Source organism: Pseudomonas sp. LB1P83 (genome assembly GCF_054897885.1).
In genome coordinates this window covers 5,654,437-5,711,636 of sequence record NZ_CM142709.1, presented here as the reverse complement: position 1 = coordinate 5,711,636, position 57,200 = coordinate 5,654,437, and the positions used below count along the sequence as shown (strand labels likewise).

51 protein-coding genes (2 of these 51 only partly in view) are annotated in these 57,200 nt (G+C 59.2%); 27 read left to right on the top strand and 24 right to left on the bottom strand.

Going from position 1 to position 57,200, the window contains the following annotated elements; translation table 11 throughout:
• From ACYZTY_RS26250 to ACYZTY_RS26205, 10 genes are all read left to right on the top strand, one after another.
• A protein-coding gene (locus ACYZTY_RS26250) for a DUF5943 domain-containing protein (protein WP_007947752.1) crosses the window boundary here: on the top strand, positions 1-485 show its 3' portion. Its footprint begins 46 nt before the window's first position; only the last 485 of its 531 coding nucleotides appear in the window; its start codon lies beyond the left edge, outside the window; the stop codon is at positions 483-485.
• 15 nt (positions 486-500) lie between these two features.
• Positions 501-2,561: a dimethylglycine demethylation protein DgcA gene (gene dgcA / locus ACYZTY_RS26245; protein WP_282380559.1), complete on the top strand. Its 2,061-nt coding sequence runs from the start codon at positions 501-503 to the stop codon at positions 2,559-2,561.
• A gap of 175 nt (positions 2,562-2,736) precedes the next feature.
• Positions 2,737-4,686, top strand: coding sequence for a dimethylglycine demethylation protein DgcB (gene dgcB, locus ACYZTY_RS26240; RefSeq protein WP_461956055.1), 1,950 nt, complete (start codon positions 2,737-2,739; stop codon positions 4,684-4,686).
• Positions 4,686-5,906: an electron transfer flavoprotein subunit alpha gene (gene etfA, locus ACYZTY_RS26235; protein ID WP_461956054.1), complete on the top strand. Its 1,221-nt coding sequence runs from the start codon at positions 4,686-4,688 to the stop codon at positions 5,904-5,906. Before dgcB ends, etfA begins: the two co-directional genes overlap by 1 nt.
• Positions 5,907-5,921: 15 nt before the next feature.
• Positions 5,922-6,692 carry an electron transfer flavoprotein subunit beta gene (gene etfB, locus ACYZTY_RS26230; RefSeq protein WP_461956053.1) on the top strand — a complete coding sequence of 257 codons (771 nt, stop codon included), beginning with the start codon at positions 5,922-5,924 and terminating at the stop codon, positions 6,690-6,692.
• 138 nt (positions 6,693-6,830) lie between these two features.
• On the top strand, positions 6,831-7,397 hold the full coding sequence (locus tag ACYZTY_RS26225; RefSeq protein ID WP_461956052.1) for a GNAT family N-acetyltransferase: 567 nt from the start codon (positions 6,831-6,833) through the stop codon (positions 7,395-7,397).
• A gap of 133 nt (positions 7,398-7,530) precedes the next feature.
• Positions 7,531-8,643, top strand: a complete 1,113-nt coding sequence (locus tag ACYZTY_RS26220; RefSeq protein ID WP_461956051.1) for a retropepsin-like aspartic protease — start codon at positions 7,531-7,533, stop codon at positions 8,641-8,643.
• 395 nt (positions 8,644-9,038) lie between these two features.
• Positions 9,039-9,224: a Com family DNA-binding transcriptional regulator gene (locus ACYZTY_RS26215; RefSeq protein WP_461956050.1), complete on the top strand. Its 186-nt coding sequence runs from the start codon at positions 9,039-9,041 to the stop codon at positions 9,222-9,224.
• 9 nt (positions 9,225-9,233) lie between these two features.
• Positions 9,234-10,061, top strand: coding sequence for a lipid II-degrading bacteriocin (locus ACYZTY_RS26210; protein WP_461956049.1), 828 nt, complete (start codon positions 9,234-9,236; stop codon positions 10,059-10,061).
• A gap of 109 nt (positions 10,062-10,170) precedes the next feature.
• Positions 10,171-10,575 (top strand): hypothetical protein, encoded by a 405-nt coding sequence (locus tag ACYZTY_RS26205; protein WP_461956048.1) that lies wholly within the window; start codon positions 10,171-10,173, stop codon positions 10,573-10,575.
• A gap of 745 nt (positions 10,576-11,320) precedes the next feature.
• Here ACYZTY_RS26205 and gbcA read toward each other — a convergent pair.
• A complete protein-coding gene (gene gbcA, locus ACYZTY_RS26200) occupies positions 11,321-12,616 on the bottom strand; it encodes a glycine-betaine demethylase subunit GbcA (protein ID WP_461956047.1) in 1,296 nt (431 codons plus the stop codon).
• Positions 12,617-12,900: 284 nt separating this feature from the next.
• On the opposite strand from gbcA, the gene gbcB reads away from it, so the two are divergent.
• A complete protein-coding gene (gene gbcB, locus ACYZTY_RS26195; RefSeq protein ID WP_461956046.1) occupies positions 12,901-14,001 on the top strand; it encodes a glycine-betaine demethylase subunit GbcB in 1,101 nt (366 codons plus the stop codon).
• A 100-nt stretch (positions 14,002-14,101) separates the two neighbouring features.
• Here gbcB and ACYZTY_RS26190 read toward each other — a convergent pair whose 3' ends face one another.
• On the bottom strand, positions 14,102-14,926 hold the full coding sequence (locus tag ACYZTY_RS26190) for an SDR family oxidoreductase (RefSeq protein ID WP_461956045.1): 825 nt from the start codon (positions 14,924-14,926) through the stop codon (positions 14,102-14,104).
• Positions 14,927-15,168: 242 nt separating this feature from the next.
• Positions 15,169-16,209: a threonine aldolase family protein gene (locus ACYZTY_RS26185; RefSeq protein WP_285432705.1), complete on the bottom strand. Its 1,041-nt coding sequence runs from the start codon at positions 16,207-16,209 to the stop codon at positions 15,169-15,171.
• Between the two features lie 131 nt (positions 16,210-16,340).
• Between ACYZTY_RS26185 and ACYZTY_RS26180 the strand changes: the two genes are divergently transcribed.
• From ACYZTY_RS26180 to fdhA, 8 genes are all read left to right on the top strand, one after another.
• Positions 16,341-17,057, top strand: a complete 717-nt coding sequence (locus ACYZTY_RS26180; protein WP_461956044.1) for a TraX family protein — start codon at positions 16,341-16,343, stop codon at positions 17,055-17,057.
• A 282-nt stretch (positions 17,058-17,339) separates the two neighbouring features.
• Positions 17,340-18,593, top strand: coding sequence for a serine hydroxymethyltransferase (glyA, locus tag ACYZTY_RS26175; protein WP_461956043.1), 1,254 nt, complete (start codon positions 17,340-17,342; stop codon positions 18,591-18,593).
• Between the two features lie 23 nt (positions 18,594-18,616).
• Positions 18,617-19,867: a sarcosine oxidase subunit beta gene (locus ACYZTY_RS26170; protein WP_007947735.1), complete on the top strand. Its 1,251-nt coding sequence runs from the start codon at positions 18,617-18,619 to the stop codon at positions 19,865-19,867.
• A 14-nt stretch (positions 19,868-19,881) separates the two neighbouring features.
• The gene (locus ACYZTY_RS26165; protein ID WP_131060659.1) at positions 19,882-20,211 is read left to right on the top strand and encodes a sarcosine oxidase subunit delta; all 330 of its coding nucleotides are present in this window, start codon (positions 19,882-19,884) and stop codon (positions 20,209-20,211) included.
• Entirely contained in the window at positions 20,208-23,225 is a 3,018-nt protein-coding gene (locus ACYZTY_RS26160) for a sarcosine oxidase subunit alpha (RefSeq protein ID WP_461956042.1), read from the top strand. Before ACYZTY_RS26165 ends, ACYZTY_RS26160 begins: the two co-directional genes overlap by 4 nt.
• 161 nt (positions 23,226-23,386) lie before the next feature.
• Positions 23,387-24,019 (top strand): sarcosine oxidase subunit gamma, encoded by a 633-nt coding sequence (locus ACYZTY_RS26155; RefSeq protein ID WP_461956041.1) that lies wholly within the window; start codon positions 23,387-23,389, stop codon positions 24,017-24,019.
• Between the two features lie 204 nt (positions 24,020-24,223).
• The gene (gene purU, locus ACYZTY_RS26150; RefSeq protein ID WP_008035031.1) at positions 24,224-25,081 is read left to right on the top strand and encodes a formyltetrahydrofolate deformylase; all 858 of its coding nucleotides are present in this window, start codon (positions 24,224-24,226) and stop codon (positions 25,079-25,081) included.
• Positions 25,082-25,288: 207 nt separating this feature from the next.
• Positions 25,289-26,488, top strand: coding sequence for a formaldehyde dehydrogenase, glutathione-independent (gene fdhA, locus ACYZTY_RS26145; protein WP_007947729.1), 1,200 nt, complete (start codon positions 25,289-25,291; stop codon positions 26,486-26,488).
• Between the two features lie 63 nt (positions 26,489-26,551).
• On the opposite strand, the gene ACYZTY_RS26140 is transcribed toward fdhA, so the two are convergent.
• The 6 genes from ACYZTY_RS26140 to ACYZTY_RS26115 form a co-directional block, all read right to left on the bottom strand.
• Positions 26,552-27,076 (bottom strand): hypothetical protein, encoded by a 525-nt coding sequence (locus ACYZTY_RS26140; RefSeq protein WP_461956040.1) that lies wholly within the window; start codon positions 27,074-27,076, stop codon positions 26,552-26,554.
• A 200-nt stretch (positions 27,077-27,276) separates the two neighbouring features.
• Entirely contained in the window at positions 27,277-27,654 is a 378-nt protein-coding gene (locus tag ACYZTY_RS26135; RefSeq protein WP_461956039.1) for a hypothetical protein, read from the bottom strand.
• Positions 27,655-28,083: 429 nt separating this feature from the next.
• The gene (locus tag ACYZTY_RS26130) at positions 28,084-28,314 is read right to left on the bottom strand and encodes a cold-shock protein (protein WP_461956038.1); all 231 of its coding nucleotides are present in this window, start codon (positions 28,312-28,314) and stop codon (positions 28,084-28,086) included.
• A 396-nt stretch (positions 28,315-28,710) separates the two neighbouring features.
• A complete protein-coding gene (locus ACYZTY_RS26125) occupies positions 28,711-29,385 on the bottom strand; it encodes an anti-sigma factor (protein ID WP_461956037.1) in 675 nt (224 codons plus the stop codon).
• On the bottom strand, positions 29,382-30,017 hold the full coding sequence (locus tag ACYZTY_RS26120; protein WP_461956036.1) for a sigma-70 family RNA polymerase sigma factor: 636 nt from the start codon (positions 30,015-30,017) through the stop codon (positions 29,382-29,384). The genes ACYZTY_RS26125 and ACYZTY_RS26120 overlap by 4 nt, the downstream gene beginning before the upstream one ends.
• Positions 30,018-30,070: 53 nt before the next feature.
• Positions 30,071-30,664, bottom strand: coding sequence for a fasciclin domain-containing protein (locus tag ACYZTY_RS26115; protein WP_461956035.1), 594 nt, complete (start codon positions 30,662-30,664; stop codon positions 30,071-30,073).
• 210 nt (positions 30,665-30,874) lie between these two features.
• On the opposite strand from ACYZTY_RS26115, the gene ACYZTY_RS26110 reads away from it, so the two are divergent.
• Positions 30,875-31,429, top strand: a complete 555-nt coding sequence (locus tag ACYZTY_RS26110; RefSeq protein WP_461956034.1) for a DUF2780 domain-containing protein — start codon at positions 30,875-30,877, stop codon at positions 31,427-31,429.
• Position 31,430: 1 nt separating this feature from the next.
• Here the strand turns inward: ACYZTY_RS26110 and ACYZTY_RS26105 are convergent, their stop codons facing one another.
• On the bottom strand, positions 31,431-32,318 hold the full coding sequence (locus tag ACYZTY_RS26105) for an acyltransferase (protein WP_461956033.1): 888 nt from the start codon (positions 32,316-32,318) through the stop codon (positions 31,431-31,433).
• A 332-nt stretch (positions 32,319-32,650) separates the two neighbouring features.
• On the opposite strand from ACYZTY_RS26105, the gene rloA2 reads away from it, so the two are divergent.
• The 4 genes from rloA2 to creD all read left to right on the top strand — a co-directional run bounded on the left by rloA2 (position 32,651) and on the right by creD (position 36,876).
• Positions 32,651-33,157 (top strand): retropepsin-like aspartic peptidase RloA2, encoded by a 507-nt coding sequence (gene rloA2, locus ACYZTY_RS26100; RefSeq protein WP_461956032.1) that lies wholly within the window; start codon positions 32,651-32,653, stop codon positions 33,155-33,157.
• Between the two features lie 59 nt (positions 33,158-33,216).
• Positions 33,217-33,897: a two-component system response regulator CreB gene (gene creB / locus ACYZTY_RS26095; protein WP_461956031.1), complete on the top strand. Its 681-nt coding sequence runs from the start codon at positions 33,217-33,219 to the stop codon at positions 33,895-33,897.
• Positions 33,897-35,315 (top strand): two-component system sensor histidine kinase CreC, encoded by a 1,419-nt coding sequence (gene creC / locus ACYZTY_RS26090; protein ID WP_461956030.1) that lies wholly within the window; start codon positions 33,897-33,899, stop codon positions 35,313-35,315. Before creB ends, creC begins: the two co-directional genes overlap by 1 nt.
• 190 nt (positions 35,316-35,505) lie before the next feature.
• Complete coding sequence (creD, locus tag ACYZTY_RS26085; protein WP_461956029.1) at positions 35,506-36,876, top strand: cell envelope integrity protein CreD; 1,371 nt, start codon at positions 35,506-35,508, stop codon at positions 36,874-36,876.
• A 210-nt stretch (positions 36,877-37,086) separates the two neighbouring features.
• Here the strand turns inward: creD and ACYZTY_RS26080 are convergent, their stop codons facing one another.
• The 8 genes from ACYZTY_RS26080 to ACYZTY_RS26045 form a co-directional block, all read right to left on the bottom strand.
• A complete protein-coding gene (locus ACYZTY_RS26080; protein ID WP_131060945.1) occupies positions 37,087-37,716 on the bottom strand; it encodes a glutathione S-transferase in 630 nt (209 codons plus the stop codon).
• 267 nt (positions 37,717-37,983) lie between these two features.
• The gene (locus ACYZTY_RS26075; RefSeq protein ID WP_010467072.1) at positions 37,984-38,163 is read right to left on the bottom strand and encodes a hypothetical protein; all 180 of its coding nucleotides are present in this window, start codon (positions 38,161-38,163) and stop codon (positions 37,984-37,986) included.
• Positions 38,160-39,293 (bottom strand): PepSY-associated TM helix domain-containing protein, encoded by a 1,134-nt coding sequence (locus tag ACYZTY_RS26070; protein WP_461956028.1) that lies wholly within the window; start codon positions 39,291-39,293, stop codon positions 38,160-38,162. The genes ACYZTY_RS26075 and ACYZTY_RS26070 overlap by 4 nt, the downstream gene beginning before the upstream one ends.
• 73 nt (positions 39,294-39,366) lie before the next feature.
• The gene (locus tag ACYZTY_RS26065; protein WP_461956027.1) at positions 39,367-41,793 is read right to left on the bottom strand and encodes a TonB-dependent siderophore receptor; all 2,427 of its coding nucleotides are present in this window, start codon (positions 41,791-41,793) and stop codon (positions 39,367-39,369) included.
• Positions 41,794-42,041: 248 nt separating this feature from the next.
• The gene (locus ACYZTY_RS26060; RefSeq protein WP_461956026.1) at positions 42,042-43,013 is read right to left on the bottom strand and encodes a FecR domain-containing protein; all 972 of its coding nucleotides are present in this window, start codon (positions 43,011-43,013) and stop codon (positions 42,042-42,044) included.
• Positions 43,010-43,528: an RNA polymerase sigma factor gene (locus tag ACYZTY_RS26055; protein WP_461956025.1), complete on the bottom strand. Its 519-nt coding sequence runs from the start codon at positions 43,526-43,528 to the stop codon at positions 43,010-43,012. The genes ACYZTY_RS26060 and ACYZTY_RS26055 overlap by 4 nt, the downstream gene beginning before the upstream one ends.
• Positions 43,529-43,769: 241 nt before the next feature.
• Positions 43,770-44,477 carry a 3'-5' exonuclease gene (locus ACYZTY_RS26050; RefSeq protein WP_131060950.1) on the bottom strand — a complete coding sequence of 236 codons (708 nt, stop codon included), beginning with the start codon at positions 44,475-44,477 and terminating at the stop codon, positions 43,770-43,772.
• Positions 44,474-46,414, bottom strand: a complete 1,941-nt coding sequence (locus ACYZTY_RS26045; protein WP_461956024.1) for a putative nucleotidyltransferase substrate binding domain-containing protein — start codon at positions 46,412-46,414, stop codon at positions 44,474-44,476. Before ACYZTY_RS26045 ends, ACYZTY_RS26050 begins: the two co-directional genes overlap by 4 nt.
• 255 nt (positions 46,415-46,669) lie before the next feature.
• On the opposite strand from ACYZTY_RS26045, the gene ACYZTY_RS26040 reads away from it, so the two are divergent.
• On the top strand, positions 46,670-47,116 hold the full coding sequence (locus tag ACYZTY_RS26040; protein WP_461956023.1) for a response regulator: 447 nt from the start codon (positions 46,670-46,672) through the stop codon (positions 47,114-47,116).
• 202 nt (positions 47,117-47,318) lie between these two features.
• Here ACYZTY_RS26040 and ACYZTY_RS26035 read toward each other — a convergent pair whose 3' ends face one another.
• Positions 47,319-49,511: a malate synthase G gene (locus ACYZTY_RS26035; protein WP_461956022.1), complete on the bottom strand. Its 2,193-nt coding sequence runs from the start codon at positions 49,509-49,511 to the stop codon at positions 47,319-47,321.
• Positions 49,512-50,113: 602 nt separating this feature from the next.
• Here ACYZTY_RS26035 and ACYZTY_RS26030 point away from each other — a divergent pair.
• Complete coding sequence (locus ACYZTY_RS26030; protein ID WP_461956021.1) at positions 50,114-50,632, top strand: glycine cleavage system transcriptional repressor; 519 nt, start codon at positions 50,114-50,116, stop codon at positions 50,630-50,632.
• Positions 50,633-50,847: 215 nt separating this feature from the next.
• On the opposite strand, the gene rarD is transcribed toward ACYZTY_RS26030, so the two are convergent.
• The 5 genes from rarD to ACYZTY_RS26005 all read right to left on the bottom strand — a co-directional run bounded on the left by rarD (position 50,848) and on the right by ACYZTY_RS26005 (position 56,789).
• Positions 50,848-51,735 carry an EamA family transporter RarD gene (rarD, locus tag ACYZTY_RS26025; RefSeq protein WP_461956020.1) on the bottom strand — a complete coding sequence of 296 codons (888 nt, stop codon included), beginning with the start codon at positions 51,733-51,735 and terminating at the stop codon, positions 50,848-50,850.
• Positions 51,736-51,938: 203 nt separating this feature from the next.
• On the bottom strand, positions 51,939-52,913 hold the full coding sequence (locus ACYZTY_RS26020; protein WP_109635384.1) for a serine/threonine protein kinase: 975 nt from the start codon (positions 52,911-52,913) through the stop codon (positions 51,939-51,941).
• A 228-nt stretch (positions 52,914-53,141) separates the two neighbouring features.
• Entirely contained in the window at positions 53,142-55,043 is a 1,902-nt protein-coding gene (locus ACYZTY_RS26015) for a PhoX family protein (protein WP_461956019.1), read from the bottom strand.
• Between the two features lie 57 nt (positions 55,044-55,100).
• Positions 55,101-55,865: a TOBE domain-containing protein gene (locus tag ACYZTY_RS26010; protein ID WP_461956018.1), complete on the bottom strand. Its 765-nt coding sequence runs from the start codon at positions 55,863-55,865 to the stop codon at positions 55,101-55,103.
• A gap of 183 nt (positions 55,866-56,048) precedes the next feature.
• Positions 56,049-56,789: a double zinc ribbon domain-containing protein gene (locus tag ACYZTY_RS26005; RefSeq protein ID WP_461956017.1), complete on the bottom strand. Its 741-nt coding sequence runs from the start codon at positions 56,787-56,789 to the stop codon at positions 56,049-56,051.
• A gap of 91 nt (positions 56,790-56,880) precedes the next feature.
• Here ACYZTY_RS26005 and bioB point away from each other — a divergent pair, with 91 nt between their 5' ends.
• Positions 56,881-57,200, top strand: the 5' end (the start) of a protein-coding gene (gene bioB / locus ACYZTY_RS26000) for a biotin synthase BioB (RefSeq protein ID WP_461956016.1). It continues 736 nt past the right edge of the window; the window shows 320 of its 1,056 coding nt (coding positions 1-320); it begins with the start codon at positions 56,881-56,883; its stop codon lies beyond the right edge, outside the window.

The following is a 57,200-nucleotide window of genomic DNA, read 5'->3' as shown; positions in this document are numbered from 1 at the left end:
CCGGTGTCTGGACCTCTGACGCCCTGCCGATGCTGTACGTGCCGCGTCATTTCTTCGTCAACAACCACATGGGCATCGAGGAAGTGCTGGGCGCCGAAGCCTACGCCGAGATCCTTTACAAGGCCGGCTACAAATCCGCCTGGCACTGGTGTGAAAAAGAAGCTGAATGCCATGGCCTGGAAGGCGTCGCGGTGTTCGAGCACTACATGAAGCGCCTGTCGCAGCGCGGCTGGGGCCTGTTCAAGATCCAGGACATTGACCTCGACAAAGGCACCGCCAGCGTCAAGCTCGAACACTCGGCATTCGTCTACGTGTACGGCAAGGTCGGGCGCAAGGTCGACTACATGTTCACCGGTTGGTTTGCCGGTGCCATGGACCAGATTCTGCAGGCTCGCGGCAGCAAGATCCGCACCGTTGCCGAACAGGTTTACGGTGGCTCCGAAGAAGGCCACGACGACGGTTTGTTCACCGTCAAGCCGTTGTAAGTCGAGGAACCCGCCATGGCTTTCGAAGCAATGTTCCAGCCGATCCAGATCGGCAAACTGACCATCCGCAACCGCGTGCTCAGCACCGCGCACGCCGAGGTCTACGCGACCGACGGCGGCATGACCACCGACCGGTACGTCAAGTATTACGAAGAGAAAGCCAAGGGCGGGATCGGCCTGGCGATTTGCGGCGGTTCCTCCAGTGTGGCCATCGACAGCCCGCAAGGCTGGTGGAAGTCGGTCAACCTGGCCGATGACCGGATCATTCCGCACTTCCAGAACCTGGCCGATGCCATGCACAAGCATGGCGCCAAGATCATGATCCAGATTACCCACATGGGTCGTCGTTCCCGTTGGGACGGCGAGCATTGGCCAACCCTGCTGTCACCGTCGGGCATCCGCGAGCCGGTGCACCGTGCGACCTGCAAAACCATCGAGCCGGAAGAAATCTGGCGGGTGATCGGTAACTACGCTACCGCGGCTGGCCGCGCCAAGGCCGGTGGCCTGGACGGCGTGGAATTGTCGGCTGTGCACCAGCACATGATCGACCAGTTCTGGAGCCCGCGGGTCAACAAGCGTACCGACGAATGGGGCGGCAGCTTCGAGAACCGCATGCGTTTCGGCCTGGAAGTGATCAAGGCTGTGCGGGCCGAGGTCGGCCCGGATTTCTGCGTCGGCATTCGTCTGTGCGGTGATGAATTCCACCCGGACGGCTTGTCCCACGAGGACATGAAGCAGATCGCCAAGTATTACGACGACACCGGGATGATCGACTTCATCGGCGTGGTCGGCTCGGGTTGCGACACCCACAACACCCTGGCCAACGTTATCCCCAACATGAGTTATCCACCGGAGCCATTCCTGCATTTGGCGGCGGGTATCAAGGAAGTGGTGAAGGCCCCGGTGCTGCACGCGCAGAACATCAAGGACCCGAACCAGGCGACCCGTATTCTGGAAGGCGGCTACGTGGACATGGTCGGCATGACCCGCGCCCACATCGCCGACCCGCACCTGATCGCCAAGATCAAGATGGGCCAGATTGACCAGATCAAACAATGCGTCGGCGCCAACTACTGCATCGACCGTCAGTATCAGGGCCTGGACGTGTTGTGCATCCAGAACGCCGCGACTTCCCGTGAATACATGGGCGTGCCGCACATCATTGAGAAATCGACCGGTGTGAAGCGCAAAGTTGTGGTGGTCGGTGCTGGTCCTGCCGGGATGGAAGCCGCTCGCGTGTCGGCCGAACGTGGCCACGACGTGACCCTGTTCGAGAAGAAAGAATTCATCGGCGGCCAAATCACCACCGCCTCGAAAGCGCCACAGCGTGACCAGATCGCCGGTATCACCCGCTGGTTCCAGCTGGAACTGGCGCGTCTGAAAGTCGACCTGCGCCTGGGCGTGGCGGCCGATGCGGCAACCATTCTCGACCTGCGCCCGGATGTCGTGGTGCTCGCCGTTGGCGGTCATCCGTTCCTGGAGCAGAACGAACACTGGGGTGCGGCTGAAGGCCTGGTGGTCAGCAGCTGGGACATCCTCGATGGCAAGGTCGCGCCGGGCAAGAACGTGCTGGTCTACGACACCATTTGCGAATTCACGGGGATGTCGACCGCCGACTTCCTTGCCGACAAGGGCAGTCAAGTCGAGATCGTCACTGACGACATCAAGCCGGGCGTAGCGATTGGCGGCACCTCGTTCCCGACGTACTACCGCAGCATGTACCCGAAAGAGGTGATCATGACCGGGGACATGATGCTGGAGAAGGTCTACCGCGAAGGCGACAAGCTGGTGGCGGTGCTGGAAAACGAATACACCGGCGCCAAAGAGGAGCGGGTGGTGGATCAGGTCGTCGTCGAAAACGGCGTGCGTCCGGACGAAGAAATCTACTACGCCCTGAAGGAAGGCTCGCGCAACAAAGGCCAGATGGACATCGAAGCCTTGTTCGCGATCAAGCCGCAACCTTCGCTGAGTCAGGCGGGCGACGGCTACTTGCTGTTCCGCATCGGCGACTGCGTGGCGCAGCGCAACACCCACGCGGCGATCTACGACGCGTTGCGGTTGTGCAAGGATTTCTAAGAGCTTGTGGATAACCCTTGTAGGAGCAAGGCTTGCCCGCGAAGGCGTCATGACATTCAACATTGATGTCGGCTGATCCATCGCTTTCGCGGGCAAGCCTCGCTCCTACAGGGAATCGGGCAAGGCATCCAGGTAGTTTGGCCTGCAAGACCCCGAGGTCTTTGGGAGCTCCACCATGTTGAACACCCTTCTTCCAATCCTGTTGTTCGCAGCCCTGGGTCTCGCTGTCCTCGGCGCGTTGCGGCGGGTGGCTATGTGGCGCCGGGGCCGGGCTTCGAAAGTCGACCTGATCGGCGGCCTGTTCGCCATGCCAAAGCGCTACATGGTCGATTTGCACCATGTCGTCGCGCGGGACAAATACATCGCCAACACTCACGTCGCCACGGCTGGCGGTGCGGTGGCGTCGATTGTGCTGGCGATCCTGGTTCACGGCTTCGGCCTGCATAACCGCATCCTCGGTTACGCGCTGCTGTTGATGACGGTGGTGATGTTCGTCGGTGCGATCTTTGTGTACCTGCGTCGTCGCAATCCGCCGGCCCGCCTGTCCAAAGGGCCGTGGATGCGCCTGCCGAAAAGCCTGTTGGCGTTCTCGGCGAGCTTCTTTCTGTTGACCCTGCCGGTCGCCGGCATCCTTCCGGAAAACTTCGGTGGCTGGGTAGTGGCGGCGATCCTCTTCGTCGGTGTGCTGTGGGGCGTTAGCGAACTGTTCTTCGGCATGACCTGGGGCGGGCCGATGAAGCATGCCTTCGCCGGTGCCCTGCACCTGGCCTGGCACCGTCGCGCCGAGCGTTTTGGTGGTGGTCGTTCCACTGGTTTGAAACCGCTGGACCTGAACGACCCGACCGCGCCGCTGGGCGTGGAAAAACCCAAGGATTTCACCTGGAACCAACTGCTCGGCTTCGATGCCTGTGTGCAGTGCGGTAAATGTGAAGCCGCGTGCCCGGCGTTCGCCGCCGGCCAGCCGTTGAACCCGAAAAAACTGATTCAAGACATGGTCGTCGGCCTCGCCGGTGGCACCGACGCCAAATTCGCTGGCAGCCCCTATCCGGGCAAAGCGATCGGCGAACACGCCGGCAACCCGCATCAACCGATCGTCAACGGTCTGGTGGACGCCGAAACCCTGTGGTCCTGCACCACCTGCCGTGCCTGCGTCGAGGAATGCCCGATGATGATCGAGCACGTCGACGCCATCGTTGACATGCGCCGCCATCTGACCCTGGAAAAAGGCGCAACCCCGAACAAGGGTGCCGAAGTCCTGGAAAACCTGATCGCCACCGACAACCCTGGCGGTTTCGCTCCAGGCGGGCGGATGAACTGGGCGGCGGACTTGAACCTCAACCTGCTCAGCGAGAAGAAGTCGGTCGACGTGCTGTTCTGGGTCGGCGACGGTGCCTTCGACATGCGCAACCAGCGCACCTTGCGCGCCTTCGTCAAAGTGCTGAAAGCGGCCAAGGTCGACTTCGCGGTGCTGGGCCTTGAAGAGCGTGACAGCGGTGACGTGGCCCGCCGTCTGGGCGACGAAGCAACCTTCCAGCTATTGGCCAAACGCAACATCCAGACCCTGGCCAAGTACAGCTTCAACCGCATCGTCACCTGCGACCCGCACAGCTTCCACGTGCTGAAAAACGAGTACGGCGCCTTCGACGGTAACTACCTCGTACAGCACCACAGCACCTACATGGCGGAAATCATCAACGCTGGCGCCCTGAATCTCGGCCAGCACAAAGGCAGCAGCGTGACCTATCACGACCCGTGCTACCTCGGTCGCTACAACGGCGAATACGAGGCGCCGCGTGAAGTGCTGCGCGCCCTCGGGATTGAAGTGAAAGAGATGCAACGCTCCGGCTTCCGTTCGCGCTGCTGCGGCGGCGGCGGCGGTGCGCCGATCACCGACATTCCGGGCAAACAACGGATCCCCGACATGCGCATGGAAGACATCCGCGAAACCGGCGCCGAACTGGTGGCCGTGGGTTGTCCACAATGCACCGCGATGCTCGAAGGCGTGGTCGAACCCCGTCCGCTGATCAAGGACATCGCCGAATTGGTGGCCGACGCGTTGCTCGAAGATGCAGCCCCGAGCAAACCGACTAAACCGGCCCAACGTGAACCTGCGGAGGCCCACTGATGAGCGACATTATCCGCCGCGACCCCCGCGCCGAATGGATTGCCCGTAACCGCTTGCACCCGCTGCACGCGGCCATGCAACCGGCGCAACACAGCTGGATGGGCCCGAACGGCGTCATTCGCAAGAATTTGCACGGCATCGGTTTTATCGGCCCCAACGGCATCAAGCGCATCGACCGCAGCGGCGCTCAGCAGGGCGGGGCGACCAAACGCTCGGCCACCGTTGAAGTGCAACTGCCGCTGCATCAAGTGCCTGCACCTGCGTTTTACATCAGCGTGGTACCGGACATGGTCGGCGGCCGCCTGAGCAGCCACGACAAGGACTTGCTGGGCCTGGCCCACCAGTTGGCCGGCAAGGACGGTGCGGTATTGGCCGTGGTCTTCGGCGAGCACAAGGAAAACGCGTTCACCACCGCAGGCGTTGATCGCTTGCTGGTACTGGATGGCGACGAATTCAGCGGTTATGCACCGGAACAAAGAGTCCAGGGCCTACGGGCTGTGGATAACCAGTTCAGCCCGCGCCGCTGGTTGCTGCCGGACAGCCGCAGCGGTGGCGGTGAGCTGGGTCGGCGCTTTGCCGCAGCACTGGGCGAACGCCCGGCCACGCGGGTCTGGCAGGTCAAGGATCAGGAATGCATCGGCCGCGCCGGTGCCGGGTTACAAGACCTTGCGCGCCCGGTCGCCCGGTTGATTCTGGCCGCCGTCGAATGCGCCGAACCCGTCAGCGAAACCCGTCACGAAGCGTTGCCGGTGGAGTTATCCACAACGGTCGCGCGCAGCCTGTCGCGCATCGAAGATTTGGGCGCGGTGGCAGTGGACCCGGCGGCGATTCCGATGGCCGAAGCCGAATTCATCTTCTCCGGCGGCAACGGGGTCAAGGACTGGGGACTTTTCCACAGGACGGCCGAAGCGTTGGGCGCTACCGAAGGCGCATCCCGGGTGGCGGTGGACGATGGCTTCATGGCTCGTGACCGCCAGGTTGGCGCGTCCGGCACCTGGGTCACCGCACGGGTTTACGTGGCTGTGGGGATTTCCGGGGCGATCCAGCACCTGCAAGGCATCGGTGCCTGCGACAAGGTGGTGGCAATCAACCTCGATCCGGGCTGCGACATGATCAAACGGGCCGACCTGTCGGTGATCGGCGAGAGCGCCGAGATTCTTCAAGCCTTGATCGCGGCGGTAGAGGCTTACCGCAACGAAGCCAAGCGCGATGCGGCTTAAGGGAAGGAAAGGGTTATGAGCACGAAAATCATCAGCCTGGTGTCCATCGGCGCCCACCCGACCTCCGGCCGGCCACGTCGCGCGGAGCAGGATGCGCGGGCGGTGGAGCTGGGTCTGCAGCTGGCTGGGGATAACTTGCAAGTGCTGCATGCCGGCGATGTTGCCGAACCTGCATTACGCGCTTATCTGGGCATGGGCCTGGAACAACTGCATGTGCTGGAACAACCGGAAGGCGCCGACGCATTGCCGGCACTGACCGCGTATTTGCGTGACGCCGGAGCACAGGTGGTGCTGACCGGCAGCCAGGCGGAAACCGGTGAAGGCTCGGGCATGTTGCCGTTCCTGCTGGCGGAAAGCCTCGGCTGGCCGCTGGTGGTCGGGCTGGCTCAAGTGGAATCCATCGATGGCAGTTCTGCGTTGGTGCTGCAAGCCTTGCCCCGTGGTCAGCGCCGTCGTTTGAAGGTTCGGTTGCCGTTTCTCGCCACTGTGGACAACGCAGCGCCGAAGCCTCGGCAGAGCGCCTATGGCCCGGCGCGGCGCGGGGTGCTGCAGGCGGATGAAGTCGAAGTGATTGGCGATGAATTGCTGGCAGTTGCCACGTTGCAACCGGCCAAGCCACGGCCTAAACGTTTGAAGGTGATCAAGGCCAAGAGCGGCGCCGATCGGATGAAGGCCGCGACAGCCAAGGCCAGTGGCGGAGGCGGGCAGGTACTTAAAGGCGTGACTGCGCAAGCGGGCGCCGAGGCGATCCTCAAATTGCTGATCGAAGAAGGCGTTGTCCGCTAACCGAAAATCAACGCAGAACTAATAATGTGGGAGCGAGCCTGCTCGCGATAGCGGTGGTTCAGCCGCCTGGGATGTTGACTGACTCACCGCTATCGTCGGAACGCCGCCCGGAGCCGGCTCGCTCCCACAGGGGGAAAAATGGCAGTTGAATTTCGTTCGGCAGTGCGCGCGGATGCGCGGGAAATTGCGCGTCTGTTTCAAATCACATCAGAGGGGGCTGCCGATTACATCTGGAGCCAACTGGCGCAGCCCGGTCAGGATCTGCTGGACGTAGGCGCCATTCGTTACGCCCGTGACGACGTAGATTTTTCTTATCAGAATTGCCTGATTGCCGAGGTCGATGGCAACGTCATTGGCATGCTGCACAGCTACGTGATGCGTCACGATCCGCTGGCAGAGCCGACGACCGATCCGGTCCTGGCACCCTACGCAAAGATGGAAATCCCCGACACCCTCTACATTTCCAGCCTGGCGCTGCATGAGGGCTGGCGCAATCAGGGCCTGGGCAAGCAATTCCTCGCCTACGCTTACGACCGTGCCAGCCAGCTTGGGCTCAATGGCTTGAGCCTGATCGACTACGCCGCCAACACCGGCGCTCGCCGGTTTTACGAGCGCCATGGCTTTCGTATCGTCGACACCTGCCAGATCACGCCCCATCCGATGATTCGGGTCACGGGTGAGGCCTACCTGATGTATCGGCCCTAGTGAGCTACATTTCACTGTGAGTTGCCCAACGCGGCAGCAGCGCTAATTCATAAAACGCGTGTTCAACAATGGGTTGACCATGAACGCGGTCAGTCGGCGTGAGACATGTCTGATCTGTGCCGTGATGGTGCTTATGTCCACGTGTTCGACAGCTGGCGTCAGCAAAGAAGAACCGGATTTTTACCGATGGTTAGCGTCGGAACAGGGGCAAAAAGCCTCCCCGGCGCAGATGCACCAGCAGTGCGACAAAGTCTTGGCTGCTGATGAAAACCTCAATTGTTCAGTGTCCGTCTTCGCCCGAATATTCGAGACCAAAGCCGCCAACCAGCTTCCCGATTACTATCTGGCGATCAAGCGTCGTCATGCCCGAGCGATAGCGAGCGACCCAGAACTCAACGTGTTGTTTTCCATGTTCGGCAGCCAATCGATCGCGATGTTACGCACTGTCGCCGATTTTTCCGTGGAGAGAACGAAGCGTCACGAAGTCCTGGCGATTTACCCTTACGCCGACGACGATTACGTGATTGACGAAGTGTTGCCCTACATCGATGTCCAAGCGGCCAATGGTTTCTCGTCACGCTTCATTCTGGACACGGGCGCCCCTCAAACCCGGGTCAACGCCGCAACCGCGAAGCGAATGGGGATCAAGCTGTTAACCGACTCCCATTATGGCTACAGCACGTTTTATGGTGAGCGCGACCTGTCGGCCAAACTCGGGATCCTCAAGTCGTTAAAGATCGGCGCAAGCGAATTCAGGAATGTGCTGGTGTTTGTCAGTGACCGGGACAACCTGTTGGGGCTGGACCTGATCGGTAAGTTGGGGCGCCTGAAAATCACCAAGAAAACCCTGGAGCTTAACGCCCAGCCTCCCACCCGATGTGATTCGCCGATCACGTATACGCGCATGGACATCAATCAACGATTGACCATTGCCGCACGGCTTGATCGTCGGGCAACCCTGGCGATTATCGACACCGGGAACGTTGATTACCTGACGTCCGCCACGCCGGGCAACTCACCCGTTCACGTCGCCGCCAAACCCCACTATCAAACCTTCCAGGGCGAGTTGAATCTGTCAGGGCACACCGCAACGGTCACTTATAAACACTACCCAAACTTTACGATTCCACTGTCGATATTGGCGGGGCGGTACGTGCCTTCGATTTTGTTCGGGTGGCGGGCATTCGACGACTATGAGCTCAATCTGGACATCGACTCGGGCCGGTCGTGTTTCAACAGGCGCTGATTATGGCTAAGATTTTTTCGTAGGAAAGAAGAATATTATCTGTCAGCTCTATTGGTTATTAGCGTAACTCCTTTCTTATAGTGCATGTCTTAAGATGTTTATTGGGCGAAAGTTTTGCTAATTATCTTTGCCTTGTTTGACGTTTACCTATTTATATATCAATGACTTGCCTTTGTTTTGTCAGAGTTTGCAGCTGTTTAAATTCAATCTGATGGCGTCCTACAATGCCCCAGAGTGGATCTTCGGATTAGATGATTGAGGGCTTGTTCAATGATTTTTGTTGAGCTATATTTTTTCAAGCGCTGTTACATGGTGACTATTGAATCAGCTTTTAAAGTGTGCTGAATAAGTTGTTCGAAGATTCGTGTGTATACAAAAACCAAAAGGCTTTGCCGATGTTGAAGGAATGCAGATGCGGTAATTGCAAACGACTTCTTGTAAGAATCGGGGAGTTTACCGAGCTCCAGATAAAGTGTTCTCGATGTGGCACATTGAATCATGTGAAGGCCCAGAGCCTCGAGCGATCGCCTACGAGCGAAACACATACAGCATCTGCTGTGAAAGATCATCAAACTTCGTAGGAATTATATATGAATGGAATCGTACTCCCACCTCTTGATATTACTGCAGTCGCGCCTGGTTACACTCCGCCGGCAGCTGGCGGCGCATGGCCCGCTCCTAACCCCGCATTGATTTTTGTTGCTCAGCAACAAGAGCGGAACCAGTTTTACAGTCAAGGTTTGTGGCGAGAGATGATCATAAAGATCACTAATGAGCAACAGGCTTCTATTAGAAATGGGGTTGCTGTCAGTCTTGTCGCTTCCGTTGTGCGAGACATGCAGGCTATCCCGTTTGCGGATAACTACATTTGTTTGAACCCTAATATGTCGCCAGCACAAGCTTTGCATTATACCTCGCGTTACTTCAAGGCGGGTTCCGTACCTGAGTCCACTGGCTTATCGGGTGGCGTTATAACTCCAATTGCTGCCTTGGGGCATTTTCTTTATGGCAACGGGGCATCTGCTGAGGCCAACATCAATAGCCTAGGACTAAATCTGTCTAGAACACCAATCCCGATGCTGGAGGCTGCATTTGCTGCGGCACCCATAGGGCGAACTGTAATTACCTTGGATAAGGTGCCTTACAATACGTCTTCGGATTCATGGATGACTGCATCCTGGCTAGGAAATATTACTTTAAAAATAGAAGGGACCATGATCAAGCAAGAAAACGGAAGGATGAACTTTAATGGGGGTGCAAGAGCATATAATGACATCTACGATGCGAATCCAAGCACTTTTAGGAGTGCGGTGGGTGAAAATGCGACTAGCGTGCTTGCTGCTATCGAGAAATATTTGAATGCTACGCCGTATGAGATTTCCCTTAAAGGAACAAATTTGATCTTCATTGAGCGTTAGTCTCCAATGAAGGCGTTCGCAGAATAGCTAATCGTTTAGTATTATGAATCTGTATTGGTCGTGCATACCCTGGCGACCAGTTAAATTTTCTTTGGAAGAGGAACTGTTCATGCACCAATATCGACAATTATTAATTGCGATTTTATTATTCATTGGTGCTTGGTTCTGCTTGTTGTCGGCAGGGGTTGATTCTCCAGAGAACGTGGATGACCTTTCTGACACGAGAGGTTTGCCCGCAATAATAATTTACACGGTGGCTCTTCAAGTTATAGGCCTGTTAGCTATCATATTTACAGGGTTGGGAATGCTTGTCGCGCTGAAGATAAAGCCGAAATCGTTTGGTATAGGGCTAGCTGTTTTTTTTACTTCGAACCTCCTCCTTTTGCTTGCCTCGTTAATGGGTATTTTTGTAATTGGCTCGTATGCTCTTGGAACGTTTTCTGGAATCGCGGGCATAAGCCTATATTTTGGTGTGATAGGGTTGGTCGTAATCGCTGCCCCAAAACGAACGTAGGCGTCCTTGACGAGAGTGTCTATAGGTGACCGATTGCAGAAAAGCACATCGGCCATTGAATCTGATCGGGTTACCCACAATCCCTGTTAGCGCTTCTGTGGATAACATGTTCGTCCTTCGCTGCACCCCATACAAACCAAGCCCTGCAACCCTTCGTACAAAAAACAACCAGGCTAACTCACGGTTTTTTCGAGCTTTTTGCTGAGGATAACTTTTCACGCACGCCAATACTTGCCCCCAATCCCTGTTAGCGCATCTGTGGATAAGATGTTCGCTGTCCTCTACAGGCCTTATTTAACGGGCTTATCAGGAGATCGATCAAAAAACGATCAAATGATCGTTTTAGCGTGATAAACCACTCGCAAACCCCGATTTATCGCGGTTTCCGAGGGTTTTCCACAGATCCGATAAAGTTGCCCCCAAAGTCTGTTGGCGCTTCTGTGGATAAGGTGTTTGCGATCTGCTGCAAGCCACGTAGAACGTGCCTTTCAAGCTATAGATCAAAAAACAACCAATCGTTGTTCAAAACCCTGCCTCTGGATAAGTCACGAATTTTATTCACTTTTCGAGGAGAAAGTTTCGAGCAAAACCTGACTTGTCCCCATTAGCTGTGGGTGGAGGTGTGGATAACTTGTTTGCGAATCTCTACAGCCCCATGCCAGCGGCAGCTCTAAAGCGATTGGTCGAAATTTGAACAATAAAAAACCGCGAAACATGTTCGCGGTTTTTTGTCTCAGCGGATCGGTCAGCCCTGAACCGGCACGCCTTTGAGATAAGGCGCAGGCTCGGCCCCCAGGTTGTTCAGCAAACGCTCGCTGTACCAATCGACAAAGTTGACCACGCCAAACTCATAGGTCTTGGAGTAAGGCCCTGGCTGGTACGCCGTGGAGTTGATGCCGCGTTGGTTCTCTTCTGCCAGGCGACGGTCCTGGTCGTTGGTGGCGTCCCAGACCTGGCGCATTCGATCCACGTCATAGTCCACGCCTTCTACCGCGTCCTTGTGGACGATCCACTTGGTGGTGACCATGGTTTCCTGAGCGCTGATCGGCCACACCGTGAAGACGATAATGTGGTCGCCCATGCAGTGGTTCCACGAGTGCGGCAGGTGCAGGATGCGCATCGAGCCCAGGTCCGGGTTTTTGATGCGGCCCATGAGTTTGGCGCAGCCCTGTTTGCCGTCGAGGGTCATCGACACGGTGCCCTTCAGCAGCGGCATGCGCACGATGCGGTTACGCAGGCCGAAGCTGGCGTGGGCGTAAGGAATCTTCTCGGCTTCCCAGGAAGCGGCGGAGGCGGCGACATGGTCCTTGAAGGCCTGGTCGGCACGCGGGTCGGTGACGTCGTCCCATTCCAGCAGGGTTTTCAACAGTTCCGGGTGCGATGCGTTGCAGTGGTAGCACTCGCGGTTGTTTTCCAGCACCAGTTTCCAGTTGGCCTTTTCCATCAAGGTGGTGGTAATCGCCACCTTGGTGTTCTCCATGTCGTACGGTTCCATGTAATGGTTCAGCGTCGACAGGAAGTCATCAATGGCCGGCGGGTTCTCCGCGAGGCTGATGAAAATGTAGCCGCCGGCGGTCTTCACGTTCACCGGTTTAAGGCCGTACTCCTTCATGTCGAAATCGGCGCCCATTTCGGTGCCGGCGAACAGCAGGCGACCGTCCAGCTCGTAGGTCCACTGGTGGTAATGGCAGACCAGCTTGGCGACCTTGCCTTTTTCACTGGTGCACAGACGCGAACCGCGGTGACGGCAGACGTTGTGGAACGCATGAATCACGCCTTCGGCGCCACGAATCACGATGATCGGGTTCTTGCCGACTTGCAGAGTCAGGTAGTTGCCCTTGGTCGGTATTTCGCAGGCCATGCCGGCGATCAACCACTCTTTCTGGAAGATTTCCTGCATGTCGATATCAAACAGCCGCTCGTCAGAGTAAAACGGCTGCGGCAGCGAGAAAGTACGCTCGCGCTCTTGCAGCATCTGCGCGGTGGCCTTGCGTGCGGGTTCCAGCGGATCGCCCAGGCTGATTTTTGCGGTGACGTCCATCGATTTGATCCTCAAGGCCATTCTGTGTGGCCGGCGAAAGTGGCTAATCAGGTTTTGCTACGCAAGGTGTAAAGATTGTGTCTTGGTATGGGGCGAGTGTGGGGCCGGCGCTTGCCAGAACCTTATCCATGGGCGACATGGCCCAATCTGTTCCCGACGCGCAACCCCCGGTAGTTGGGGCCTGGTCGCGATAAGTATGTGAATGTCGCAGATAGGTAAATGGGTGGCTCGCGCTATACGCAGAATCGCCAACATAAGGCCGACCATCGGCGGTGGAGAACAGCATGTCCAACAGCTTCCTGAATCCGGTAACCACCCAGACCTGGGCCAACGGTCGACACATCGTCCGTTGCGTCAAAGTCATCCAGGAAACCTGGGATGTGCGCACCTTCTGCTTTATGGCGGACCAGCCGATTCTGTTCTTCTTTAAACCGGGGCAGTTCGTCACCCTGGAGCTGGAAATCGAAGGCGTGCCGATCATGCGCTCCTACACCATTTCCAGCTCGCCGTCGGTGCCGTACAGCTTTTCGGTCACGATCAAGCGTGTGCCGGGCGGCAAGGTCTCGAACTGGCTGCACGACACCCTGCATGAAGGTCAGGAACTGGCGGTACACGGGCCGGTCGGGCTGTTCAACGCCATGGACTTCAGCGCGCCGAAGGTGTTGTACCTCAGCGGCGGCGTCGGCATTACGCCGGTCATGTCCATGGCTCGCTGGTTTTACGACACCAACGGCAACGTCGACATGGTGTTCATCCACAGCGCCCGCTCGCCCAAAGACATCATTTACCACCGCGAGCTGGAACACATGGCGTCGCGGATCGACAATTTCAGCCTGCACCTGATCTGCGAGAAGCATGGCCTGGGCGAGCCGTGGGCCGGTTATCGCGGCTACTTGAACCACAAAATGCTCGAACTGATGACGCCGGACTTCATGGAGCGCGAAGTGTTCTGCTGCGGCCCGACGCCGTACATGAACGCGGTCAAGCGCATGCTCGAAGCGGTCGGCTTCGACATGTCGCGTTATCACGAGGAATCGTTCGGTGCGACGCCGCCGGAAGCCCGTGCGGATGCGGTGGAGCAGGCCGAAATTGCTGCGGATGCGCCGGAAGTCGATCTGGCGGACCTGCATCAAGTCGAATTTATCTCCTCCGGCAAGAGCATTCGCGTGGCCCCGGGTGAAACCGTGCATGCGGCGGCGGCCAAGCTCGGCCTGCTGATTCCGAAGGCCTGCGGGATGGGCATCTGCGGCACGTGCAAGGTGCTCAAGCTGGGAGGCGAGGTCGAGATGGACCACAACGGCGGGATTACCGAGGAAGACGAAGCCGAGGGCTACATCCTGTCGTGCTGCAGCGTGCCGAAGGGCGACGTGCGGATCGAGTTCTGATATACGCCGCGCGACATGTAGGAGTGAGCCTGCTCGCGAAAGCGATGGTGAATGTACCGCCGCTATCGCGAGCAGGCTCGCTCCTACAAGGGATGGCATTTCAGTCCACAAACAAGTCCGGCATCAGCTTGTCGTTGGTGCCGGGCTCAAAGCGGTAATGCTCGAATTCGGTCACGCCATGCTCCCGCAGAATTTCCTCATCAATCAGCAACCGCCCGGTAATGCTGCGACCGCTGCTGTCCAGAATCACGTGGGCGGCATCCGCCATGATCGCGGGCGTGCGCGCATGCTTGAAGGACTCCCGTGACCCCAGCTGAAACTCGATGGCGGCGGTGGCAATCATGGTCTGCGGCCACAGCGAGTTGACGCTGATGCCGTAGTTCTTGAATTCCTCGCTCATGCCCACCGTCAGCATGCTCATGCCGTATTTGGTCACGGTATAAGGGCTGTACTGGGCGAACCACTGGGTCGCCAGATTCAGCGGCGGCGACAGGTTGAGGATGTGACCGCTGCTCTTCTTCAAGTAAGGCAGCGCCGCCTGACTGCAGAGCAACACGGCGCGGGTGTTGATCTGGTGCATCAGGTCGAAGCGCTTGAGCTCGATGTGTTGCACCCCGGTCAATTTGATCGCCCCGGCATTGTTGATCAGCGCATCAATACCGCCGAAATGTTCGTTGGCCTGGGCCAATGCTTCACGCACCGCGACTTCATCGCGTACATCCACCTGCAAAGCCAGGGCCTTGCCTCCCGCGGCTTCAACTTCCTGCGCCACGCTGAAAATCGTCCCCGGCAATTTGGGATGGGGCTCGGCGCTCTTGGCGGCAATTACGATATTGGCCCCGTCCCGCGCAGCCCGCAGCGCGATCTCGCGACCAATCCCGCGGCTGGCGCCGGTGATGAACAGGGTTTTGCCTTGTAATGACATGCGTACGCTCCTGATTATTGTTATCTGAGCGAATCGAGTGGCTCGCAGGACAATGTAGACCAAGACGCGTGATGAGCGGTGAGTGAGCTTTTGTGGCGAGGGAGCTTGCTCCCGCTCGACTGCGCAGCAGTCGTAAAACCAGCCAATGCGGTCTGCCTGATAGACCGCATTCTCAGACTTTGGGTCTGCTTCGCAGCCCAGCGGGAGCAAGCTCCCTCGCCACAGGGGGATCGGTTTTCTGCTTAGTGGGACATCACTTCGCGGATATCCCGAGCCAGTTCCCGCACACGTTCTTCTTCGGTGTCCCACGAGCACATGAAGCGTGCGCCGCCGTTGCCGATGAAGGTGTAGAAACGCCAGCCCTTGGCGGTCAGTGCGGCGATGGCCGGTTCCGAGAGTTGCAGGAACACGCCGTTAGCCTGCACCGGGAACATCAGTTCAACGCCTGGAATGTCGCTCACCAATTCAGCGAGCAGCTGCGCGCAATGGTTGGCGTGGCGGGCGTATTTGAGCCAGGCGTCGTTTTCCAGGATCCCGACCCAAGGGGCTGAGAGGAAGCGCATCTTGGATGCAAGCTGCCCGGCCTGTTTGCAACGGTAATCGAAGTCTTCAGCCAGTTTGTGGTTGAAGAACAGAATCGCCTCACCCACCGCCATGCCGTTTTTCGTGCCGCCGAAGCACAGCACGTCGACGCCGGCTTTCCAGGTCAGATCGGCCGGGGAGCAGCCGAGGAATGCGCAGGCGTTGGAGAAGCGCGCGCCGTCCATGTGCAGGTTCAGGCCCAGCTCTTTGCAGGTGGCGCTGATGGCGCGGATTTCTTCCGGGGTGTAGACGCTGCCGACTTCCGTGGCCTGGGTCAGGGTCACGACACGCGGTTTTGGGTAGTGGATGTCCTGGCGCTTGAGGGCGACTTCGCGGATCGATTCCGGGGTCAGCTTGCCGTTTTCGGTGCGGGCAATGAGCAGCTTGGAGCCGTTGGAGAAGAATTCCGGCGCGCCGCACTCATCGGTTTCGACGTGGGCGGTTTCCGAGCAGATCACGCTGTGGTAACTCTGGCACAGCGACGACAGGGCCAGCGAGTTGGCCGCAGTGCCGTTGAAGGCGAAGAACACTTCGCAGTCGGTTTCGAACAGTTTGCGGAAATCATCGGACGCGCGCGCGGTCCATTCATCGTCGCCATAAGCGCGTTGGTGGCCGTGGTTGGCCTGTTCCATGGCAGCCCAGGCTTCAGGGCAGATACCGGAATAGTTGTCGCTGGCGAATTGTTGGCTCTTATCGGTCATGGCCGGCTTCCGTGGTCGAGACTCTTATGGTGAAGAGTTTCGTGGTCAATGATGGTGCGCACTTTACCGAAGATCATCCGGTGAGCACACGCGCTGTGTCTGACAGAAAAATACAAAGACGACGGGCAATTATGCACATGACGCAACGGGATGGGGCACTGGATCTGCTCAAGTGGCTGGCGCTGCTGTGCATGGTGCTCGATCACCTGCGATATGTCGGTTATTCCGTTGATCTGCTGTATTTGCCGGGGCGACTGGCGTTTCCGTGGTTCTGTCTGGCGATGGCGGCGAACCTGGCGCGGTCCCGTGCAGTGCCGACCGACGGCCAGTGGCGCTATCTGGGTTGGTTGCTGCTGTTCAGCGCGATCAGTGAAATTCCCTACCGGATGTACATTCCAGATACCGACACCTTGAACGTGATGCCCACGTTGGCCTTGGGTTTGTTGGTGGCGCGTGGCTGGCAGGACAAGACGCTGCAATCGCGACTACTCGCAGTCGGATCCCTGACCCTGGCGGCGCTGTTTCCGGAATGGCTGATGTTTGGCTTTTTCGGGGTGCTGCTGCCGCTGGCGATGTTGCTGGTGATCAAGCGGCCCTGGTACTTCAGCCTGTTGCCGGGGCTGGTGTGTCTGGCGGGCAATCAATGGGAGGTGCTTTATCACGCCGCGCGGTTCGGTAACAGTGCAGCCATGCTTGGCATTGCCACTTGTCTGATTGCGCCAGTGCTGGGGCTGGTCTTGTTGCGACATGCCCGACATCTAAAGCCACCGCCGATGCGGCGTTGGGCGTATGCCCTGTATCCGCTGCATTTCCTGCTGCTATTACTCGTCCGCGAGATCGCCGCATAACCCTGTGGGAGCTGGCTTGCCAGCGATAGCGGTGGGCCAGCCGCCATCAATGCTGTATGTGACGCCGTCATCGCTGGCAAGCCAGCTCCCACAGGGTTTCTCGCTGATTTGAGAACCGGGCTTGGCCTGTCATTTCCCGCCATGTCGTAAACGCACCTTTGCGTGGCGTCCGTAGGCATTTGGCCTGTCTGCGCCGGTCATACCATCGCATCAAAGGGCACTGTCGAAACACCAGTGCCTTACCGAGACGAATGGCGCATAGATGCCGCTGGGAGAGACGCGATGTTCAGCAAGCAAGACCAGATCCAGGGTTACGACGATGCACTGCTGGCGGCGATGAATGCCGAGGAGCAACGCCAGGAAGATCACATCGAGCTGATCGCGTCCGAGAACTACACCAGCAAACGCGTCATGGAAGCGCAAGGCAGTGGCCTGACCAACAAATACGCCGAAGGCTATCCGGGCAAGCGCTACTACGGTGGCTGCGAGCACGTCGATAAAGTTGAAGCCCTGGCCATTGAACGCGCCAAGCAACTGTTCGGCGCCGATTACGCCAACGTCCAGCCGCACTCCGGTTCCTCGGCCAACAGCGCCGTTTACCTGGCCCTGCTGCAAGCCGGCGACACCATTCTCGGCATGAGCCTGGCCCACGGTGGTCACCTGACCCACGGCGCCAAAGTGTCGTCCTCGGGCAAGCTGTACAACGCCGTGCAGTACGGCATTGACACCAAAACCGGGCTGATCGACTACGACGAAGTCGAGCGTCTGGCCGTCGAATGCAAGCCGAAGATGATCGTTGCCGGTTTCTCGGCCTACTCCAAGACCCTCGACTTCCCGCGCTTCCGTCAGATCGCCGACAAGGTCGGTGCGCTGCTGTTCGTCGACATGGCCCACGTCGCAGGTCTGGTCGCTGCCGGTCTGTACCCGAACCCGCTGCCGTACGCCGATGTGGTCACCACCACCACCCACAAGACCCTGCGCGGTCCGCGTGGCGGCCTGATCCTGTGCAAGGCCAACGAAGAAATCGAGAAGAAACTCAACGCGGCAGTCTTCCCGGGTGCCCAGGGCGGCCCGCTGATGCACGTGATCGCCGGTAAAGCGGTGTGCTTCAAGGAAGCTTTGGAGCCCGGTTTCAAGGCCTATCAACAACAAGTGATCGACAACGCCCAGGCCATGGCCGGCGTGTTTATCAAACGCGGCTACGATGTAGTGTCCGGCGGCACCGATAACCACCTGTTCCTGGTCAGCCTGATCCGTCAGGGCCTCACCGGCAAAGAGGCGGATGCAGCACTCGGTCGCTCCCACATCACCGTGAACAAGAACGCTGTCCCGAACGACCCGCAGTCGCCGTTCGTGACCTCCGGCCTGCGCATCGGCACCCCGGCGGTGACCACGCGCGGCTTCAAGGTTACCCAGTGCGTCACGCTGGCCGGCTGGATCTGCGACATTCTCGACAACCTCGGCGACGCCGATGTCGAGGCCAATGTCGCCCAGCAAGTGTCGGCACTGTGCGCGGACTTCCCGGTTTATCGCTGAGCGCGGTTTTGGAGTAAATGACTATGCAACGCTACTCGGGCTTCGGCCTCTTCAAACACTCCCTCAGCCATCACGAAAACTGGCAGAAGATGTGGCGCACGCCGACCCCTAAAAAGGTCTATGACGTGGTCATCGTCGGCGGTGGCGGGCATGGTCTGGCGACCGCCTACTACCTCGCCAAAGAGCACGGCATCACCAACGTGGCCGTGGTCGAAAAAGGCTGGCTGGGCGGCGGTAACACCGCGCGCAACACCACCATCGTTCGCTCCAACTACCTGTGGGACGAGTCGGCGCACCTGTACGAACACGCAATGAAATTGTGGGAAGGCCTGTCCCAGGACCTGAACTACAACGTGATGTTCTCCCAGCGCGGCGTTTACAACCTGTGCCACACCCTGCAGGACATTCGTGATTCCGAGCGTCGGGTCAGCGCCAACCGCCTCAACGGCGTGGACGGTGAACTGCTCGATGCCAAACAAGTGGCCGACGAGATTCCTTACCTCGACTGCTCGAAGAACACTCGCTACCCGGTGATGGGCGCTACCGTCCAGCGTCGCGGCGGCGTGGCTCGTCACGATGCCGTGGCCTGGGGCTTTGCCCGTGCCGCTGACGCCTTGGGCGTGGACTTGATCCAGCAGACCGAAGTGATCGGTTTCCGCAAGGAAAACGGCGTGTGCATCGGTGTTGAAACCAACAAAGGCTTCATCGGCGCCAAACGCGTCGGTGTAGTGACCGCCGGTAACTCCGGGCACATGGCCAAACTGGCCGGTTTCCGTCTGCCGATCGAATCCCACCCGCTGCAAGCGCTGGTGTCCGAGCCGATCAAGCCGATTATCGACAGCGTGATCATGTCCAACGCCGTACACGGCTACATCAGCCAGTCCGACAAGGGCGACCTGGTGATCGGAGCCGGCATCGACGGCTACAACGGCTACGGCCAGCGTGGTTCGTACCCGGTGATCGAACACACCATCCAGGCCATCGTCGAGATGTTCCCGGTGCTGTCGCGCGTACGCATGAACCGTCAGTGGGGCGGCATCGTCGACACCACGCCGGACGCCTGCCCGATCATCTCGAAAACCCCGGTCCCGAACATGTTCTTCAACTGCGGTTGGGGCACCGGTGGCTTCAAGGCAACACCCGGCTCGGGCAACGTGTTTGCCGCGAGCCTGGCCAAGGGTGAAATGCACCCATTGGCCGCACCTTTCTCCATCGACCGTTTCCACAACGGTGCGTTGATCGATGAACACGGCGCTGCTGCGGTTGCCCACTAACAGGAGAAATCCCCATGTTGCATATCTTCTGTCCTCACTGCGGCGAGCTGCGCTCTGAAGAGGAATTCCACGCATCCGGCCAGGCGCACATCCCGCGTCCACTGGATCCGACGACCTGCACCGACGAGGAGTGGGGCGACTACATGTTCTTCCGCGATAACCCTCGCGGTCTGCACCACGAGCTGTGGGATCACGTCGCCGGTTGCCGTCAGTACTTCAACGCCACCCGCGACACCGTGACCTACGAGATTCTCGAGACCTACAAGATCGGCGCCAAGCCGCAGTTCACCGACAAGACCGATAGCCCGAAAGCGGCCACGACGGCTCTGGGAGAGAAGGTATGAGCCAGATCAATCGCCTGTCCAACGGCGGACGGATCGACCGCAACAAAGTGTTGAGCTTCACCTTCAACGGCCAGGTCTACAAAGGCTTTGAAGGCGATTCGCTGGCCGCTGCCTTGCTGGCCAACGGCGTCGACATCATCGGTCGCAGCTTCAAGTATTCCCGTCCGCGCGGCATCTTCGCCGCTGGCGCCGAAGAGCCGAATGCCGTGCTGCAGATCGGCGCGACCGAAGCCACGCAAATCCCGAACGTACGCGCCACACAACAAGCGCTGTATCAAGGTTTGGTCGCCACCAGCACCAACGGCTGGCCGAGCGTGAACAACGACATGATGGGGATTCTCGGCAAGGTCGGCGGCAAGCTGATGCCGCCGGGCTTCTACTACAAAACCTTCATGTACCCGCAATCATTCTGGATGACTTACGAGAAGTACATTCGTAAGGCCGCCGGCCTTGGCCGTTCGCCGACCGAGAACGATCCGGACACCTACGACTACATGAACCAGCACTGCGACGTGCTGATCGTCGGCGGTGGCCCTGCTGGCCTCGCCGCCGCATTGGCAGCAGCTCGCAGCGGTGCTCGCGTAATCCTCGCCGATGAGCAGGAAGAGTTCGGCGGCAGCCTGCTCGACTCCCGAGAAAGCCTCGACGGCAAGCCTGCGGCCGAGTGGGTCGCCAGCGTCATCGCCGAATTGAAAGACACCCCGGACGTGCTGCTGTTGTCGCGCGCCACAGTCAATGGTTACCACGACCATAACTTCCTGACCATTCACGAGCGCCTCACCGATCACCTCGGCGACCGCGCACCGATTGGCCAGGTGCGTCAGCGTATCCACCGGGTTCGCGCCAAGCGTGTAGTGCTGGCGACCGGCACTCACGAGCGTCCGCTGGTTTACGGCAACAACGACGTGCCGGGCAACATGCTCGCCGGCGCGGTGTCGACTTACGTTCGTCGTTACGGCGTGGCACCGGGCAAAAAACTGGTGCTGTCGACCAACAACGATCACGCCTACCGCGTGGCGCTGGATTGGCTCGATGCCAGCCTGCAAGTCGTGGCCATCGCAGATGCGCGCAGCAATCCGCGCGGTGCGCTGGTTGAAGAAGCACGCGCCAAAGGCATCCGCATCCTGACCGGCAGCGCCGTGATCGAAGCGCGTGGCAGCAAGCACGTGACCGCCGCTCGCGTTGCCGCGATCGATGTCAAAGCCCACGCCGTGACCAGTCCTGGCGAGTGGCTTGAATGCGACCTGGTCGCCAGTTCCGGCGGTTACAGCCCGGTGGTTCACTTGGCTTCGCACTTGGGTGGCAAGCCGATCTGGCGTGAAGACATCCTCGGTTTCGTACCGGGCGAAGCACCGCAGAAACGCGTGTGCGTCGGTGGCATCAACGGCGTCTATGGCCTCGGCGATTCGTTGGCCGATGGCTTTGAAGGTGGCGCTCGCGCAGCCAGCGAAGCCGGTTTCAGCGTGGTCGAAGGCACGTTGCCGAAAGCCCTGAGCCGTCTCGAAGAGCCAACCCTGGCGCTGTTCCAGGTGCCACACGAAAAGAACACCGCACGTGCGCCGAAGCAATTCGTCGACTTGCAAAACGACGTCACCGCGGCGGCCATCGAACTGGCGACCCGCGAAGGCTTCGAGTCGGTCGAGCACGTCAAACGCTACACCGCGCTGGGCTTCGGCACTGACCAGGGCAAGCTCGGCAACGTCAACGGTCTGGCCATTGCCGCCCGTTCGCTGAACGTGACCATCCCGCAGATGGGCACCACCATGTTCCGTCCGAACTACACGCCGGTCACCTTCGGCGCCGTGGCCGGCCGTCACTGTGGGCATATCTTCGAACCTGTGCGTCACACCGCGCTGCATCACTGGCACGTGAAGAACGGCGCCGAGTTTGAAGATGTCGGTCAGTGGAAGCGCCCTTGGTACTTCCCGAAAAACGGTGAAGACATTCACACCGCCGTCAAACGCGAATGCAAAGCCGTGCGCGACAGCGTTGGCCTGCTGGACGCCTCGACCCTCGGCAAGATCGACATTCAAGGCCCGGATGCGCGTGAGTTCCTCAACCGCATCTACACCAACGCCTGGACCAAGCTCGACGTGGGCAAGGCCCGTTATGGCCTGATGTGCAAAGAAGACGGCATGGTCTTCGACGACGGCGTCACCGCCTGTCTCGCCGACAACCACTTCGTGATGACCACGACCACGGGCGGCGCGGCACGCGTGCTGCAATGGCTGGAAATCTACTCCCAGACCGAATGGCCAGAGCTGAAGGTGTACTTCACTTCCGTGACGGATCACTGGGCAACCATGACCCTGTCCGGGCCGAACAGCCGCAAGCTGCTCAGCGAAGTCACCGACATTGATCTGACCAACGAAGCCTTCCCGTTCATGACCTGGAAAGAAGGTCTGGTCGGCGGTGTGCCGGCGCGGGTGTTCAGGATCTCGTTTACCGGTGAGCTGTCGTATGAAGTCAACGTGCAAGCCGACTACGCGATGGGTGTGCTGGAAAAATTTGTTGATGCTGGCAAGCAGTACAACCTGACGCCATATGGCACCGAAACCATGCACATCCTGCGGGCCGAGAAGGGCTTCATCATCGTCGGTCAGGACACCGACGGCTCGATGACCCCGGACGACCTGAACATGGGCTGGTGTGTCGGTCGCACCAAACCGTTCTCGTGGATCGGCCAGCGTGGCATGAACCGCGAAGACTGCGTGCGTGATCAGCGCAAACAGCTGGTGGGCCTGAAGCCGATCGATCCGACCAAATGGCTGCCGGAAGGTGCGCAACTGGTGTTCAACACCAAGCAGACGATCCCGATGACCATGGTCGGTCACGTCACCTCCAGCTACCTGCACAACTCCCTCGGTTATTCGTTTGCCATGGGCGTGGTGAAGGGTGGTTTGAAGCGCATCGGTGAGCGTGTGTTCGCACCGCTGGCGGATGGCAGCGTGATCGAGGCGGAAATCGTTTCTTCGGTGTTCTTCGATCCGAAAGGTGATCGCCAGAACATTTAACACCACAGCTCCCGTAGGAGCGAGGCTTGCCCGCGAAGAACGATAACGCGGTCCCTCAGATAAACCGCGTCGCTGCCTTCGCGGGCAAGCCTCGCTCCTACAGGGAATGCGACCAGCCACCACAAGGGCCGGAACCAACAGAATTCAAGAACAGGTGCTTTATGACCACAGCCAATGTTTACCAACAACGCCCAACCACCGGGGCCAAGGCCGAGTCGTCGCTGCATCACGCAGGACTGCATAGCCTGGTGGGCAAGGGCCGCAAAAGCGCCGGCGTGACCGTGCGTGAGAAAAAACTCCTCGGCCACCTGACCATTCGTGGCGATGGCCACGATGCCGCCTTCGCCGCTGGCGTGCACAAGGCCCTCGGTATCGAACTGCCGGCTGCGTTGACCGTAGTGGTCAAAGGCGAAACCAGCCTGCAATGGATGGGGCCGGATGAATGGCTGCTGATCGTGCCGACCGGTGAAGAATTCGCCGCCGAGCAAAAACTGCGTGAAGCGCTGGGCGATCTGCACATCGCGATCACCAACGTCAGCGGCGGCCAGCAGCTCCTCGAACTGAGCGGCCCGAACGTGCGCCAGGTGCTGATGAAGTCCACCAGCTACGACGTGCACCCGAATAGCTTCCCGGTCGGCAAGGCTGTGGGGACCGTGTTCGCCAAGTCGCAACTGGTGATCCGCCACACCGCCGAAGACACCTGGGAACTGCTGATCCGTCGCAGCTTCTCGGATTACTGGTGGTTGTGGTTGCAGGATGCGGCGGCTGAATACGGGCTTAGCGTTCAGGCTTGAGATCGCCCCCTCACCCCAGCCCTCTCCCCACGGGGGAGAGGGAGCCGATCTCTGTCGTTTTCAAAACCTGAGTTCACCTTGATGTTTCAGGTCGATGTCGCTCTAAGAACAACTCGGTCAGTCCCCTCGCCCCTTTGGGGAGAGGGCTAGGGTGAGGGGTGGATTTCCCTGACACCCAGCACAACGAACAGGAGTCACCGCACTATGAGCCGCGCCCCAGACACATGGATTCTGACCGCCGACTGCCCAAGCGTCCTCGGCACCGTGGACGCGGTGACCCGCTTTCTGTTCGAGCAGGGCTGCTACGTCACCGAACACCATTCCTTCGATGATCGGCTCTCGGGCCGTTTTTTCATTCGCGTGGAATTCCGTCAGCCCGACGGCTTTGACGAACAAGCCTTCCGCGCGGGCCTCGAAGAACGTGGTCAGGCCTTCGGCATGATCTTCGAACTGACCCCGCCGCACCATCGGCCAAAAGTGGTGATCATGGTTTCCAAGGCCGATCACTGCCTCAACGATTTGCTCTACCGCCAGCGCATCGGCCAGTTGTCGATGGACGTGGCCGCCGTGGTCTCCAACCACCCGGACCTCAAGCCGTTGGCCGACTGGCACCAGATTCCGTACTACCACTTCCCGCTGGACCCGAACGACAAGCCGTCCCAGGAGCGCCAGGTGTTGCAGGTGATCGAGGAGTCCGGCGCCGAGCTGGTGATTCTTGCCCGTTACATGCAGGTCCTGTCGCCGGAGCTGTGCCGCAAACTCGACGGCAAGGCGATCAACATTCACCACTCTCTGTTGCCGGGTTTCAAGGGTGCCAAGCCTTATCACCAGGCCTACAACAAGGGCGTGAAACTGGTCGGCGCCACGGCGCACTACATCAACAACGACCTGGACGAAGGCCCGATCATCGCCCAGGGCGTAGAGGTCGTGGATCACAGCCATTACCCGGAAGACCTGATCGCCAAGGGGCGGGATATCGAAGGGCTGACGCTGGCGCGGGCGGTGGGTTATCACATTGAACGACGGGTGTTTTTGAACGCCAATCGCACGGTCGTTCTTTAGATCGCCTTCGCGGGCAAGCCTCGCTCCTACAGGATTGAGGCAAGCCGCAAAAAATGTGGCCGACTCCATCCGTGTAGGAGCGAGGCTTGCCCGCGAAGAGGCCCTGACAGACAACGAAAAGACACACAGGCAACAACCCGAGCAATCAACGCGCCGCCGATCCATGGCGACGCGACCGCTACATAAAAACAACAGCGAGGTGAAAGCATGTCTGGCAATCGTGGTGTGGTGTATCTCGGCAATGGCAAAGTCGAAATACAGAAAATCGACTATCCGAAAATGCAGGACCCGCGCGGCAGGAAGATCAACCATGCTGTCATCCTGCGCGTGGTTTCCACCAACATCTGTGGTTCGGACCAGCACATGGTGCGCGGTCGTACCACCGCTCAGACCGGTCTGGTGCTGGGCCACGAAATTACCGGTGAAGTGATCGAGAAGGGCAGCGACGTCGAGAACCTGCAGATCGGCGACCTGGTTTCCGTACCGTTCAACGTGGCTTGCGGGCGCTGCCGTTCCTGCAAGGAAATGCACACCGGCGTTTGCCTGAGCGTGAACCCGGCGCGTCCAGGCGGTGCTTACGGTTACGTCGACATGGGCGACTGGACCGGCGGCCAGGCCGAATACGCGATGGTGCCGTACGCCGACTTCAACCTGCTGAAGCTGCCGGATCGCGATCGCGCGATGGAAAAAATCCGCGACCTGACCTGCCTCTCCGACATCCTGCCCACCGGTTACCACGGCGCAGTGACCGCCGGCGTTGGCCCGGGCAGCACCGTGTACATTGCAGGTGCCGGCCCGGTCGGCCTGGCCGCTGCCGCTTCCGCTCGCCTGCTGGGCGCGGCGGTGGTGATCATCGGCGACGTCAACACCGTCCGCCTGGCACACGCCAAGGCCCAGGGTTTCGAAATCGCCGACCTGTCCCTGGACACCCCGCTGCACGAACAAATCGCTGCACTGCTGGGCGAGCCAGAAGTGGATTGCGCCGTCGACGCCGTAGGCTTCGAAGCGCGCGGCCACGGCCATGACGGCGTGAAACACGAGGCCCCGGCCACCGTGCTCAACTCGTTGATGGGCGTGGTGCGGGTTGCCGGCAAAATCGGTATCCCGGGCCTGTACGTGACCGAAGATCCAGGTGCTGTGGATGCCGCCGCAAAAATGGGCAGCCTGAGCATCCGCTTCGGTCTGGGCTGGGCCAAATCCCACAGCTTCCACACCGGCCAGACCCCAGTGATGAAGTACAACCGCCAGCTGATGCAGGCCATCATGTGGGACCGCATTCACATTGCCGACATCGTTGGCGTAGAGGTTATTAGCCTCGATGATGCGCCACGCGGGTATGGCGAGTTCGATGCGGGCGTGCCGAAGAAGTTTGTGATTGATCCGCATAAGTTGTTTAGTGCGGCGTAAACGTTCAGCAATAAAAAACGGCGCCTCTTGAGGCGCCGTTTTTTTTGCATTGCCAATCAGCAATCAGCGCACGGTAAATGTGCAAGCCGATACAGAGGTTGCTTTACATTCTTTGTTAACGGTACCAGCACTGTTTTTATTGTTGCCGCTTGTTGATTTGTTCTCGTCTGCCCAGATACCTGTTTCACCGCTCGCCATTGTTGGCGTTCTCAGCGAAAGCCTGACGCGGTCGTTTTTTCCTTTACCTTCGTAATTGCATTTTACGAAGCTGATGACGCTATCTGGTTTATCGGCGGGATCCTCACCCTGCGAACCAACCTTGCGCTGGGCGAGCATCACATCGGAGAATTTCATACCGTCAGCTTTCGTATAGTCAACATTCGCTGGGTCGGCGCCTGTCTCTTCGTTGGTGCCTTTCCATTCGTCGACGCTGTATTCATAAATACCGTTAACGTTTGTAGCTTTGACAGTGCTTAGTGCCGGGCAACTTTCGGCGAGCGTGTAGGTGCTTGCCATCAGCGTCATCAACGTTAATGCACCGAGCTTCAGGCCTTTTAGTGCGTTGTTTGATTGGGTGAAAAACTGCATGGGTTGTACTCCGTTATATTGTTGGAGTACTAATGCTATGGGGATACGATTCTATCGCCAACTGTCATATCTGACAGTTATCTATACCTTTATGTTTTTTACAGTTGGTATTTTAGAACAATTATGAATAACACTTGCTCAGAGAGACAACCTTGCGCGGCGGTCAGTTGGGTCCATTTTTTATTCTTTAAACGAGTTGCTTATTGCCCCATGGAGAATGAGCATGTTCTGATCGACTCAATACAGATATTGTCTTTGTCCCATTTTCCGGAGATTGGCTTCCACTTGGCTGCATAGTGATCCATAGACAAGTTTCCGTAACGGCAGCTCATTTGACTGACCTCTTTGATCAAACCGTCTTCGCCTTCGTCTTGGGTTATGTATCTCGCGCTTTGAAAGCCAAAGTCGGGTTTTTCGTCTAGAAAGTATTCACCTTCCCACTTCCGACCAGACTCGTCTGTCGCGGTATATCCGTTGCTGATCTTTACGAAAGTTGACGGATCCGGGCAGGTATCTGCGTAGGCGTAACTGGCAGTGGTCAGAATTGTAAACAGGCCGGCAATAATCCTTGTTCGCATGGTAGTTTCCTTGTTTGTATTGTTTGTCTGTAATAAGCAGTATTGTTGATACCTATTGCCAGCTAATTGCGGTGATTCAAGAAAAGCCCATGCTTCAGGTGATGTTCGGAAGAGGGGCCGAAATAAACAGGTTTAATGGGGCTGTTGGTCGCTAACCACTTTGATGTTGTCTGCGTACCACTTTCCGTTATCGCCTTGGACGAGGTCATACGTCACCTTGTCGCCGACCTTTGGATGACGGTCATCTGGGGCGATGCTAAAGATAATTGGCTGAATCTCCAGATCTATGTTTTCCAAACTTGTCGATGGCGCCGAACTAGAGTCGTTCATGAGTGAGTGATCGAACTTTCCTGTTTTTCGCCTCATCGCTGCATCTCCAAAATGAATGGCCCGCGCTAACCATCAGGCAGCGCAGGTCTGATTGAGTTTTCAATCATTCGGGCTTTTACCATCGGGCCATACCTGCGCAGCCTGCATTCCTTTCTGTCCCTTTTCTGCAACAAAACTGACGAATTGCCCCTCCTTCAAACTTTTGAAGCCGGTTGTTTCTATCGCTTTGAAATGCACGAAAAGATCATCGCCTCCACCTTGTGGAGTGATAAATCCAAAACCCTTCTCATCATTGAACCATTTGACCGTACCGTCCTGTCTGTTCGACATATTAATGCTTCCTACATATTCGAAAACGAAGAGGTGTGAGCAGCTATTTAGCGGCTTATACCCAGTTGCCGTGTCACGAATTAAGCTTAAGTTGCGCTGCGGATGGGTCGCAACTGTCAGATCTGACAGGTTTTTATGCCAGTTCGACGTAATGAAAATATTTTTTATAGCTCGCAAGTAAGTCACTTATTCCGAGCGATAAACAAAACTTGTGGCAAAGGAGTTAGTCGGGCCGCCGCATCGCCCCGTCTAGTTGCGATGCAGTCCCATCGCCATTCTGCGTTTTGTGTCAGGAGTATTGAGTCGGCTGAATTTACGACGGCTACGGCACCGAACGGGGCGTGCGGCAGGCTGATAAGCCCCCACGCCACAAAAAGCGCGTCCCACCGCCGTGGTTTACAGAGCCGCCAACGCCCCTTGATACAACACCGGCCCCGTTGGTTGCCCCGTCGGCGAACCGCCCTTCGGCTCAAGACTCACCGCCAACGCAATCGGCTTGCCGATCAACGTCTTCTGCGCATCGCTCAGCTCTACGCGACCCTTGCCGCCCGCCGGGATCACCCCAAGGGAAACCGGCTTGCCGTCCGCCGGAATTGCCCACAATTCCAGACTGCGGCCTGGATCAACCGCTGCCAGCGTCAGCGGTTCGACTTTCAGATAATCCTCATGCGCTTCGACCTTCAGTGCAGGCTGCGCGTCGGCGCTCAGCAATGTGGCGCTGTAACGCGCATTGTCGCGGTTGTAGAGCACGCCCAGCGTCACTGCGATCACCAGCGAACATACCGCCGCCGTCACTCGCAGCCAATTCCAGAACGGACGTTTCTCTGGCACATGCAGTACTTGCGGCTCAATCCGCGCCGTAATGGCCTGCCAGACGCGATCCGGTACCGGTTGTTCGGGCAATGCATCGGTCAACGTGGCCAGGCTTTCCTGCCACTGCGCCAGTTCTGCGCGAAGGGCCGCATCCTCCAGCAGCAACTGTTCGAAACGTCGCCGAGCGGCAGAAGGCATCAAGCCAATCGCGTAGTCGGCAGCGAGGGCGCGGCGCAGGGTCGGGGTTTGATAGTTCATGACTCAAGGCACCTGCGCAGGCGCTCCATACCGCGGCGGATCCAGGATTTCACCGAGCCCAGGGGCGCGGCCAGATGTTCGGCCAGCTCAGAGCACGACAGCCCCTGAAAGTACGCCACGGTGATGGATTGGCGCTGCATGCCTTCGAGGCTTTCCAGGCAGCGGTTCAAGGCGCTGGCCTCGCGGGCGCTGCTCAATTGTTCATGGGCCGATGGGCTTTCATCCTCCAGCGCCTGTTCTTCCAGTTCGCTCAATGATCGGTCGCGATGTTTGCGTAACTGGTCGATGGCTTGATGGCGGGTGATGTTGATCATCCAGGTTAACGGTGCCGACAGGTGCGGTTCGTAGCGCGAGGCGTTGTTCCAAATGCGTACGAAGCTTTCCTGCAGGACTTCTTCCGCCAGGTCGGGGCGCTTCATGAAACGCAGTGCTACGCCATGCAGCCGTGGACCGACGCTGCGGTAAAGCGTCTCGAAAGCGCGGCGGTTGCCCAAAGAACACTGGGCCAGAAGCTGCCTGAGCTGATCGGCGTCGGCGATGGGAATAACGGTTCTCCAGACAGTCGACGTGGACTGCGCATGGTGCCGGTTGCAGGCAGAGGTTAGTTCACGGCGCGCTGTTGTTCCATTCACGGTGGACACCTCACAAAACCGCCGGCCCTGATGCGCAGAGCCGGCGGCACGGCTCAGCTTTTGGGCATCAGCACTTTGTCGATGACCTGAATCACGCCGTTGGACTGGTACACGTCATAGGTGGTGATGTCGGCGACGTCACCTTTCTCATCCTTGATCGTGATGTTGTGCGGGCCGTTCATCATCACCCACAACTTGCCGCCCGCGACGGTGGTCAGTTCGGCTTTGCCACCACCGGCCTTGATCTTCTCGGCCAGGGTCATCATGTCGAGTTTTCCGGCGACCACGTGGTAGGTGAGAAGGTGGCTCAAGGTTGCCTTGTTGGCGGGTTTGAGCAGAGTGTCGACGGTGCCGGCGGGCAGGGCGGTGAAGGCCGAATTGACGGGGGCAAAAACGGTGAACGGACCTTTGCCCTTGAGGGTGTCGACCAGGCCTGCGGCTTTCACGGCGGCGACCAGGGTGGTGTGATCGGCCGAGTTAACGGCGTTATCGATGATGTCCTTACTCGGCAGCATGCTCTGGCCGCCGACCATGACCGAGTCGTGGCTCATGGTGGCTGCTTGCACGGTGTTCAGGGCGAATCCGCCGCCAAGGGCCAGGGTCAGCAGGCTGGCAATCAACGGCATTTTGATCGAAGTGCATTTCATGGTGATGATCCTTGTGCAGGGAATCGGCCAGGAAAGTCTGTCCGTGCTTGATATACGCAGGCGGGGTTAGACTGGATGCAGCATCAGGAAGATCTTTTTTGACGCGCATGATCCCTGTGGGAGTTGGGAACAATCCCGGGGGATGCCAGTCGAACGCACAGTTTTTCGCCGCCCATGGGTGGGCGGTTTATGCCTAAAGAGGTTGTCTCGATGAAGATTTCACGCGGTTTTGCACTGGCTTCGCTGATGACCCTGGCGGCCGGCCCGGTCTTCGCCGGGTTCAGCCTGGACGATGTGACCAAAGCGGCCTCGAGCATGCAGGGCGGTAATGCAGCCGCCGCCGCGGCGCCGACTTCAGAAACAGCCGGTTTGTTGAGCGCGCTCAGCCAACTGAACGTAACGCCACAACAAGCCGTTGGCGGAACAGGGGCGATGCTGGGGCTGGCAAAAAATCAATTGAGCTCGACCGATTACTCGGAACTGGCCAAAAGCGTTCCGGGGATCGACAAGTTGTCCGGCGGCGGTGAGCTGGGTGCGCTCGCTGGATTGCTCGGGTCGTCCGGTAAATCGGCCGGTCTGGAAAACGCGTTGGGCGCCGTAAAGAACACCAACGATCTGAACAACGCTTTCAGCGCGTTGGGTATGGACAGCGGCATGATCGGCCAGTTTGCCCCGGTGCTTTTGCAATACCTGGGTCAACAGGGCGTCGGCGGTTCGCTGCTGGAAAGCCTGGGCGGGATCTGGGGCGCCGGCACCGGCAGTTGATTCAACGGCGTCCGGCGCGCAAGGCGTCGATGCGTTGATCCTTCTCGATCCAGAGTTGGTTGACCCAGTTCTGGATCGTTTCGCGAAACTGCGGATCGTTTTCGTAATCGCCTTGCCACAGCGCCGGGTCGAGTTCGCGGGTCTTGATATCGATGATGACCCTCGGCACGGTGCCGCTGATCAAGTCCCAAAACCCCGGAATCTTCTGCTGCGGATACACCACCGTCACATCGAGAACAGCGTCCAGCTGTTCGCCCATCGCCGCCAATACAAACGCCACGCCACCAGCCTTGGGTTTGAGCAGGTGAGTGAACGGTGATTGCTGTTGAGCGCTTTTCGCAGCGGTGTATCGGGTGCCTTCCAGGTAGTTGACCACGGCCACCGGCTGACGCTTGTACAGCTCGCACGCCGCTTTAGTGATTTCCAGATCCTTGCCGGCCAGCTCAGGGTGCTTCGCCAGAAATGCCTTGGTGTAGCGCTTCATGAACGGGTAATCCAGTGCCCACCACGCCAGCCCCAGGAACGGCACCCAGATCAGTTCTTTCTTGAGGAAGAACTTGAAGAACGGCGTGCGGCGGTTCAGCGTCTGGATCAGCGCCGGGATATCGACCCAGGATTGATGGTTGCTGATCACCAGATACGACGTGTAGCGGCGCAGATCATCGCCGCCGCGGATGTCCCATGGGGTGGGGATGCACAGGCGGAAGATCAGCTTGTCGATTTCGGCCCAGGTTTCGGCGATCCACATCACCGCCCATGAGGCGTAGTCGCGAAAACGGCCGGGCAGGATCAGTTTGAGCAGGGCAAACACCATCAGTGGCCCGAACAGGACCAGGGTGTTGAGCAACAGCAGCAGGGTAACGAAACAGCCGGTGAGCAGGCGGCGCATAAGTAACTCTTGAAAGCGTTCGGGCGCGCAATGATAAGCAGCTTCGGGCGACAGGCCAAATCGGCGGTGACGAATGTTTCACTTTTACATCGTTATGCTGCAGCCTCATCAGATCTCTGTGGCGAGGGAGCTTGCTCCCGCTGGGCTGCGAAGCGGCCCTAAAACCATACGACGCGATGTTTCTGTTACACCGTATGAACCGATTTTACGACTGCTGCGCAGCCGAGCGGGAGCAAGCTCCCTCGCCACAAAGTTATGTGGTCGTCCAACTATCGTTGTTGTTTGCGGTCTAGAATTCGGCTACGCCCCAATTCCCCAAGGAAGCCCATTACGTGAAATCCCTCCTTGCACTGCTCTCCCTCGTGGCCCTGCCGGTCCTGGCCGCTGAGCCAACGCTGTACGGGCGTTACGAATACATTGCGCTGCCGGAAATCGGCGGCGAAGTCCTTAAAGCCAAAATGGACACCGGCGCCCTGACGGCATCGCTGTCGGCCAAGGACATCGAAACCTTCACCCGTGACGGCGACGAGTGGGTGCGTTTCCGCCTCGCCACCAAAGACGCGAGCAACAAGGTCTACGAGCACAAGGTCGCGCGGATCAGCAAGATCAAGACCCGCTCCGAAGAAGACGAGGATGACAAGGAAGCCATCGAGCCCACCAAGCGTCCGGTGGTCGATCTGGTGCTGTGCCTGGGCAACGTCAAGCGCACCGTCGAGGTCAATCTCACCGACCGCAGCAGCTTCAATTATCCGTTGTTGATCGGCGCCAAGGCCCTGCGTGAATTCGGCGCGGCGGTAAACCCGGCGCGACGTTTCACCGCCGACAAACCCGACTGCTGATTGACGGAATGTGAGGCTTGGGGCACCGTTCGCCCACTTAACTGCCGGGCTCGGACGCCATGCCTCATATCCTGATAGTCGAAGACGAAGCGGCGATTGCCGACACCCTGATATTCGCGTTGCAGGGCGAGGGGTTCACCACCACCTGGCTGAGCCTCGGCGCGGCTGCGCTGGAGCATCAGCGCCAGACCCCGGCCGACCTGATCATTCTCGACATTGGCCTGCCGGACATCAGCGGCTTCGAGACCTGCAAGCAGCTGCGGCGTTTCAGCGAAGTGCCGGTGATCTTCCTCAGCGCCCGTGATGCGGAAATCGACCGCGTGGTGGGCCTGGAAATCGGCGCCGACGATTACGTGGTCAAGCCGTTCAGCCCCCGGGAAGTCGCGGCGCGGGTCCGGGCGATTCTCAAGCGCATGGCGCCGCGACCGGTGGCCGAAGTCTCATCGACGTTGTTTCGGATCGACAGCGAACGCGTGCAGATCAGTTATCGCAATCAGCCATTGAGCCTCACCCGCCACGAATTCCGTCTGCTGCAATGCTTGCTGGAACAACCCGAACGGGTCTTCAGTCGCGAGCAATTACTCGATGCGCTGGGTGTCGCCGCCGATGCCGGTTACGACCGCAGCATCGACAGCCACATCAAAAGCGTGCGCGCCAAATTGCGTCTGGTGAAGGCCGACGCCGAGCCGATCCAGACCCATCGCGGCCTCGGTTACAGCTACAGCCCGGGGCACAGCTGATGCCGCTGGGGATCCGGATTTTCCTGGTCTACGTGCTGTTCATCGGCCTGACTGGTTACTTCGTGCTCAACACCGTGATGGAAGAAATACGCCCCGGGGTGCGTCAGTCCACGGAAGAAACCCTGGTCGACACCGCTAACCTGATGGCCGAGATCCTGCGTGACGACTTCAAGGCCGGCACCCTCAACCAGAACCGCTGGCCCGAGCTGCTCAAGGCCTACGGCGAACGGCAGCCGAAGGCGAGCATCTGGGGTTTGCCGAAGAACCAGGTCAACCACCGCATCTACGTCACCGACGCCAAAGGCACCGTGGTGCTGGACTCCAGTGGCGCGGCGGTGGGGCAGGATTACTCGCGCTGGAACGACGTCTACCTGACGTTGCGCGGTGAATATGGCGCGCGTTCCACCCGCAGCGATCCGAACGATGCGAACTCCTCAGTGATGCACGTCGGCGCGCCGATTCGCGACAACGGTCAGATCATCGGCGTGGTCACCGTGGCCAAGCCCAACAGTTCACTGCAGCCTTACGTTGATCGCACCGAACGTCGATTGCTCGCCTATGGCGCGGGGCTGATCGGCCTGGGTCTGCTGTTCGGCGCGCTGTTGTCGTGGTGGTTGAGCGCGGCGCTGCGGCGGTTGACGGCTTATGCGCAGGCGGTGAGTGAAGGGCGGCGCGTCGAGGTGCCGCATTATCGTGGTGGGGAGCTGGAGCAGCTGGCGACGGCGGTGGAACAGATGCGAACGCAGCTGGAAGGCAAAGCCTACGTCGAGCGTTATGTGCACACCCTGACCCATGAATTGAAAAGCCCGTTGGCGGCGATTCGTGGTGCGGCGGAGTTGCTGCAAGGTGAAATGCCGTTGGCTCAGCAACAACGTTTCGTCAGCAACATCGACAGCGAAAGTGTGCGGATGCAGCAGTTGATTGAACGGTTGCTGAACCTGGCCCAGGTTGAACAGCGACAAGGGCTGGAAGAGCGAGTGGCGGTGTCGTTGGCGGGTTTGGTCGATGAGTTATTGAATGCCCAAGCTGCGCGTATCGAAGGTAAAAAGTTGCGTGTGGAACAGCAGATTTCGCCGGACATGAATCTGCATGGCGAGCCGTTTCTGTTGCGTCAGGCGGTGGGGAATCTGCTGGAGAATGCCTTGGATTTCACGCCTGCCAACGGTGTGCTGCGGTTCAGTGCCGAGCATGTCGGGGAGCAGGTCGAGTTCAGGCTGTTCAACCAGGCTGAGGCGATTCCCGACTATGCGTTGCCGCGTTTGAGTGAGCGTTTTTACTCGCTGCCGCGACCGGATAGCGGGCGCAAGAGCACTGGGTTGGGGCTTAACTTTGTGGAAGAAGTGGTCAAGTTGCATGGCGGGTCGTTGAGCATTGGCAATGTCGAGGGTGGGGTGGAAGTCGTATTGCGCCTGGCATAGGACCGAGTTGTGGCCAATCGCGAGCAGGCTCACTCCTACAGGGGATCGCGGTCAAATGTAGGAGTGAGCCGGCTCCGGGCGGCGTTCCGACGATTGGGCCGGCCCAGTCTCCACACACTCTCCATATTCCCCCCATAAATCCCCCACACACCCATTCCAGACTCTCCCCCATCCAAACAGGGAGAGTCCCATGAACCGCAGCCTGACCATAAAACTCGGGGCCATTGCCCTTCTGATTCTGTTATTGCTCATCCCGTTGCTGATGATCAACGGCGTCATCCAGGACCGCCAGCAATTGCGCGACGGTGTGCTCGAAGACATTGCCCGCAGTTCCAGCTACAGCCAGCAATTGAGCGGGCCGCTGATGGTGGTGCCGTACCGCAAAGTGGTGCGCACCTGGAAACTCAACGAGAAAACCAACGAGCGCTACCAGGAAGTCGGTGAAGAGCGCGGTCGTCTGTATTTCCTCCCAGAACGCTTCGAACTTGATGGCCAGGTGCAGACCGAACTGCGTTCCCGAGGCATTTATGAGGCGCGGTTGTTCCATGCCGATAACCGCATCAGCGGGCATTTCTCGGTCCCGGCACAACTGGGCATCAAGGAAGACTTCGCCGATTACCAGTTCGATCAGCCGTTCTTGGCCGTCGGCATCAGCGACATTCGCGGCATCGAAAATGCCCTGAAACTCGAACTCAACGACCAGCGTCTGGACTTTGTTCCGGGCAGTCAGGTGGGCTGGTTAGGCGAAGGTGTACACGTAACGCTGCCGGCGCTGGATGCCAGACAAGCGACGGAATTGACCTTCGGTTTCGACCTGCGGCTGCAAGGCACCGGTCAGTTGCAGATCCTGCCGGTGGGCAAGACCAGCAAAGTGTCGCTGAGCGCCAACTGGCCGCACCCAAGCTTCATCGGCAATTACCTGCCGGCCCAGCGTGAAGTCACCGATCAGGGATTTACCGCAAACTGGCAGACCTCGTTTTTCTCCACCAACCTGCAAGAAGCGCTGAGCAGTTGTGTGTCCGGCGGTGGTTGCGAGGCGTACAACGGCCGCAGCTTTGGCGTGAGTTTCATTGATCCGGTGGACCAGTACCTGAAGAGCGATCGGGCAATCAAATATGCGTTGCTGTTCATCGTCCTGACCTTTGCCGGATTCTTCCTCTTCGAAGTGCTGAAAAGCCTCGCGGTGCACCCGGTGCAATATGCGTTGGTGGGCGTGGCGCTGGCGTTCTTCTATCTGTTGCTGCTGTCGCTGTCGGAGCACATCGGTTTTGCCTTGGCCTATCTGTTATCGGCGGGCGGCTGCGTGCTGCTGATCGGGTTCTATGTCTGCCATGTGCTGCGCAGCGTGCGTCACGGCTTGAGCTTTTCGGCGGGGTTGGCGGCACTGTATGGCTTGCTCTACGGCTTGTTGAGTGCCGAGGATTACGCGTTGTTGATGGGCTCGTTGTTGCTGTTCGGCTTGCTCGGCGTGTTCATGGTGCTGACCCGCAAGCTGGACTGGTACGGGATCGGGCAGAAATCGGCCAAGCCTTTAGCGTTTGATATTGGAGCGGTGGAATGAGCCGGTCGCTGGGGTTGCGCGAGGATCAGCGGGAAGGGGAGGTATTGGCGACGTTGATTGCGGTGTTGTTTCCTGTGGATCCGGTGTGCCGCCATCGCGAGCAGGCTCGCTCCCACAAAGGATCTCCAGCGAACACAAACCCTGTGAACACCAAAAAACCACTGTAGGAGTGAGCCTGCTCGCGATGAGGCAGGAACAGTCAGCGAAGATTCAAACCTTCGGCATCGTCGCCAACATCGAAGGCCGCTGACTCACCTCGAAATACCACGCCGCCAACTGCGGATTCGCCTCGCGCCATCCCAGATCCGGATGGCGCAAGTCGAGGTAACCCAGCGCACACGCCACGCTGATCGCCGCCACATCGAAATGGCTGGTCAGCTCGGCAATCGCGTCCTTCTCCAACAGCGCCAGCGCGCGACGAATCTTGTCGCGCTGGCCATCGAGCCATGCGTCCCAGTGTTTCTCTGGGGCGCGCAGGGCCACTTCATAGCGAACCATCACCGAAGCATCCATGATCCCGTCGGCCAGGGAGGCCAGGGTAAGGCGCCGCCAGCGGGCCGAGCCATCGCGGGGGATCAGCGGGTTGCCGACGTGTTGGTGATCGAGGTAATCGAGGATCACCCGGCTGTCATGGATGACGTTGCCGTCGGCCAGGCGCAGGGCCGGGATCTTGCCCAGCGGGTTGTCTTCGTTGAGGGTCTGGTCCGGGCTTACCGGCGTGAGCACGCAGTCTTGCAGCGCCACGCGGTCGGTCTGACCGGTTTCGTGCAACAGCACCATGACTTTGCGAACGAAGGGCGATAACGAATTGTGGAACAGGGTCATGCTGGGGGCGGACATGGCAACGTCTCGGTATTGGGCAGTGCTGGGCAGCATAGCGCGTTGATCCGGGAGCTCAAGCGGATGGTGGTCAAACCCAAGCGCCTGCCGTCATGTGACGCCAATGACTTGTAGCAGCTGCCGAGCAGCGCGAGGCTGCGCAGCAGTCGTAATCCTGCAATCGTGATGTTTCAGGTACACCGCGCTTGCCGGACTGCGGCCGCTGCGCAGCCGAACGCAGCCTCGCGTTGCTCGGCAGCTGCTACAGGATGCTCCAGTGAGTTCAAATCAGCGGCGTTGCAGAAGGCCGCGCAGGGCAAGGACGGCAGGGACGCCCAGGCCGAGCCAGCTCAAGGCATCCCACACGCCATCGCCCAGTAGCGCGGCGAACAACCCTGCGGCGCTGAGCAGGGCGATCACGGTGGGCGTGGCGAAGACCTTCCAGAAGTTCGACTGTCGCGGCCTCATGCTTGCGCCTCCGCTTGTTCGAGCACAGGTTTTTTTGCCGCTTTGCGCCGCACCACCCAAAGATAAACCCCACTGCCCAGCACGATGATGGTCAGCACATCCAGGGTCGCCCAGAGGATTTTCATCGGCATGCCGCCGTAATCACCGAAGTGCAGGGGTTGCGACATGCCCATGGCGTCCATGTACCACGGTCGTTCGGCCACTGCTGTGACGTGCAGGGTACTGGCGTCGATCAACACCGGAGTCAGCAAGTGCGAAGTCAGGTGGGTGCTGCCCTTCATGAATACGGCGTAATGGTGTTCGCTGGAAAACCGAGTGCCGGGGAAGGCAATGAAATCGGGTTGCATGCCCGGCGCGACTTCCTTGGCGATGTCGAGCAAAAGGGTCGCCGGTGCCAGGTGCGTCAGTGGTGGTGCATCGCGGTACGGCGCGATCATCGCGCTCAGGGCGTCGTTGCGCCATGCGGCGATCAGCAGGTCGGCGCAGGCACTGATCACGCCGGTTACACCGACCACCAGCGCCCAGGTCAGGGTGACCACGCCGATCAGGTTATGCAGGTCGAGCCAGCGCAGACGCGTGGATTTGTCCTGGCGCACGGTGGCGAATTTCAAGCGACGCATGAACGGCAGGTACAGCACCGTCCCGGAAACGATCGCCACGACAAACATCAGCCCCATGAACGCCAGCAGCAATTTGCCCGGCAGGCCGGCGAACATGTCCACGTGCAGGCGCAGCATCACCATCATGAAACCGCCGTTGGCCGACGGCATTTCCAGCGCTTCGCCGGTGCGGGCGTCGAGCATGAAGGTGTGCGACGAATTGGGCTCGGTGCCAGCGGTGGCTGCCATGATGGCGATCGCCCCGTTGGGTTCTTCCTCGTCAAAGCCGAAATACTGCATGACTTCGCCGGGACGATGCTTTTCAGCCGCCTGCACCAACTGCTGCAAATTCAGTTGCGGGGTATCCGCCGGCATTTGCTTCAACTCGGCGGCATCGCCCAGCAGATGGTCGATCTCGTGGTGAAAGATCAACGGCAGGCCGGTCAGCGCCAGCATCAGCAGGAACACCGTGCAGATCAGGCTGGTCCAGGTGTGGACGAACGACCAGCGGCGAATTGTTTTACTTTTCATTTCATGGCCTTTAGAAATACCAAAGCCGTCCTCGAAGGACGGCTTGGGTCTTGGAGCGTTTCAGCTCAGGCAATTACCACTTGTAAGTGGCACTGGCGACGACGCTGCGCTGGTCGCCGTAGTAGCAGTAGAAACTGTCACAGGTGGAAATGTAATCCTTGTCCAGCAGGTTGGTGGCGTTAAGCGCCAAGGACGCGCCTTTCAGGCTGTTGTCCAGACGGCCGAGGTCGTAATGGACGGCGGCGTCGAACACGGTATAGGCATCGGCCTTGCCCAAAAAGGTGTTGGCCTGGTCGCCGTAGGTGTTGCCGGTGTAACGCGCGCCGGCACCAAGGCCGAAGCCGTCCAGCACGCCGTTGTGCCAGGTGTAATCAGCCCACAGCGAAGCTTGTTGGTTAGGCATCAGTTGTAGACGGTTGCCCTTGTTGTCGCCTTTTTGCACTTCGGACTTGGCCAGGGTGTAGGCAGCAATGATCTTCAGGTTTTCGGTGACGTCGGACACCGCTTCCAGCTCCAGGCCCTTGACCTTCACTTCGCCGGTCTGGCTGGTGATCGGTGTCGCGCCGACGGTGGTGGTGACCGAGACGTTTTTCTGGGTCAGGTCATACACCGCCGCGCTGAGCAGGGTGTTGCTGCCCGGTGGCTGGTACTTGATGCCCAATTCCCATTGCTTGCCTTCGGTTGGCTTGAACGATTCGGTGGTCGAGGCTGATGCGCCGGTGGTGGGTTGGAAGGATTCGGCGTACGACAAGTACGGCACGAAGCCCGAGTCAAATACGTAACTGATCGCCGCGTTGCCGCTGAAGGCCTTGTCGCGTTCGGTGTTGGTGGCGTCGCCCTTGTTGAAGAACTCGGTGCTGGTGTGGACCCAATCCTCACGTCCGCCGACGGTCAGGCGCCATTGGTCGAGGGCCATTTGATCCTGCACGTACAGGCCGGTCTGGTAGGTCTTCTGGTTGTAGTCGTAGAACGCGGTGGAGCGCGGCGGACGAACGATTGGCTGGCCATAGATCGGGTTGTTGACGTTGGTGGTCAACCCGTTGCCGAAAATCGAGGTGTAGTTGGTGTTGCTGCGCTGGTGGTCGAGACCCAGCAACAGGGTGTGACGGACATCGCCGGTGGCGAAGTCGGCCTGGAAATTGTTATCCACGGCGAACTGGCTGATGTCTTCATCGACGATGGTGCTGGTGCGCCCGACGTTGCCTTGGTTATCAACCTGGGTGAACGGATACGAGCCGACAGTGAGCCCCTGGAACGACAGATCGGATTTGGTGTAACGCAGGTTCTGCTTGAACTGCCAGACGTCGTTCAGGCGATGTTCGAACGCATAGCCCAGCGCGTAGTAGGTGCGGTCGTAGTATTCCCAATCCGGGTCGCCGAGGTTCTTGTGATGGGACACCTTGCCGAACGGCATGTCGATCTTGGTGCCTTGCACCGGCAGGAACTGGCTGGTAATGCCGGTATCGTCGCGGGTGAATTGCGTGAGCAAGGTGAACTTGGTGTCTTCGTCGATGTTCCAGGTCAGGCTCGGCGCGATGTTGTAGCGCTTGTTGTCGACGTGGTCGATCTGCGTGCCGCTGTCGCGCACCACGCCGCTCAAGCTGTAGAGGAACTGGCCTTCGTCATCGATCTTGCCGGTGCTGGCGAAGTTGATCTGGCGCTGGTTGTCGCTGCCGTATTGCAACTGGATCTCGTGGCTGTCTTCAGCGGTTGGACGGCGGCTGACCATGTCCAGCAGGCCACCCGGCGGAGTCTGCCCATAAACCGAGGAAGCCGGGCCGCGCAGCAGGGCGAGGCGATCGAGGTTCCAGGTTTCCTGTTTCGGGTTGGCGTACGTGCCTTTTGGCAGAGGCAGGCCATCGAGGAACTGGGTCGGTTCGAAACCCCGTACGCGCAGCCAGTCGGCGCGGGTGTCGCTGCCGTAGCTGCTGGCGACGATGCCGGGCATGTAGCGCACGGCGTCATCGAGGTTCTGCACATTGCGATCTTCCATTTGCTGGCGGGTCGCGACCGAAATCGAGCGCGGCGCTTCGACCAGCGCGGTGTCGGTCTTGGTGCCGGCGGCGGTGCGCGTGGCGACGTAGCCTTCCACCGGGCCCCAGGCGCTTTCAGTATTTTCGACACCGATGACGGCGGTTTCCGGCAGGGCCAGCGTGCCTTCGGGAATAGCAACCAGGCTGTAGGTGCCGGCGCTGCTCTGTTCCAGTTGCAGACCGGAGCCGCGCAAGGCTTCACGCAGGGCGCCGGCCGCGTCGAACTGGCCCTTGACCGGCGCGGAGTTCTTGCCTGCTGCGAGCGATGGATTCAACGAGAGCGCGAGGCCCGCCTGGCTGGCGATCTGGTTCAGGGTGCTGGCCAATGGCGCGGCCGGCAGGTTGTAGGCGCGAACGCTGGACGCTTGTTCAGCGGCGATCAGCTGAGTGCTGGCCAAGGGCGTGCAAAGGGCAATGGCGACTGCCAGCAAGCTGGGGCGCAACAAGGTGTCTAGCGAACGGGACATACAGCGGCTCCTGAATGGAAATATTTCTCAATTGCCTAGGTGCCGAACGAGAATCCAAAAGTGATAGGGCTGGATGAAAATAATTTCGATTCAGTAAGTGATAGGGCTGAATCAAGAGATGTGCTGTTGTTGAAGGACCCTTCGCGGGCAAGCCTCGCTCCTACAGGTTTTGTGTCGATCCGTGGAATGAAGACATCCTGTAGGAGCGAGGCTTGCCCGCGAAGGCGGCATATCAGGCGCAACACCTCTCAGGGCTTGGTTTCAGCCTTCGCCACGGTCACCCACCAAGGCGTGTGCTGTTCAATCTGCACCGGCAGAGTCGGCAGCAACGCGCTCAGGGCCTTGTCGGTGTCGTGCAGCGGGAAGCTGCCGGTGATTCGCAGGTCGGCGATCTCCGGTGCAACCCCCAAGTGCCCGCGTCGATAACGACCGAGTTCGTGCACCAGATCCTCCAGTCGTGCGTTGTCCACCACCAGCATGCCGCGGGTCCAGGCATCGGCACCGAGGTTCAGCGCGACGATGGGCCCCAGGCCATTGCTGCGCATCAGCACTTGCTGGCCTTCACGCAGGATCTGCTCTTCAGGACTCGTCTGCGGATGGGCGGCCACCGCTGACTGCAACACGCTCAGTCGCGTGCCGTCATCCTCGCGCTTGACCAGGAACCGCGTGCCCAGTGCGCGCATGCTGCCTTCACGGGTTTCGACGATAAACGGCCGGGCATCGCCGTGACCGGTTTCGACAAGAATTTCCCCTTCCTGAAGGATGATCAGCCGCTGCTTCTCATCGAAACGCACGTCCACGGCGCTGTGGGTGTTGAGGTTGATAAGCGTGCCGTCGGTGAGGCGCAGGGTGCGCTGCTCGCCGGTGGCGGTGCGCTGGTCGGCCAGCCAATAGTCGATGGGCAGATAACGATCACCGGCGAACAGCGCCAAGCCGATCACCGCGACGATACTGGCCAGGCCGCTGCCGAGCTTGCGTACCCGTCGGCGGATGCTTTCGCGCGATTGCAGTAACGCCGTGCGAGCCGGGCCGCTGGCGACGCTGAATCGCTGGTCGAGCATGCCCAGTTGGCGCCAGGCCCGGGCGTGGTCCTCGTGGGCCGCGTGCCATTTGGCGAATTCTTCGCGCTCCACCGTGCTGCCGGAATCCAGGGATAATTGCCAGGCAATCGCGGCATCCAGCACTTGAGCTGATACCGGCTTGGAGCTGACCGGGCTCATACCGGCTCACCGTACAGCGCGATGTAGCACTGACGAATGCCTTGGGCCAGGTATTGGCGAACCCGAGGCACAGACACGCCCAGACGTTCAGCGATTTCCGCGTGGCCGAGGCCGTCGAGACGGTTATAGAGAAACGCTGCTCGGGCCTTGCTTGAAAGCTTGCTGAGTAGGCGGTCGATGTTTTTCAGGTCTTCGAGGATCAGTTGCTGTTCTTCTACGGACGGTTGTTCGCCTTCGGGGATCAGCATCAATTCGGTGAGGTAGGCCTGCTCCAGCGCTGCGCGACGGAAATAGTCGAACAACAAGCCCTTGGCGATCGCCACCAGAAACGCCCGCGGTTCGCGAGGCTCTTTCAGTTCATCACGGCCCAGCAGACGCAAGAAAGTGTCCTGACTCAGGTCTTCGGCCCGTTGCGGACAGGCCACATTGCGTCGCAGCCAAGCCAATAGCCAACCGCGATGGTCGCGATACAACGCACCAACGAGCTCACTTTGGGGGCTTTGGACTGACGACACGCAGCATCACCGATTGGGAAGTGTTAACTAACGAGAATTGTTCGCGATTGTGGCAGAGGCGGGGGAGGTAAGCAATTGGCCACTGGTCAGGTGGTTTTTGATGGGGAGGGCTTCAGTTGGACCGCGTTATCGTTCTTCGCGGGCAAGCCACGCTCCTACAGGTTATGCGCAATTCCAGAATTGACGATGACCCGTAGGAGCGAGGCTTGCCCGCGAAGAGGCCAGAACAGGCACCGCAAATCTAAAAGGACGGCGCGCGCTGTCTGCGTTTCCACTGACTCAACCGCTGCTGCAAATTCAACGGGCTATGAATCTGCTGCTGCCGCGCCCGGCTGAACAGAATCAGCGCCAGCTCCGCTGTCGCCAACGCATCAGCACTGGCATTGTGCCTTTCGAAAACTTCCAGCTTGAACCAGTCGATCCACTCATCCAGCCCGGCATCGCGAATGTGCGCCTGCGGACACAGCAGCGGTGCGATGTCCGCCACGTCCAGAAACGGATGCTGCAATTTGTAGCCCAAATGGTCTTTCAGCGAGCGCCCAAGCATGTGTTGATCGAACGGCGCATGAAACGCCAGCACCGGACTGTCTCCCACGAATTCCATAAGCTCAAGCAGCGCCAGCCCCGGATCGCTGCCGGCGGCAATCGCACTCGGTCCCAGACCGTGAATCAACACGCTGGGCCCCACCTTCATATCGACGCATTGCAGCGTGCGTTCGAACTGCTGGCTGAAATCAATCGCTCCGTCCTCGATCACCACCGCACCGATGGACAGCACCCGGTCCTTGTTCAGGTTCAGCCCGGTGGTTTCCAGGTCGAGCACCACCCAGCGCTGCTCGCGCAGGCTGCATTCGCTCAGCTCGGCTACTACAGGCAAGCGTTCCAGACGTTGTTGCAGCTCGCCGGGCAGGATGGGAATGGCCGGGCGCAGCCATGAAAACAGGCTCATAGCTGATACCGCAGGGTCAGGCTGCTTTGCAGGCGTTGCGCTTGGCGCAGGGATTCACGCAGGATCCGTCGGTCCAGATGATTGAGGCTGTCCGGATCGACCCGGTTGGAGTAGGGCAAGTTCTCCCGGGTCTGTAGTTGATGTTGCTGCATGCGGGTTTGCTGGATGAAGTGATAAGCCTCTTCGTACGCGGCACCGTCCAGCCGTTCAATGACCTCTTTGGCCACCAATTCTCGAAAGCGCTCCAGGGTATTGTTGGCCTCGATGCCATGGGCCAGAGCCAGCAATCGCGCGCCGTCAACGAACGGCGTCAGCCCCTGGACCTTCAGATCCAGCGTGGCTTTCTCGCCATTCTTGCGCGCCAGCACGAATTCACGGAAACGTCCTACCGGTGGACGGTTGCGCAAGGCGTTCTCGGCCATCATCCGTTGGAACAGCCGGTTGTCATTCACCTGATCGAGAATGCCCTGACGCAGCTGATCGCAGCCTTGCTCGTCGCCCCAGACCACGCGCAGGTCGAAATAGATGCTCGAACCCAGCAGGTTTTCCGGCGTCGCCTCACGAATAAACGCTGCAAAGCGCCGCGCCCATTCGGCCCGGGACAGACACAGTTCGGGGTTGCCGGCCATGATGTTGCCCTTGCACAGCGTGAAGCCGCAGAGCGCCAGGCTCTGGTTGATCTGTTGGGCGATGGGCAGCAGTTTGCCGCGAATTTCCGCCGCATGGGCCGCGTCCCGGGCTTCGAACAGAATGCCGTTGTCCTGATCGGTGTGCAGCGTCTGTTCACGGCGGCCTTCGCTACCGAAACACAGCCAGCTGAATGGAATGCCGGGGTCACCTTTCTCGGCGAGGGTCAGTTCGATCACTCGGCACACGGTGTGATCGTTGAGCAACGTGATGATGTGGGTGATCTGGGTCGAAGAGGCGCCGTGCGCCAGCATGCGCTCGACCAGTTGGCCGATCTCGCCACGCATCGCCACCAGGTTTTCCAGTTTCTGCGCGCTGCGAATGGTCCGCGCCAGGTGCACCAGATCGACCCGTTGCAGGGAGAACAGATCCCGCTCGGACACCACGCCGCACAGGCGATGGTCTTTCACCAGGCAGACGTGGGCGATGTGTCGCTCGGTCATGGCGATCGCCGCATCGAAGGCGCTGTGGTCCGGCGACAGGAAAAACGGCGCCTGGGTCATGTGGCGCTCGATTGCTTCGTTGAAGTCGTTAGTGCCCTTGGCCACCACATGGCGCAGGTCGCGCAGGGTGAAAATGCCCAGCGGGGCTTTCTGCTCGTCGACAATCACGATGCTGCCGACCTGCTGCTCGTGCATCAGGGTCACGGCTTCACGCAACGGCGTGGCGGGGCTGCACGTCACCGGATGTCGCATGGCCAATTCGCCCAGTCGCGTATTCAGCGAGTATTGAGTGCCGAGGGTTTCCACAGCTTTTTGCTGGACTTGCTGATTGACCTGATCCAGCAGGCTGCTGACACCGCGTAGGGCAAAGTCGCGAAACGTGGTGGAAAGTGCGAACAGTTTGATGAACGCCAGCTTGTTCAGCTGTAGGCAAAAGGTGTCTTCGGCGGCCAGGTGTTCGGTGCGAGTCGCGCGCTCGCCCAGCAGCGCGGCGAGGGGGAAACACTCGCCGGTGGTGATTTCGAAGGTGGTTTCGGTGCCACCCTTGGCCGTATGTGGGCGTTCACCCACGACCCGGCCTTGTTTGACGATGTAGAAATGCTCAACCGGCCCATCGGCAGGTTTGATGATGCTCTCGCCGGGGGCGTAGAAACGCATCTGGCATTGTTCAACCAGGTACGCCAGATGGGCGTGTTCCATTTGATTGAAGGGCGGGAAGCGCTGAAGGAATTGCAAAGTGCCCTGGATGTTCTGCAACACCGCGGTTTTCCCTGCCTGTGTGAAGGCGTCCGCTTTACTCATAACCATGACCGCAGTCTTTTTTTGAATTGTTGTTGTCGGATGACTCAGCCATGGTCGGCCCCTGCGGGCAGAGTGCCCATTGGACGTAAGTCTAGGTCGGGCGTTGCAGGCGTCGGAAGTTAGGAAATGTCTGACGCGAATGCGGGAAAAACCTCCTACATTGGCTATAGGAAAACTTTCCGACGAAGGGCACATTGTAGGTCTGCTTAGCGATGTCTGACGGATGTGCTAGGGAATTGAAATGAAAACGTAGAGAAAGCCATGTCCGACCACGATATTTTGAGTGACGCCGAGCGCGAGGCGCTGAGTGCCGTCATGCTGGAACCTGACCTGCCACCGCAGCGGGTGCTGATCGTTGATGACGATAAAGACGCGCGGGAGCTGTTGTCAGAGATTCTTGCATTGGACGGTATTCGTTGCATGACCGCCGCCAGTGGTGAAACTGCACTCAAGATGTTGGAAACGACGCCATCAATCGGCCTGGTCATTACGGATCTGCGGATGAGGAATATTGATGGCCTGGACATGATTCGTCAGGTGCGTGCATCGGAGCGGGCGGCAATGCCGTTCATCATTGTCTCCGGTGACGCCGACGTAAAAGATGCAATCGCAGCCATGCATTTGAGCGTGGTGGATTTCCTGCTAAAGCCAATCGATACGGGCATATTGCTGACGCTGGTCAAGCGTGAATTGGGGATGGAGCCTTAACTTCAGTTTTTGTTTTGTCCGTTAAATCGCTTTCGCGGGCAAGCCACGCTCCCACAGGTCTTGTGTCGTATACAGGATTACCGTTCAACACAAAACCTGTGGGAACGTGGCTTGCCCGCGAAGGCAGCACCACCGATTTCAAGCCAACAAAAAGGCCCTGATCTTTCGATCAGGGCCTTTTTTGTCCGGCGCAAGCGCTCAGTTACAGGCCATTGGCAGCCTTGAACTCGCGGCGACGACGGTGCAGGACCGGCTCGGTGTAGCCGTTTGGCTGCTTGGTGCCTTCGACCACTAGTTCGACCGCCGCCTGGAAGGCGATGTTGCTGTCGAAGTTCGGTGCCAGCGGACGGTACAGCGCGTCGTTGGCGTTCTGACGGTCAACCACCGGCGCCATGCGCTTGAGGCTTTCCATGACCTGATCTTCAGTGACGATGCCATGACGCAGCCAGTTGGCGATGTGCTGGCTGGAAATACGCAGTGTCGCACGGTCTTCCATCAGGCCGACGTCGTTGATATCCGGCACTTTCGAGCAACCGACGCCCTGGTCGATCCAGCGCACCACGTAACCGAGAATGCCCTGGGCGTTGTTGTCCAGTTCGTTCTTGATCTGTTCCGCGGTCCAGCTCGGGTTCACTGCCAACGGGATGGTCAGGATGTCGTCCACCGAAGCGCGAGCACGTTTGGCCAGCTCGGCCTGACGGGCGAACACGTCAACCTTGTGGTAATGCAGCGCATGCAACGCAGCGGCAGTCGGCGATGGAACCCACGCAGTGTTGGCGCCGGCCAGTGGGTGAGCGATTTTCTGTTCGAGCATCGCGGCCATCAGGTCGGGCATGGCCCACATGCCTTTACCGATCTGGGCGCGACCTTGCAGGCCGGTGCTCAAACCGATATCGACGTTCCAGTTCTCGTAGGCGCCGATCCACTTCTCAGCCTTCATGTCGGCCTTGCGCACCATCGGGCCGGCTTCCATGGAGGTGTGGATTTCATCGCCCGTGCGGTCGAGGAAACCGGTGTTGATGAACACCACGCGCTCGCTGGCCGCCTTGATGCAGGCCTTGAGGTTGACCGTGGTCCGGCGTTCCTCGTCCATGATCCCGACTTTCAGGGTGTTGCGCGGCAGACCGAGGACTTCTTCGATGCGACCGAACAGCTCGTTGGTGAACGCAGCTTCTTCCGGGCCGTGCATTTTCGGCTTCACGATGTAGACCGAACCGGTGCGGCTGTTCTTGCGCGAACTGTTGCCGTTGAGGCTGTGGATCGCTGCAAGGCTGGTCACCAGACCGTCGAGAATGCCTTCCGGCACTTCGTTGCCGTCTTTGTCGAGAATCGCGTCGATGGTCATCAGGTGACCGACGTTGCGCACGAACAACAACGAACGACCGTGCAAGCTCAGCTCTTTACCGTCGACTCCGGTGTAGGTGCGATCAGCGTTCATGGTGCGGGTAAAAGTCTGACCGCCCTTGGAGACTTCTTCCGACAGGTCGCCCTTCATCAGGCCGAGCCAGTTGCGGTAGATCACCACTTTGTCATCGGCATCGACGGCGGCGACGGAGTCTTCGCAGTCCATGATGGTGGTGAGCGCGGCTTCCATCAGGATGTCTTTGATACCGGCAGCGTCGGTCTGGCCGACCGGGGTGCTGGCGTCGACCTGGATTTCGAAGTGCAGGCCGTTGTTTTTCAGCAGGAGCGCGGTCGGTGCAGCCGCATCGCCGTGGAAACCGATCAGCTGAGCGTCGTTGCGCAGGCCCGTGCTCTTCAAATCCGAGCTGCTGCCGCCTTTAAGGGCGACCACCAGTTTGCCGTCAGCGATCTTGTAACCGGTGGAATCGACGTGGGAGCCGGCCGCCAATGGCGCGGCTTCGTCGAGGAAGGCGCGAGCGAAGGCAATGACCTTGTCGCCGCGAACCTTGTTGTAGCCTTTGCCTTTTTCCGCGCCGTCAGCTTCGCTGATGGCGTCGGTGCCGTAGAGCGCGTCGTACAGCGAACCCCAACGGGCGTTCGAGGCGTTGAGCGCGAAGCGGGCATTCATCACCGGCACCACGAGCTGTGGACCGGCCATGCGGGCGATTTCGTCATCGACGTTTTGCGTCGTTGCCTGGAAATCGGCCGCTTCTGGCAGCAGATAACCGATGTCTTGCAAGAAGGCTTTATAAGCCAAGGCATCGTGCGCCTGGCCGGCACGGGATTGGTGCCAGTCATCGATACGAGCCTGGAAATCATCGCGTTTGGCGAGTAGGGCTTTGTTCTTCGGCGCCAGGTCATGAATGACCTTGTCGGCACCGGCCCAGAACTTATCGGCGGTGAGGCCGGTACCGGGAATGGCTTCGTTGTTCACGAAGTCGAACAGGACTTTGGCGACCTGCAGGCCACCGACTTGAACGTGTTCAGTCATTGCTTGCCTCACTCTGCTCAGCTATTTCGCTTTTCAGCTCTTCAAATTAACAATGAAGCCTCTGGCTATTTAAACCACAAACCCCTTCCACCAGTACATGCCATTTCGGGCGGCTGGAATGGAACCGATCAACGGCGTTGAGGCCTTGCTGATAGGGCTTTCAGGGCTGCGACTGTGCCGGTGGCAGACATCGATCCAACGTTATGTAGTGCGCGCTGCGGCATACTACATGATGAATTGCGCTTGTGAAAATTAGACTAATTACGTCGTTCTGCGACCCCATGACGCATTGCAGTCACGTCGGGGATGGTGATGTTCTCAAAAAAGTATGAGATTGTTCCAGTTAAATATATGAAGTTGTACACATAATCTTTGATGCGCTGCTATAGGGCTTAGCTTTCGTGGCGAGGGAGCTTGCTCCCGCTCGGCTGCGAAGCAGTCGTAAAATCAGCCAATGCGGTTTGTCTGGATTATGCAGGGGGCCGCTCCGCGCCCCATCGTGAGCAAGCTCCCTCGCCACAAAAAAGCAGTGCCGGGCTGATTCCGGTCCCTTGCCTATACTTGCTTTTCTATAACAAAAGTCATGACTAGAGGGCTGCGCCATGGACCACCTCGTACTCACTGTATTCGCTCCGGACAAGCCAGGGCAGGTCGAGCGCATTGCCGAATGCATTGCCGAGCATGGTGGCAACTGGCTGGAGAGCCGCATGTCGCGCATGGCGGGTCAGTTCGCCGGGATTCTTCGGGTGGGCGTGCCGGCTGAGGCGTACGATGAGCTGGTCGATGCGCTGAAGGCGTTGTCCGCCCACGGCATTCGCGTGTTGATCGCCGAAAGTGGCATCGAGCAATCGTGCACCTGGAAACCGATTTCCATGGAATTGGTGGGCAATGACCGCCCGGGGATCGTCCGTGACATCACTCGCCTGCTGAGTGAACAAGGGGTGAACCTGGAGCGTCTGGTGACCGAAGTGCGGCCGGCGCCAATGAGCAGCGAACCTTTGTTCCATGCCGAAGCGATTCTGGCGGTGCCGCTCACCTTGTCCCTGGACGTGTTGCAGTCACGACTGGAAACCCTGGCCGACGATTTGATGGTCGAATTGGTACTGCGCAGCGAACCGTGACAGGGTTATCCAAGTTATACGTGCACCTGCCTGTGGATAACCTGTAGAGACAGCCCGCCAGCCCACGCCGGCCGGGCTTCTTCGGGATCTGATCAAAAAACCAGCAGTTTCAACAAGTTGCGCACAAACGGCGGGGATCACGCTGTGGATAACCTTGGGAAGGATCAATGCAGGCCACGAAAAACGTGGCCTGCAGGTTTTTGTGCGTTTTTTGATCAGCTGCGACGACGCAGACTTATCCACGCATCCACGCTGTAAACCGCCAAACCTGCCCAGATAAAGATGAATGCGACCAACGTGCTGGAAGACAAATGCTCGCCAAACAGCAGAACGGCTTGCAACAGCACCAGCGTCGGTGCCAGGTACTGGAGAAATCCCAGCGTCGTGTAGGGCAAATGCCGTGCGGCGGCGTTGAAACACACCAGCGGCACCAGCGTCACCGGCCCGGCCGCCACCAGCCACCAGGCTTCGGATGTAGTCCAGAACTCGGGCTGAGCGCTGGTGGCCGTCTGATTGAACAGCAGCCAGGCAATGGCAATCGGTACCAGCATCCAGGTTTCCACCACCAGGCCGGGCAGCGCTTTGACGGGCGCTTGCCTGCGGATCAGGCCGTAGAACCCGAACGTCAACGCCAGCACCAGCGACACCCAGGGCAAACTGCCGACTTGCCAGACTTGCTGCGCCACACCGACCGCTGCCAGACCCACCGCCAGCCACTGCATGCGCCGCAGCCGTTCGCCAAGGATCAACATCCCCAGCAGCACGTTTACCAGTGGGTTGATGTAGTAACCGAGGCTGGCCTCGAGCATGCGCCCGTTGTTCACCGACCAGACGTAGGTCAGCCAGTTGGCCGCAATCAGCGTGCCGCTCAGGGCCAGAATCGCCAGTCGGCGCGGGTTCTCCCGCAGCTCGCGCCACCAGCCCGGATGCTTCCAAACCATCAGCAGTAAGGCGCCGAACAGCGCGGACCAAAGCACGCGGTGGATGATGATCTCCACGGCGGGCACGTTGGCGATGGCTTTGAAGTAGAGCGGGAAAAGTCCCCAGATGATGTAGGCACTCAGGCCCAGGATGTACCCGCGACGCGGGTTGGCAGCTTGCATGCAGAATCCTTGCTTAGGCAGCTAACAAAGAGGGGATTGTAAGGAGATTTGTCTACGGATGTCCTGCCTGATTAGGTTGGGCAATTGTGAACACAATACCTGTGGGAGCGAGCCTGCTCGCGATGGCGGTGTATCAGACAAAAATCAGTGACTGACAGATCGCCATCGCGAGCAGGCTCGCTCCCACAGGGGGGTTGTGTTGGTCAAAAGAGCTTCAGCGGTTCTTCATTCAGCGCCGCCAGTTGTTCTCGCAACGCCAACACCTGATCACCCCAATACCGTTCACTGCCAAACCACGGAAAACTGTGCGGGAACGCCGGATCGTCCCAGCGGCGGGCGAGCCAGGCGCTGTAGTGCATCAGGCGCAAGGCGCGTAGCGGTTCGATCAGCGCCAGTTCCCTCGGGTCGAAGTCGTGGAATTCGTTGTAGCCGTCCATCAATTCCGACAACTGACCGAGACACTCCTGACGATCGCCCGCCAGCATCATCCAGATGTCCTGCACCGCCGGGCCCATGCGGCAGTCGTCGAGGTCGACGATGTGGAACATTTCGTCGCGACACATCATGTTGCCGGGGTGGCAATCGCCGTGCATGCGGATGTTCTGGTGCGGGGTGGCCTTGTATACCTCTTCCACCCGCTTGAGCAGGTCGCGGGCCACGGACTCGTAGGCCGGCAGCAGGCTTTTGGGTACGAAATTACCTTCGAGCAAGGTGGTCAGCGAGTCATGACCGAAATTCTTCACGCCCAGCGCTTCGCGGTGTTCGAACGGCTTGGTCGCACCGACGGCATGCAGACGGCCGAGCAATTGGCCCAGGCGATACAGCTGGTCGAGATTGCCCGGCTCCGGCGCGCGGCCGCCACGGCGAGGAAACAGGGTGAAACGGAAACCGGCGTGTTCGTGCAGGCTGGCGCCGTTGTGGATCATCGGCGCGACCACGGGAACGTCGCACTCGGCGAGTTCGAAGGTGAACTGGTGTTCTTCGAGAATCGCTTCGTTGGTCCAGCGCTGCGGACGGTAGAACTTGGCGATCAGCGGCTCGGAGTCTTCGATGCCGACCTGATAGACACGGTTCTCGTAGCTGTTGAGCGCCAGAATGCGCGCGTCGCTGAGAAAGCCGATGCTTTCGACGGCATCGAGCACGAGGTCTGGGGTGAGGGTTGCAAACGGGTGGGCCATGCTGACTCCTGCGCGCAGCAGGCTGCCGCGTCCGGCCAAGCATGGTAGCGCAGACGGGGAGGCTTTAGGGGTTGGGCTTGAGGTAAGTGTTGTTTGGGATAACGCCTTCGCGGGCAAGTCGGATCGCCGCACCGCTCGCTCCTACAGGTCATGCGCGATGTCAAAATTTGCGCATGACCCGTAGGAGCGAGCGGTGCGGCGATCCGACTTGCCCGCGAAGAGGCCGTATCAGGCGCCGACGATCCCGCCGTCTTCACGGGAAATGGCCATCACCGAAGACCGTGGCTTGCCATTCGGCAGATGCTCAGGGAACGTCGATCCACCGTTTTCCCCCGGATGCTGAATCCCCACAAACAAGGTCTTCTGATCCGGCGAAAAGCTGATCCCCGTGACCTCGCAACCCACCGGTCCGACCATGAACCGGCGAATCTCCCCGCTCACCGGATCGGCACACAGCATCTGGTTGTTGCCCATGCCGGCAAAATCACCGGCGTTGCTCGAATCGCCATCGGTGAGAATCCACAGCCGCCCAGCGTTGTCGAAGCCCAAGCCATCCGGGCTGTTGAACATGTTTTGCGGCGTGATATTCGACGAGCCGCCCTTCGGCGTGCCAGCGTGGAGGCCCGGGTTGCCAGCGACCACAAACAGATCCCAGGCAAAGCTTTTCGAGCCGTGATCGTCACGGTCGGTGCGCCAGCGCAGGATTTGCCCGTAGACGTTCTTCTCACGCGGGTTCGGCCCGCCCACCGGTTGACCGTCTTCACCGCGCTTGGCGTTGTTAGTCAGCGTGCAATAGACCTGGCCATCCTTGGGGCTGACGACGATCCATTCCGGACGGTCCATGCGGGTGGCCTTCACCACGCTGGCCGCGAGACGCGCGTGGATCAGTACTTCGGCCTGATCGGCAAAACCGCTGCTGGCGTCGATGCCGTTTTTACCGTGGGTCAGTTCGATCCACTCGCCCTGGCCTTTCGGGTGATCGGCGTTGCTGTCGCCCGCATCGAAGCGCGCCACGTACAAGGTGCCGTGGTCCAGCAGGTCGCGGTTGGCCTTGGGGTTTTTGTGATTGATCTTGTCGCGGCTGACGAACTTGTAAATGAATTCGCCGCGCTCATCGTCGCCCATGTACACCACGGCGTGGCCGTCTTTGGTTTCGGCCAGGGCAGCGTTTTCATGTTTGAAGCGACCCAGCGCGGTACGTTTGACGGGCGTCGATTGCGGATCGAACGGGTCGATTTCCACGACCCAGCCGTGACGGTTTAGCTCGTTTGGATTTTTTGCCAGGTCGAACCGCTCATCGTGTTGATGCCAGTTGATCTCTTTGCTGGTCGCCACTGCGCCGTAGCGCTTCTGCGCGGCGTCGAACTTCTGCTCGGCATTGTTGCTACCGAAGCAATCGGTGAAGTTCTCTTCGCAGGTCAGGTAAGTGCCCCACGGTGTCTTGCCGTTGGCGCAGTTCTGAAAGGTGCCGAGCACATTTTTGCCGTGGGGGTCGGCGCTGGTTTTCACCAAGGCGTGACCGGCGGCCGGGCCGCTGAGGCTGATTGGCGCGTTGCCGTGGATACGGCGGTTGTAGCGCGAGCCCTGGACGAATTGCCACTGACCGTTCTTGCGCTGCACTTCGATCACCGACACACCTTCACAAGCCAAGGCTTTATGTACGTCATCGGCCGATTGCGGCATGCCACCGTGGGGATAGAGGTAGCGATAGTTGGTGTATTCGTTGTTGATCGCCATCAGTGCCCGGTCTTTTTCACCGGGAAATTCGAACAGGCTCATGCCGTCGTTGTTGTCGCCGAACTGCACTTCCTGCTGCGCGGCGGTGCCGTTGCCACTCGGGTCGAACGCCGGGCCGTTTTTCTGCAACGGCTGGCCCCAGCTGATCAGCACCGAGGACTTGTAACCCGGCGGTAAGGTAATAGCGTCGCTGGTGGCGGCGGGGATGCTGTCAAACCCCAACAGTTTGCTGGAACCTGCGCTGACACTCGCGGCCAGCACGCTGCGGCTCAGCAGGTTACCGCCGAGGAACATTGCTGCACCGCAGAGGGCGCCGGCGCTGATGAAGCCACGACGGCTGAGGCCGACCATTTTTTCGAGGTCGGTGGACTGGTTTTCTTCTAATAGGCTCACATCAGGCTCCCTGCTGGTTTTGCAGCCACCTTAAAGAGCGTCGATGAAGCTTTTGTTTCAGAGCGGAGTGCCGAGCAAAACGTTGGACGGCGCGAACTGCACCAGCACCGGTTTGTCAGCGGCAAGCCCCAGGGTTCTCAAGTGCAGCGGCTCGGCCAACGCGCAGAGGGTCTGGCCGTTGGGAAGGCTAATGCGCACTTCACTGGGGCCGTCTTCGGCGTCGAGAATTTCTTCGATGATGCCCTTGAGGCAGTTGTTGCCGGGTGTTGCTTGTTGATCGATGCCCAGCAATTCCAGCCAACCGGCCTTGATCAGGGCCACGACTTCGGTGCCGATATCCAGCTCCAGGCGCAGGGTGCTGTCGTGAGTGATTTGCGCATCAAGGGTTAAGCCTTCGGCCAGTTCAAGACGGATTCGGTCGTTGTGGCCTTGGTTATCGATCGCCACGACCTTGCCATGCAATTGATTGCGCGCGCTGGTTCTGAGCATCAGCCGACCGAGCAGGTCCAGGTCGCTGGCATCTTCGGCGGCTTCCAGCACCTGGGCCTGCAAGGCTTGCAGCTTCTGATACAGGCGCAGCACGCGCAAGCCTTCTTCGGAGAGCCTGGCGCCACCGCCGCCCTTGCCGCCGACGCTGCGTTCCACCAGCGGTTTCTGCGCGAGGTTGTTCAGCTCATCAATGGCGTCCCATGCCGCCTTGTAACTCAGCCCCGCGCTTTTGGCGGCGCGGGTAATCGAGCCTTGTTCGGCGATGTGTTGCAGCAACGCGATGCGTTGCGGGCGACGGACAATGTGCTGGGACAACAACGTGGGCAAGGACATGGTGAGGCGCTTTGGGTTGTGGCGATGAGGTGGAAGTTGGCGGCTTGGGCTGCGGGAGTCAAGTCAGGCCACATCCTTGTGGGAGTGAGCCTGCTCGCGATGGCGATGCATCGGTCACATCAATGTTGCCTGTAATGACCTCATCGCGAGCAGGCTCACTCCCACAGGTTTTGTGTTCTTGAGTCAGACCGTGTCGCCGGGTTTTGGCGTGCGGGCCAGGCAGTAGACGTCGACCCGTGCCGCGCCGGCGTCCATTAACAGCCGGGCCAGGGCCTGAGCTGTGGCACCGGTGGTCAGCACGTCGTCCACCAGCGCGAAGTGACGCCCCTTGATCGGTGTATCGGGCACCAGGGCAAAGGCGTTGCGCAGGTTCTTTTTGCGCGCGTCGGCATTCAGGTTCTGCTGCGCGCTGGTGTCCTGAATCCTCAGCAGCAGTTTTTCATCGCAAGGTATATCGAGGCTGTTACCGAGCCAGCGGGCAAGCATCGCGGCCTGATTGAAACCCCGTTGGCGCAGGCGTTTGGCGGCCAGCGGAACAGGGACCAGAGCGTCGGGACGATCTAGGTCCTCATCAAAGCGATGTTGCAGGAACTGGGCGAGAAGTTCGGCGAGCAGGCGGCCAAACGGCCACTTCGCAAAATGTTTGAAGCGGGTGATCAGAGTGTCCACCGGAAAGCTGTAGTTCCAGGGTGCGGCGACCCGTTCGAAGGCCGGCGGCATTTTTAAACACTGGCCACACGTCAGGCCCGCCGCAGGCAAGGGCAGGGCGCAGGTCTGGCAGTGATCGCCCAGCCAGGGCAGGTCGGTTTCGCAGGCCATGCAGATGGGCCTGACTTCTTCGGTGGCTTCGCTGCAGAGTAAGCAGCGTTGGTTATTGTTTAACCACTTGTAAACCAGTCCTACGTATCGAGGTTGACAGCGCATCGCTCTTCCTTAAATATGCCGAACATCCGTGTCGCGTTTGTGGGTATTCCATTCCCCAGCCGCGTGCAAAGCATAAAACAAAGGAAACACCATGAGCGCCAGCACCTCTGCAACCCTGCGTCATGACTGGTCTTTGGCCGAAGTCAAAGCACTCTTCGTACAGCCATTCAACGACCTGTTGTTCCAGGCGCAGACGGTGCACCGCGCGCATTTCGACGCCAACCGCGTCCAGGTTTCCACCCTGCTGTCGATCAAAACCGGCGCATGCCCGGAAGATTGCAAATATTGTCCGCAGTCCGGTCACTACAACACCGGTCTGGAAAAAGAAAAACTGATGGAAGTGCAGAAGGTCCTCGAAGAGGCCGCTCGCGCCAAGGCCATCGGTTCGACCCGTTTCTGCATGGGCGCAGC

Excerpts from the sequence above, each read along its gene's own strand:
- glyA (WP_461956043.1), top strand. The coding sequence starts at position 17,340 with ATGTTCAGCAAGCAAGACCAGATCCAGGGTTACGACGATGCACTGCTG.
- ACYZTY_RS26190 (WP_461956045.1), bottom strand. The coding sequence starts at position 14,926 with ATGTCATTACAAGGCAAAACCCTGTTCATCACCGGCGCCAGCCGCGGG.
- ACYZTY_RS26010 (WP_461956018.1), bottom strand. The coding sequence starts at position 55,865 with ATGTCCTTGCCCACGTTGTTGTCCCAGCACATTGTCCGTCGCCCGCAA.
- ACYZTY_RS26140 (WP_461956040.1), bottom strand. The coding sequence starts at position 27,076 with ATGCAGTTTTTCACCCAATCAAACAACGCACTAAAAGGCCTGAAGCTC.
- ACYZTY_RS26030 (WP_461956021.1), top strand. The coding sequence starts at position 50,114 with ATGGACCACCTCGTACTCACTGTATTCGCTCCGGACAAGCCAGGGCAG.
- ACYZTY_RS26180 (WP_461956044.1), top strand. The coding sequence starts at position 16,341 with ATGCACATGACGCAACGGGATGGGGCACTGGATCTGCTCAAGTGGCTG.
- ACYZTY_RS26070 (WP_461956028.1), bottom strand. The coding sequence starts at position 39,293 with ATGAAAAGTAAAACAATTCGCCGCTGGTCGTTCGTCCACACCTGGACC.
- ACYZTY_RS26155 (WP_461956041.1), top strand. The coding sequence starts at position 23,387 with ATGACCACAGCCAATGTTTACCAACAACGCCCAACCACCGGGGCCAAG.
- ACYZTY_RS26215 (WP_461956050.1), top strand. The coding sequence starts at position 9,039 with ATGTTGAAGGAATGCAGATGCGGTAATTGCAAACGACTTCTTGTAAGA.
- ACYZTY_RS26210 (WP_461956049.1), top strand. The coding sequence starts at position 9,234 with ATGAATGGAATCGTACTCCCACCTCTTGATATTACTGCAGTCGCGCCT.
- ACYZTY_RS26005 (WP_461956017.1), bottom strand. The coding sequence starts at position 56,789 with ATGCGCTGTCAACCTCGATACGTAGGACTGGTTTACAAGTGGTTAAAC.
- creC (WP_461956030.1), top strand. The coding sequence starts at position 33,897 with ATGCCGCTGGGGATCCGGATTTTCCTGGTCTACGTGCTGTTCATCGGC.
- ACYZTY_RS26220 (WP_461956051.1), top strand. The coding sequence starts at position 7,531 with ATGTCCACGTGTTCGACAGCTGGCGTCAGCAAAGAAGAACCGGATTTT.
- fdhA (WP_007947729.1), top strand. The coding sequence starts at position 25,289 with ATGTCTGGCAATCGTGGTGTGGTGTATCTCGGCAATGGCAAAGTCGAA.
- ACYZTY_RS26165 (WP_131060659.1), top strand. The coding sequence starts at position 19,882 with ATGTTGCATATCTTCTGTCCTCACTGCGGCGAGCTGCGCTCTGAAGAG.
- ACYZTY_RS26160 (WP_461956042.1), top strand. The coding sequence starts at position 20,208 with ATGAGCCAGATCAATCGCCTGTCCAACGGCGGACGGATCGACCGCAAC.
- ACYZTY_RS26040 (WP_461956023.1), top strand. The coding sequence starts at position 46,670 with ATGTCCGACCACGATATTTTGAGTGACGCCGAGCGCGAGGCGCTGAGT.
- creD (WP_461956029.1), top strand. The coding sequence starts at position 35,506 with ATGAACCGCAGCCTGACCATAAAACTCGGGGCCATTGCCCTTCTGATT.
- dgcB (WP_461956055.1), top strand. The coding sequence starts at position 2,737 with ATGTTGAACACCCTTCTTCCAATCCTGTTGTTCGCAGCCCTGGGTCTC.
- gbcB (WP_461956046.1), top strand. The coding sequence starts at position 12,901 with ATGTCCAACAGCTTCCTGAATCCGGTAACCACCCAGACCTGGGCCAAC.
- ACYZTY_RS26205 (WP_461956048.1), top strand. The coding sequence starts at position 10,171 with ATGCACCAATATCGACAATTATTAATTGCGATTTTATTATTCATTGGT.
- ACYZTY_RS26020 (WP_109635384.1), bottom strand. The coding sequence starts at position 52,913 with ATGGCCCACCCGTTTGCAACCCTCACCCCAGACCTCGTGCTCGATGCC.
- ACYZTY_RS26170 (WP_007947735.1), top strand. The coding sequence starts at position 18,617 with ATGCAACGCTACTCGGGCTTCGGCCTCTTCAAACACTCCCTCAGCCAT.
- gbcA (WP_461956047.1), bottom strand. The coding sequence starts at position 12,616 with ATGGACGTCACCGCAAAAATCAGCCTGGGCGATCCGCTGGAACCCGCA.
- ACYZTY_RS26125 (WP_461956037.1), bottom strand. The coding sequence starts at position 29,385 with ATGAACTATCAAACCCCGACCCTGCGCCGCGCCCTCGCTGCCGACTAC.
- ACYZTY_RS26080 (WP_131060945.1), bottom strand. The coding sequence starts at position 37,716 with ATGTCCGCCCCCAGCATGACCCTGTTCCACAATTCGTTATCGCCCTTC.
- ACYZTY_RS26225 (WP_461956052.1), top strand. The coding sequence starts at position 6,831 with ATGGCAGTTGAATTTCGTTCGGCAGTGCGCGCGGATGCGCGGGAAATT.
- ACYZTY_RS26045 (WP_461956024.1), bottom strand. The coding sequence starts at position 46,414 with ATGGTTATGAGTAAAGCGGACGCCTTCACACAGGCAGGGAAAACCGCG.
- rarD (WP_461956020.1), bottom strand. The coding sequence starts at position 51,735 with ATGCAAGCTGCCAACCCGCGTCGCGGGTACATCCTGGGCCTGAGTGCC.
- ACYZTY_RS26050 (WP_131060950.1), bottom strand. The coding sequence starts at position 44,477 with ATGAGCCTGTTTTCATGGCTGCGCCCGGCCATTCCCATCCTGCCCGGC.
- ACYZTY_RS26075 (WP_010467072.1), bottom strand. The coding sequence starts at position 38,163 with ATGAGGCCGCGACAGTCGAACTTCTGGAAGGTCTTCGCCACGCCCACC.
- ACYZTY_RS26110 (WP_461956034.1), top strand. The coding sequence starts at position 30,875 with ATGAAGATTTCACGCGGTTTTGCACTGGCTTCGCTGATGACCCTGGCG.
- ACYZTY_RS26035 (WP_461956022.1), bottom strand. The coding sequence starts at position 49,511 with ATGACTGAACACGTTCAAGTCGGTGGCCTGCAGGTCGCCAAAGTCCTG.
- purU (WP_008035031.1), top strand. The coding sequence starts at position 24,224 with ATGAGCCGCGCCCCAGACACATGGATTCTGACCGCCGACTGCCCAAGC.
- etfA (WP_461956054.1), top strand. The coding sequence starts at position 4,686 with ATGAGCGACATTATCCGCCGCGACCCCCGCGCCGAATGGATTGCCCGT.
- ACYZTY_RS26060 (WP_461956026.1), bottom strand. The coding sequence starts at position 43,013 with ATGAGCCCGGTCAGCTCCAAGCCGGTATCAGCTCAAGTGCTGGATGCC.
- ACYZTY_RS26105 (WP_461956033.1), bottom strand. The coding sequence starts at position 32,318 with ATGCGCCGCCTGCTCACCGGCTGTTTCGTTACCCTGCTGCTGTTGCTC.
- ACYZTY_RS26130 (WP_461956038.1), bottom strand. The coding sequence starts at position 28,314 with ATGTCGAACAGACAGGACGGTACGGTCAAATGGTTCAATGATGAGAAG.
- ACYZTY_RS26065 (WP_461956027.1), bottom strand. The coding sequence starts at position 41,793 with ATGTCCCGTTCGCTAGACACCTTGTTGCGCCCCAGCTTGCTGGCAGTC.
- ACYZTY_RS26135 (WP_461956039.1), bottom strand. The coding sequence starts at position 27,654 with ATGCGAACAAGGATTATTGCCGGCCTGTTTACAATTCTGACCACTGCC.
- dgcA (WP_282380559.1), top strand. The coding sequence starts at position 501 with ATGGCTTTCGAAGCAATGTTCCAGCCGATCCAGATCGGCAAACTGACC.
- ACYZTY_RS26115 (WP_461956035.1), bottom strand. The coding sequence starts at position 30,664 with ATGAAATGCACTTCGATCAAAATGCCGTTGATTGCCAGCCTGCTGACC.
- ACYZTY_RS26185 (WP_285432705.1), bottom strand. The coding sequence starts at position 16,209 with ATGACCGATAAGAGCCAACAATTCGCCAGCGACAACTATTCCGGTATC.
- etfB (WP_461956053.1), top strand. The coding sequence starts at position 5,922 with ATGAGCACGAAAATCATCAGCCTGGTGTCCATCGGCGCCCACCCGACC.
- creB (WP_461956031.1), top strand. The coding sequence starts at position 33,217 with ATGCCTCATATCCTGATAGTCGAAGACGAAGCGGCGATTGCCGACACC.